Raw genomic sequence first — 55,707 nt, forward strand, 5'->3', positions numbered from 1 at the left:
CGTTCTCGGCCTGCATCCGAATGAGCTCGGATTCGAGGTCCTGGACACGCTGCTGAAGCCGTCGCATCTCGGAGAGGACTCGGGGGTCGGAGCCGCCGACGTAACCGAGAAGCGCCTTTGCCATGATGGATGGTCCTCCACACTGAGTGACCGACCGAAGCGGTGTGGGTCGTGAGGGATTCGCACCCGCGGTGTCTGCCATCACTACTGCGCGGTGTTTCAATGCCAAACAGCTAAGGTGCGCGGGGCTTCCAGCGTCTCACCAAATGGTTTGACGGTCAACACGATCACACCCCGTATCGGCGGGCGTCCCGGGGGTGTGCGCGGTGGATATCCGCGCCGCATTCCGCACCCGGAGCCCGAGGGGCGTAGAGATCATCCGTTGAGAGGCAGCCTTGCACGCTGCGGCCGAGTTGGCAACCATCAGGCAATTTCCGTGGTCTGCATATGCCAACGTCATATGAATCCGACGATCACCCTCCTCATGCTCCTGCGAAACCGAGCCGCGATCGGATTTCCCCGTCATCCGCTCAGCGGATCTCGAAGCCGTCGTAACCGCCCCTGGGTGTGTCCCAGATCTCGGTGACACCGTCCACACGGCCGGGCGTGTCGCCGTTGCGCAGCCATTCGAGCAATTGTTCGCAGCCCGGGCGGGGTCCCTCGGCGACGACCTGCACCCTGCCGTCGGAGAGGTTGGAGGCGAAGCCGATCAGGTCGCCGATCCGCAATGCGTTGGCCCGGGTGAACCAACGAAAACCGACGCCCTGCACATGTCCACGGACCCACGCCGTGAGACGGACATTCTCGTTCATGTCTGCACGTTAACCGGCCAATTACATAAGCAGCACTTCGACCCGGTTCTCGGTGCCGTACAGTCGCCGCCGAATAAGGACTCCCCCGGACGAGTGACGCACTTTGACGCCGAACACGTGAGGAAGGCAGCGGATGGGCCGCCATCGACGCTCTGCCCGCGCGACCGCCGATGAGGAGGTGGCGAACGCCCGGAAAGCCGGGGCTCCCCTGCCGGACGAGTCGGCCGACGCGTACGGGCCCGAGGATCCGGCCGAGGCGGTCACCCAGCCCATCCCCATCGTCCGCACCGGCCCCGCCGGTCCCGGGCGTCACCGCGGCCCGCGCCGCGGCAAACGGCGCGGCGGCGCGGACAGAACCGGCCGTACGGCAAGGGGCGGCGCGTCCGGCAAGGTGATCAAGTCCGTCCCGCCCGCGCGGCGGGTGGGGCTGCTCGGCGCCTCGGCCGCCGTGGCGATGGGCGCGGTCGCCATGGTCTCCGGGCTGCTGCCCGGCGGAGGCCTCACGGGCGGCGACGCCTCCTCCCCCGGCACCAGCGGAGCGATCCGGGCCGACGGCCCGGTCGAGGCCCCCGCGCAGAACTCCCGGCCGCCGGCCGCGGCCCAGGCCGACCGTCCGGGCGGCGACGCGCGGCGCCAGGAGCAGGCCGGGGCCGCCCGGGCGGAACAGGCGGTGAGCCGGACGGAGGCGGATGAGCGACGGGACGGGCAGGACGCCCCGCGGGGGACGGACCTGCGCGCGTCCCGGGGCGCCGAGCGCCCGCCGGCCTCGGCGCTGTCCGCACCTCCCTCCGCCGCGCCGCCCTCCGCCGCGCCCTCCGAGCGGCGGTCCGCTCCGGCGGCCGCCGTCACCACGGCCCGCGAGAAGGCCGGCGCGGCCCGTACGACCGCCGAGCGGCACCGTTCGGCGGTCGTGGAGGGCGAGCGCGCGGCGTCCGTGCCCGGCACGCTCGCCGACACCCGCTCCTCCACCGCGCATCTGGTGCTGGCCCTGGTCAACGCGGAACGGGCGAAGGCGGGCTGCCGCCCGCTGCGGGCGAGCTCCCAGCTCAACCGGCTCGCCCAGTCGTTCAGCGACGACATGGCCCGGCGGGGCTTCTTCGACCACACCGACCCGGACGGCCGGACCCCCTGGGAGCGGGCGGCCCGACGCGGCATCAAGAACCTGGGCGGCGAGAACATCGCGCGCGGCCACCCGGACGCGCGCACGGTGATGGACGCGTGGATGCGCAGCAGCGGCCACCGCGCCAACATCCTCAACTGCGACTACCGCAGCATGGGCGTCGGCGTGCACCACGGCGGCAACGGCCCCTGGTGGACGCAGGACTTCGGCTACTGACGCGCCGCCGGCCGGGCCCCGCCCTCGCGGGCGGGACCCGGCCGGTCCGGGGTGCGGCGTCCGTCAGACGGCGGCGCGGCCGGCGGCGTAGATCCGCGCCTGCTCGGTGATGCGGCGGCCGAGCAGCTCGGCGGTCGCGATGTCCGCCTTGTGCACGCCCTCGGGGCCCTGGTCGTTGTTGGTCTGGGCGCCGGCGCCGAGGAAGAAGCCGAGGCGGTTGATGTCGTTCTCGGAGGCCACGGAGCTGTTCCAGCCCGGCAGCGCGCCGAGGCCGACCCAGTGCATGCCGTGCTGGGCGGCGAGGACGGTGAAGAACTGCAGGGTGTGCAGCTTGTCGCCGCTCTTGGAGGCGGAGTTGGTGAAGCCGGCCGCCAGCTTGTCCTGCCAGGCGCGGGTGTACCAGCGGCCCGAGGTCGACTCGGCGAAGACGTGGAAGGCGCCGGAGGCGGTGCCCATGTAGGTGGGCGAGCCGAAGACGATGGCGTCGGAGGCGTCGAGCTGCTCCCACTGGGCGTCGGTGATCTCGGCGACGTTGATCAGGTGGACGGTGGCGCCGGCGTCGGTGGCACCGTCGCGGACGGCCTCGGCGAGGACGGCGGTGTGGCCGAAGCCGGAGTGGTAGGCGATGGAGACGACGGGGGTGGTCACGGCGGGTAACTCCTCGGAGAGCCGATGGGCAGTGCGATGACCAAAGGAAAGCACTAACTTTTGGAAAGCGCAATCCCGAAGAGAGCGCTGTGCCGGAGTATGGTGTTCACATGACGACCCACGGCACGGCAGGGGAAGCCTGCGACGGCGGCGCGGACGAGCAGTTGCCCTTCGACGTCTTCGCGCGCAGCTGTCCCTCGCGCGAAACCCTCGGGCATGTCACGGGGCGCTGGGGCGCGCTGACGCTCGGCGCGCTGCGCGAGGACACACTGCGTTTCAACGAGCTGCGCCGCCGCGTCGACGGCGTCAGCGAGAAGATGCTCTCCCAGACCCTGCACGCGCTGGAGCGCGACGGGCTGGTGCACCGCGAGGCCCAGCCCACCAACCCGCCCCGGGTGGACTACCGCCTGACCCCTATGGGTCAGGAGATCACCGAGCGGCTGATGGGACTGATCGAGCTCGTCGAGGAGCGGATGCCGGAGGTCCTGACGGCACGTCGGGCCTACGACGCCGAGCAGCCCTGACCGGCCCGGCGGCGGGCAAGGGCGTACGCCGTGACCGGCCGGCGGCGACCTACGCCGTGGCGCGCGGCGGGCGCTGGCAGCGCGGGCAGAAGTAGCTGGAGCGGTTCATCCAGGGGCGGCGGCGCATGGCCGTACCGCAGCGCCGGCAGGGCTCGTCCTCACGCCCGTAGGCGTCCAGCGAGCGGTCGAAATAGCCCGACTCGCCGTTCACGTTGACGTAGAGGCTGTCGAAGCTGGTGCCGCCCGCGGCGAGCGCCTCGTTCATGACCTCGCGGATGTGCAGCAGCAGCTCGGCAGTGCGCGGGCGGGTCAGCGAGGCGGTGGGGCGGTCGTAGTGCAGCCGGGTGCGCCACAGCGCCTCGTCGGCGTAGATGTTGCCGACGCCGCTGATCAGCGACTGGTCGAGCAGCGCGCGCTTGATCGTCGTGCGGCGCCGGCGCAGCGCGGTGTGGAAGGCCTCGTCGTCGAAGGCCGGGTCGAGCGGGTCGCGGGCGATGTGGGCGATGACGTCCGGGAGGCCGTCGGGGTCGCCGGGCACCGTCTCGTGCAGCGAGAGGCCGCCGAAGGTGCGCTGGTCCACGAAGCGCAGCTCGGTGGCCTGGGCGTCGGCGAAGCGCACGCGGACGCGCAGGTGCTTCTCGTCGGGGGAACCCTGGGGCTGGACGAGCAGTTGGCCGCTCATGCCCAGGTGGGCGAGGATCGCGCGGTCGGGGGCGGCCGAGGCGCCGAGGGGCTCGACGGGCAGCCACAGGTACTTGCCGCGGCGCCGGGCCGGGCCCACCCGGTGGCCGACGAGCTGGGCGGCGAAGTCGCCGGGGCCGGCGAGGTGCCGGCGGACGGCCCTGGGGTGGAGCACCTCGACGTCTGCGACCGTACGGCCGCAGACCCAGCGTTCCAGACCGCTGCGGACGACCTCGACCTCGGGCAGCTCGGGCACCGCACTCCTTTGGGTTGTCCACGACGTCCGGGCGGGCCCGCTGTGCGGGACCGCCCGGAAGACGTTGCTGAAAAAGGGTGCGTCAGTGGGACGCGCCCTGCGCGTTGCCGGCGCCCTCGGCGTCCGCCTTGGCGGCCGCCGCGCGCGCCTCCGCGGCGCTGTTGATGGCGCGCCAGGCGGACTCCGCCGCCTGCTGCTCCGCTTCCTTCTTGCTGCGGCCGGTGCCGGTGCCGTACGCGACACCACCGACGCGGGCAGCAGCCGTGAAGGTCTTCTCGTGGTCCGGACCGGTCTCGGAGACCAGGTACTCCGGCACCCCGAGGCCCTCCGTGGCGGTCAGCTCCTGGAGGCTGGTCTTCCAGTCCAGGCCGGCGCCGAGGTTGGAGGACTTCTCGATCAGCGGGTCGAAGAGCCGGTGCACCAGCTCCGCGGCCGCATCGAGGCCCTGGTCGAGGTAGACCGCACCGATGACCGCTTCCAGGGTGTCCGCGAGGATGGACGCCTTGTCGCGGCCGCCCGTGCCCTCTTCGCCCCGGCCGAGCCGGATGAAGGCACCCAGGTCCAGGCCCCGGCCGACCTCGGCCAGTGCACGGGAGTTGACCACCGCGGCCCGCAGCTTGGCCAGCTGGCCCTCGGGCAGGTCGGGGTGGATGCGGTAGAGCGTGTCGGTGACCACCAGGCCGAGCACGGAGTCCCCGAGGAACTCCAGCCGCTCGTTGGTGGGCAGCCCGCCGTTCTCGTACGCATAGGACCGGTGCGTCAGCGCACGCACCAGAAGGGCGGTCTCGAGTTTGTACCCGAGCCGCCCTTCCAGAAGCGTGTGAGACGAGGCCGTGTCCGTCGGCGCCGGTTCTTGCCCGCGGCTGCGGGACGGCGTACTGGCGTCTGACATGAAGCCTGTCACCCGCCGATCAGACCGCGAGGACCTGGCGCTTGTTGTAGGTGCCGCAGCTGGGGCACGCGATGTGCTGCTGCTTCGGCTCGTGGCAGCGCTCGCACGCCACCAGGGGGGTGACCGCAGCCTTCCACTGCGACCGGCGGTGGCGCGTGTTGCTGCGCGACATCTTCCGCTTCGGAACAGCCACGGCTACTTCTCCTGTGAGTCATCCCCGTCGGAACGGGGTGCGTTGTCCTTCTCGCCGTCCTGGTCGGAACCGGCGAGTCCCTGCAGTGCCGCCCAACGGATGTCGACGGCGTCGTGGTGGTGGTCCGGGTCGTCCGCCAGCCGCGCTCCGCACTCGGAGCACAGGCCGGGGCAGTCTTCCTGGCACACCGGCTGCAGCGGCAGTGAGAGCACCACCGCGTCCCGCAGCACGGGTTCGAGGTCGAACATGTCGTCCTCGAGGAAGAGCATGTCCTCCTCGTCGTCCTCGGCGTCGTCGTCCGCGGCCGCGATGCGGCCCCGGGCGTCGGCGTCGGGGTAGGAGTACATCTCCTGGAAGTCCGCTTCGAGCTCGTGCTCCAGCGGCTCCAGACACCTTACGCACTCCCCGGTGAGCGGCGCACGGGCGGTGCCTGTGACAAGCACCCCTTCCATGACCGACTCGAGGCGGAGGTCGAGCTCCACCGCGGCGTTCTCGGGCACTCCGATGACCTCGATGCCGAGGTCCGTGGGGGCCGGGACGGAGCGGGAGATCCGCTTCAGCGCGCCGGGTCGCCGGCCCAGCTCGCGTGTATCGAACACGAGAGGGTTGCGGGGATCAAGGCGGGCGTTCAGGGCTTCCTGCTTTCTACGCTGCGGTGACGGCGCCCCCGTGCTCGTGGAGCGCGGCGGGCAGCCTGGATCGCGGACGTACACGCGACCGAAGAGCCAGGATACTGGACGGGCCGCCGTGGTCCCAATCCGCACCCCCCTGCACGGGGGAAAGGGGGCGGTCAGCGCCCCTGCTCGTACTGCCGGAGCCGGTCGAGGTCGATCATTCCGGTGTCGAAGAGGCTCGTCTCGTCGAGCGCGGCCGTCTGCGGTTGCGCCTGGTACTGCTGGTGCGCGGGGTCCTGGGCCGGCCAGGCGTACGGGTCGGGCTGCTGGGGGTAGCCGCCGGGCACCGCGTAGGGGTCCAGCTGCGGCGGGTACGGCTGGGGGGCGCCGTACGCGTCCTGCCCCGCGCCGTACTCCGCGGCCGGGGCGGCGTAGTCGCCCCAGTCGCCGGTCCGGTCCTCCTGAGGGGACGCGGCGGGCTCCTGGGGGGCGGCGAGGCCCGCGAGGAAGTCGGCGTCACTGGCGGGGGGCCCGCCGGGCAGGCGCTCCTGGGCGGCCATGTGCGCCGCCAGCTCGTCCACGGGGCGACCGGCGAGCAGCTTCTCCCGCCCGCGGCCGACCGCCTCCAGCGTGCCGGCCAGCACGGCCGAGACGGTCCCCAGCTTGGCGTCCACGTAGGCGTCGGCGTCGCGGCGCCGCCTTGCGGGGTCGGCGGCGCGCCCGGGGGCGTCGTCCGCGCGGTGGTCGCCCGCCGGGTCGCCGGGCGCGAGGCCGAGCAGCTTCTCGCGGCCGCGGTCGACCGAGCCGATGGTCTTGGTGAGGACGACCTCGAAGTTGGCGAGCTTGCTGTCGACGTAGTCGTCGGCCCCCGCGCGGATGGCGGCGGCCTCGCGGCGGGCGTCCTCGAGGATGCGCGTGGCCTCCTGACGGGCCTCGCGGGCGACCTCCGTGTCGGAGATCAGCGAGCCGCGCTGGGCGCGGGCGGCCCGCAGGATCCGCTCGGCCTCGGCCCGGGCGTCGGCGACCATCCGCTCCCGGCCGCCGATGACCTCCTCCGCCTGGGCCAGGGCGCCGGGCAGGGCGGCCCGCATCTCCTCCAGCCGGGCGAGCAGCTCGGCGCGGTTGAGGACGCAGGAGGCCGACATGGGCAGGGCGCGGGCAGCGGCGACGGTCGTGACGATCTCGTCGAGCTTCTTCTGCACGTCCACGGTGACGCTCGCCACTCTCTCGGGGCCGACGGCACGAACGGGACGACTGTAGGGCCGGCGGGCCGCGCCCGGCAGCAACTGACGAAGCGTCAGTTGACTACCGCTTCTCGAGCCGCTCGTTCAGCGCCTCGAGCACCAGCGGCGGCACCAGGTGGGAGACGTCCCCGCCCCAGGCCGCGACCTCCTTGACCAGGCTCGAGGACAGGAAGCTGTAGGTGGGGTTGGTCGGCACGAACAGCGTCTCGACGCCGGAGAGGCCGTTGTTCATCTGGGCCATCTGCAGCTCGTAGTCGAAGTCGCTGACCGCCCGCAGGCCCTTGACGATCGCGGGGATGTCGCGCTGCTTGCAGAAGTCGACGAGCAGGCCGTGGAAGGACTCGACCTTCACGTTGCCGTACTCGGCGGTGACCTGCCGCAGCAGCTCTATCCGCTCGTCGACGGTGAACAGGCCCTGCTTCGACTTGTTGATCATCACCGCGACGTGCACGACGTCGTACAGCCTGGACGCGCGGGCGATGATGTCGAGGTGTCCATTGGTGACGGGGTCGAACGACCCCGGACAGACGGCGCGGCGCAACGGTGGTTCCTCGCTCTCCGGTCCATTCATGACGTGCCCGATCCCGATCCGGCGGTGCACGCCGAGGCGGCGCGACCGTACCAAAGCGTCCCCTCGCCGTAACGACGGGCCCTCAGGGCGTCGAAGCCCTCCGGCCAGCCGAATTCCCCGCCGCGGGTGCTGCGCTCCACGGTGACCAGTGCCTCGTCGGCGAGCCAGCCCCGGGTGCGGAGTGTGAGCAGGATCTCGCGCAGGGCGTCGTCGCCGACGACGTAGGGCGGGTCCAGGAAGACCACGTCGTACGGGCCGGCCGGCGGCGCCCCGGCGATGACCTGCTCCGCCTTGCCCGTGCGCACCTCCGCGCCCGGCAGGCCCACCGCGCGCACGTTGTCGCGGATGACCCGGACCGCGCGGGCGTCGGCCTCCACCAGCAGCACGTGCCCGGCGCCGCGCGAGAGCGCCTCCAGGCCGACCGCGCCCGAGCCGCCGTAGAGGTCCAGGACGCGGGCGCCGTCCAGCGTGCCCAGGAAGGACTCCCAGGTGGAGAACAGGCCCTCGCGCGCCCGGTCGGAGGTGGGGCGGGTGCCGGTGCCGGGCGGCACGGCCAGGCGGCGTCCGCCGGCGGCGCCGGCGATCACGCGGGTCATGGGTCTCGGAGTCCTTCGCGGTGTCGTGGGACGGGGCGGCGGGGCCGCCCCCGGAAAGCGTATGCCGTTGGCCGCGCGCCGTCCCCGCGGGCCGGGCCTTCAGCCCTTGTCCAGGAACTCCTCCCGCTCCTTGTCCAGCAACGCGTCCAGCGCGGTGCGCAGCTCGGGCAGCCGCTCCAGCTCGGGATCGGCGGCGACGACCGCCGCGGCCTCCTCGCGGGCCGCCACGATGACGTCCTCGTCGTCGATGACGGCGAGCATGCGCAGGCTGGAGCGCACGCCGGACTGCGCCTGGCCCAGCACGTCGCCCTCGCGGCGCTGCTCGAGGTCGATGCGGGAGAGCTCGAAGCCGTCGAGGGTCGCGGCGACCGCGCCGAGCCGGGCCCGCGCGGGAGACGCCTCGAACGCCTCGCTGACCAGCAGGCACAGCCCCGGGGCCGAGCCTCGGCCCACCCGGCCGCGCAGCTGGTGCAGCTGGGAGACGCCGAACCGGTCGGCGTCCATGATCACCATCACGGTGGAGTTGGGCACGTTCACGCCCACCTCGATGACGGTCGTGGCGACCAGGACGTCCACCTCGCCGGCCGCGAAGCGGCGCATGACGTCGTCCTTGGCCTCGGGCTGCATCCGCCCGTGCAGCACCTCCACCCGCAGCCCGGCCAGCGGGCCGGCGGCGAGCTGCCCGGCGACGTCCAGGACCGCCAGCGGCGGCCGCCGCTCGCCCTCGGCCTCCTGGGCGGCGGTCTTCTTCCGGGCCTTGGGAGTGTCCTCCTCGTCGCCGATGCGCGGGCAGACCACGTACGCCTGGTGGCCGCCCTCGACCTCCTCGCGGACCCGCTCCCAGGTCCGGGCGAGGAAGTGCGGCTTGTCCCGGGCGGGCACCACGTGGGTGGCGATGGGCGAGCGGCCGGCGGGCAGCTGGTCCAGCACCGACGTCTCGAGGTCGCCGAAGACGGTCATCGCGACCGTGCGCGGGATCGGCGTCGCGGTCATCACCAGCAGGTGGGGCGGCTGCTTGCCCTTCGAGCGCAGGGCGTCGCGCTGCTCGACGCCGAAGCGGTGCTGTTCGTCGACCACGACCAGGCCCAGGTCGTGGAACTGGACCTTGTCCTCGATGAGGGCGTGGGTGCCGACGACGATGCCCGCCTCGCCCGTGACCAGATCCAGCAGCGCGTGCCGGCGGGCCGCCGCGCCCATGGAGCCGGTGAGCAGCACCACCTTGGTGCCCTGGTCGGCGCCGCCGAGCATGCCGCCCTCGGCGAGGTCGCCCATCATCTCGGTGATCGACCGGTGGTGCTGCTGGGCGAGCACCTCGGTGGGGGCGAGCATCGCGGCCTGGCCGCCCGCGTCCACGACGCCGAGCATGGCGCGCAGGGCGACCATGGTCTTGCCCGAGCCCACTTCGCCCTGCAGCAGGCGGTGCATGGGGTGTTCGGTGGCGAGATCGTCGAAGATCTCGGCGGAGACCTTCTCCTGGCCCTCGGTGAGGGTGAAGGGCAGCCGGGCGTCGAAGGCGTCGAGCAGCCCGCCGGCGGCCGGCTTGCGCGGCACGGCCGGCAGCTGGGAGTCGGCGTGCCGGCGGCGGGCGAGGGCGACCTGCAGGACGAACGCCTCGTCCCACTTCAGCCGCTGCCGGGCGTCCTCGATGTCCGCCTTGGTGCGCGGCCGGTGGACCTTGCGGAACGCCTCGGGCAGCGGCAGCAGGCCCCGTCCCTCGCGCAGCGCGTCCGGCAGCGGGTCCACCACCTCGCCCCAGCCGGCGGCCTCCATGGAGGCCAGCACCACGTCGAGGCAGTTGGAGATCTTCCAGGACTCCATCTGCGAGCAGGCGGGGTAGAGCGGGATCAGCTGGTTGGCCCACGCCTCGACGGCGTCCGCGCCGCTGTCCTTGCCGAGCATCTCGTACGCGGGGTGGGACAGCTGCCGGACGTTGCGGAACGTGCCGACCTTGCCCGCGAACATGCCGCGGCGGCCGGGGACGAGCTCTTTCTGGTGGTGGTAGATCGACCGGCCGAAGAAGACCAGCTGCAGCCGGCCGCTGCCGTCGGACAGCGTCACCTCCAGGCGCTGGCCCCTGCCGTTGTTGAACTTGTGCACACGGGCGTCGGAGACCTGGGCGACGACGGTGACGTGCTCGTCCAGCGGCAGGTCCGCGAGACGGGTCAGCTCGCCGCGCTCGGCGTAGCGGCGCGGGTAGTGGTGCAGCAGGTCGCCGACCGTGTGCAGGTCGAGGTGCTCGGCCAGCACCTTCGCGGTGTTGCCGCCGAGCGTCTTCTTCAGAGGTTCCTGGAGCGCGGGCACGGGTCCATTGCACACCACGCCGCTGACAACGCGGCCTATTCGATGCCGATGAGCAGCGGCGCGGACCGCTGTCCGCCGTGGTAGACCACCGTGTCCACGGCCAGGTGGGCGCGGCGCACGTGCCGGCGCAGGCGGTCGGCGACGGCGTCGGGGACCCCCTCGCCGAGGACGAGGGTGACCATCTCGCCGCCCGCGGCCAGCATGCGGTCCAGCACGGTTCCGGCGGTCTCGGCGAGGTCGGTCCCGATGACGGCCACGTCGCCGTCGATCAGGCCGAGGACGTCCCCGGCCTGGCAGACGCCCGCCATGGTCCAGGACTGCCGTTCGGCGACGGTCAGCTCGGCGTAGCGGGTGGCGCCGGCGGCGGAGGTCATGGCGACGACGTCCTCGTCGAAGCGCCGGGCGTTCTCGTGGACGGCGAGGGCGGCGATGCCCTGGACCGGGGAGCGGGTGGGGATCAGGGCGACGCGTACGCCCTCGGCGCGGGCCTGCTCGGCCGCCGCGGCGGCGGTGTGCCGCAGGTCGGCGTCGTTGGGCAGCAGGACGACCTCGCGGGCGTGCGCGCGCCGGATCGCCTCGACGAGCTCCCCGCTGGCGGGCGGCTCGCCCGGCCGTACGGCCACGACCGTCGCCCCGGCCTCCGCGCACAGGCCGGCCAGTCCCTCGCCGGGGACGAGCGCGACGACGGCGCGCTGCGCGGGCTCGCGCACGCGGGTGCGCTCCTCGTCGGCCGCGCCGAAGTGGGTGATGCGGATGCGGTGCGGGCGCCCGGCGTCGATGCCCGCCTCGACGGCGGCCCCGGCGTCGTCGACGTGCACGTGGACGTTCCACAGGCCGTCGCCGCCGACCACCACGAGCGACTCGCCCAGCGCGTCGAGCCGGGTGCGCAGGCGGGCGACGGCGGCGTCGTCGGCGTCCAGCAGGTAGATCACCTCGAAGGCCGGGCCCCCGCCCGATGGCGTGGCGTCGCCGAGGTCGGCGGGGCAGCCTTCGGCCTGCCACGCGCGCGTGGCGGGCGGCGCGGCGGCCGCCGCCTCGGGGCTCGCGGTCGCGCCGGACAGGGCGGCGGCGAGCGCCCCCAGGACCTCGACCAGGCCCTTGCCTCCCGCGTCGACCACGCCGGCCCGGCCCAGGACCTCCAGCTGGCCGGGGGTGGCCGCGAGGGCGGTACGGGCCCTCTCGTGGGCGGCGCGGGCGACGGCGGCGGCATCCCCGCCGGCGGCCGAGGCGGCGTCGGCGGCAGCGGCGGCGACGGTCAGGACGGTGCCCTCGACGGGCCGGGCCACGCCTTCGTACGCGGACTCCACGGCGCGGCGCAGGGCCCGCCGCAGGAGCACGGCGCCGCTCTCGCGGTGGTCTTCGTCACCCGTCGCCGCGAGGACCTCGGCCATGCCGCGCAGCAGCTGGGCGAGGATGGTGCCGGAGTTGCCGCGGGCGCCTATGAGCGCGCCGTGGGCCATGGCACGGACGGCCTCGGCGAGGCCGGGGCGGGAATCCGGGCCGGTGGTGGCGTGGCCGTCGAAGACCGCGTCGACGGCGCGGGCGGCGGATTCGACGGTCAGGTAGAGGTTGGTGCCGGTGTCGCCGTCCGCCACGGGATAGACGTTGATCGCGTCGATCTCCTCGCGGGCCCGGCCGAGCGCGTCGAGCGCGAGCGCGCACCAGGTCCGTACCGCATCGGCGTCCAGCGGGTGCGGCACGTGGGTCCTCCTCAAGGCTGCGGGCGGTGCTGGAGCAGAGTAGTCCGGCACGGCGTTCCGGAGGGCGGGCCGGGCGGGGTCCGGGCCGGTCATGGTAGTTTCGTTGTCCAGGAGCGGTCGTTGTATGCTGCTCCGGTTGCCTGATGAGAATCAGGCCATCCCCCTGGCAAGCCAGTCACCTACGACCCGGCACGCCGGGATTTCCCGTAAGTGCATCTGAAGTCTTTGGAGTGACCCGTGGCTGCCAACTGCGACGTCTGCGGCAAGGGGCCGGGCTTCGGCAACAACATTTCGCACTCGCACCGCCGTACGTCCCGTCGCTGGAACCCGAACATCCAGCGCGTGCGTGCCGTGGTCGGTCGGACGCCGAAGCGCCTCAATGTCTGCACCTCGTGCATCAAGGCCGGCAAGGTCTCGCGCTAACTAGCTAGTAGCGCGGCAGCCTCGCCGCACCTTGAAAGCCGGTCCCCTACGGGTGGCCGGCTTTTTGCATGCCCGAAAAGACCTGGACGGGCCCGGAAGGGACCGAAAAGCCCCGGGAGCCCGGGGCCCGGCGGGTCAGCGCCGCAGCGCCCACCCGTGGTCCACCGGCCCGATCCCGCCGCCGAGCGCGAAGCCCGCAGCGATCGCTCCGGTCACGTACTCCTTGGCGGCCGCGACGGCGTCCGGCACCGGCGCCCCCTTGGCCAGGCCGGCGGCGATGGCGGAGGCCAGGGTGCAGCCGGTGCCGTGGGTGTGGCGGTTGTCGTGGCGCGGCGCGCGCAGCCAGTGCTCCTCGGTGCCGTCGGTGAGCAGGTCGACCGCGTCCCCCTCGAGGTGGCCGCCCTTGATGAGCGCCCAGCGGGGGCCGTAGGAGAGCACCGCCTCCGCCGCCGTCCGCAGATCGGCCTCGCGGGCCACCTGGACGCCCGTCAGCCAGGCGACCTCGTCCAGGTTGGGTGTGGCGACCGTCGCGGCGGGCAGCAGGCGCGTACGGACCGCCTCGAGCGCGGAGGCGGCCAGCAGGGCGTCGCCGTGCTTGGAGACGCCGACCGGGTCGACGACCACGGGGACGTGCACGCCGGCGAGCAGGCCTGCCACGGTCTCCACCAGCTCGGCCGAGGCCAGCATGCCGGTCTTGACGGCCTGGACGCCGATGTCGTCGACGACGCTGCGGAACTGGGCCCGTACCGCTTCCGCCGGCAGTTCCCAGGCGCCCTGGACGCCCAGGGAGTTCTGGGCGGTGACGGCGGTGAGCACGCTCATGCCGTGCGTGCCGAGGGCGAGCATGGTCTTGAGGTCGGCCTGGACGCCCGCACCGCCGCCGGAGTCGGAGCCGGCGACGGTCAGCACGCGTGGGGGTATCGGCATGGCGCCGAATCTACCCGCCGTGCGCACGCCCCGGGCGAGGGGCGTGGGCCCTACTCCTCGGGCTCGAGATCCCCGAAGTGGTCCCAGCCGCCCGCCTTGTCCCAGGGCGCGCCGTCGACGGTCACCTGGGGCAGGGCGGAGGGGTTGACCACCTCGCCGATGATCTTCCAGCGGGCGGGCAGCTTCACGTCCGGCGGGAAGGTGGCGACGATGGCGTGGTCCTCTCCCCCGGTGAGCACCCACTGCAGGGGGTCGACGCCGACGGCCTGGCCGATGTCGTACATCTGCGTGGGCACGTCGATGGCGGCCGTGCGCAGGTCGATGCGGACCTTGCTGGCCTCGGCGATGTGCCCGAGGTCGGCGATGAGGCCGTCGCTGACGTCGGTCATGGCCGTGGCGCCGAGCGCGGCGGCGGCCGGGCCCGCGTGGTACGGCGGTTCCGGGCGGCGGTGCGCCTCGACGAAGGCGCGCGGCGAGCGGAAGCCGCGCGAGAGCACGGCGAGGCCGGCCGCGGACCAGCCCAGCCAGCCGGTGACGGCGACGACGTCGCCGGCCCGGGCGCCGGAGCGGGTGACCGGCTCGTGGTTGCGCAGGTCGCCGAGGGCCGTGATGGCCACGGTGATCGTCTCGCCGCGGACCACGTCCCCGCCGACCACGGCCGCGCCGGCGACCTGGCACTCGTCGCGGATGCCGTCCATCAGCTCGGTCGGCCAGGTGGCGGGGAGCTCGGCGGGTACGACGAGGGCGAGCAGGACGGCCGTGGGGACGGCGCCCATGGCGGCGATGTCGGCGAGGTTCTGGGCCGCGGCCTTGCGGCCCACGTCGTAGGCCGTGGACCAGTCGCGGCGGAAGTGCCGGCCCTCCAGGAGCACGTCCGTACTGGCCACGACCCTCCGGTCGGGCGCGGCGACCACCGCGGCGTCGTCACCCGGCCCGAGACGGACCGCCGGGGTGGTGGTGAGCCGGGAGGTCAGCTCTCTGATGAGCCCGAACTCCCCCAACTCGCCCACGGTGCCTTTCACTGAGCTCCTCCTCGGAGTGTCGGTTGCCCTGATCGTGACGTGTTCCGCGCCGCGCAGGCCGCGCGGGTCTCCCCGCACCGTGCGACGACGCGGTACCGTGGCGTCTCTTCTCCCCACATGATCCTCGTAGCCGCCCTGGAGGTTCCGTGGTACAGGCGTACATCCTGATCCAGACCGAGGTCGGCAAGGCGTCGACCGTGGCCGAAGTCATCGGAAAGATCGAGGGAGTGATTCAGGCCGAGGACGTCACCGGGCCGTACGACGTGATCGTGCGCGCCCAGGCGGACACCGTGGACGAGCTCGGCCGGATGGTGGTCGCCAAGGTCCAGAAGGTGGAGGGCATCACCCGCACCCTGACCTGCCCGGTCGTCCATATCTAGCTCCCCCGTATGCTCGGCCGGTGAAGACTTCGCTTCGCCGGCCCCTCGGCCTGCCCGCTCTCGCCCTGCTGTGCGCGTCCGTGGCCTGTTCGGCCCCGGACGGCAAGGCGAGCCCGGCGGTGCCCACGCCGTCGGCGCGGCAGGCCGGACTCTGCCGGGCGCTGCACGAGGAGTTGCCCGAAACCGTGGACGGCCGGAAGCGGCGTGCCACCGATCCGGTCTCCGACTTCACCGCCGTGTGGGGTGACCCGGCGATCTCGCTGCGCTGCGGGGTGGGGCGTCCCAAGATCCTTACGCCCGGCACCGAACACTACAACCCCACGGCCGATTCGGTGGAGGTCGACGGAGTCGGCTGGCTGCCCGAGAGGCAGCCGGACGGCAGCGTCCGGTGCACCACGACGCTGCGGCAGGCGTGGGTCGAGGTGACGCTGCCCAAGCAGGTGGTGGGCGACGCCGGCGACATCAGTGCGCTGACCGATCTCGCCGGCGCCGTCCGGAAGACGGTCCCTGTGGGCGTCCTGCCCTAGCGCAGGCCCGTGGGGCGGCGCAGGGCGGCCTGCAGGAGGCGGTCGACCAGCTCGGGGTACTCCACGCCGGTCTCCTGCCACATGCGCGGGTACATGGAGATGGGGGTGAAGCCGGGCATGGTGTTGATCTCGTTGATCACGAACTCGCCGTCCTCGGTGAGGAAGAAGTCCGCGCGGACCAGTCCCTCGCAGGAGGCCGCCTCGAAGGCCGCCACGGCCAGCTCCTGGATCCGCCGGGTCGCGTCCTCGCCGATCGGGGCGGGCACGATGCCGGAGGCGGAGTCGATGTACTTGGCCTCGAAGTCGTAGAAGTCGTGCGCGGAGACCGGGGGGATCTCGGCGGGCACGCTGGCGCGCGGGCCGTCCTCGAACTCGAGCACGCCGCACTCGATCTCGCGGCCGCGCAGCAACGATTCGACCAGGATCTTCGGGTCGTGGCGCTGCGCCTCGGCGATGGCCTCGTCCAGGCCGGAGAGGTCGTCGACCTTGGTGATGCCCATGGAGGAGCCGGCCCGGGCGGGCTTCACGAAGAGCGGCCAGCCGTGCTCGCCGGCGAAGTCCACGATCTTCTTGCGGGCGGCGGCCGGGTCGGCCTGCCACTCACGCGGGCGGATCACCTCGTACGGGCCGACGGGCAGCCCGAAGGAGATGAAGACCCGCTTCATGTACTCCTTGTCCTGGCCGACGGCGGAGGCCAGGACGCCCGCGCCGACGTAGGGGATGCCGGCCAGCTCCAGCATGCCCTGGAGGGTGCCGTCCTCGCCGTAGGGGCCGTGCAGCACGGGGAAGACGACGTCGACCTCGCCCAGCGCCTTGGGCACGGCGCCCGGCTCGGTGTAGACGACCTCGCGGCTGGCGGGGGTGACGGGCAGCAGGACGCCGCCGTCGGCCGACTCCACGAGGTCCTCGACGCTGGGCAGCTCGCGCCCGGCGATGGCCATCCGCTCGGGATCGTCCGCGGTCAGCGCCCAACGGCCGTCGGTGGTAATGCCGATCGGCAGCACCTCGTACTTGGTGCGGTCGATGGCGCGCAGGACGGCGCCCGCGGTGACCACGGAGATGGCGTGTTCGGAACTGCGGCCGCCGAAGACGACCGCGACACGCGGCTTCCGGTCAGGGCTCTGGGTGGAGGTCTCGCTGCTCATATCGCGTCGAGAGTACCTGCTGGCAGCGGGTGCGTCAGTGCCGCTCGGCCTTGGCGCTGCGCGACATGAGTTCCTTGAGGGCCACCAGGGGCGGCTTGCCCTCGTGCACGATGTCCACGACGGTCTCCGTGATCGGCATGTCGACATGATGGCGTCGGGCCAGATCGAGCACGGACTCACAGGACTTGACGCCCTCGGCGGTCTGCTTGGTGACCGCGATGGTCTCGTCGAGGGTCATGCCGCGGCCCAGGCAGGCACCGAAGGTGCGGTTGCGGGAGAGCGGCGAGGCGCAGGTGGCGACGAGGTCGCCCATGCCCGCGAGGCCGGCGAAGGTGTGCGCGTCGGCCCCCATGGCCAGGCCCAGCCGGGTCGTCTCGGCCAGGCCGCGGGTGATGAGGGAGGCCTTGGCGTTGTCGCCGAGCCCCATGCCGTCGGCGATGCCCACGGCCAGGGCGATGACGTTCTTGACGGCGCCGCCCAGTTCGCAGCCGACGACGTCGGTGTTGGTGTAGGGGCGGAAGTAGGGGGTGTGGCAGGCGGCCTGCAGGCGCTTGGCCACGGACTCGTCGCGGCAGGCCACGACGGCGGCGGCGGGCTGCCGGGCCGCGATCTCCTTGGCCAGGTTGGGGCCGGTGAGGACGGCTACGCGGTCCGGGGAGACCTTGGCGACCTCCTCGATCACCTCGCTCATCCGCTTGGCCGTGCCCAGTTCGATGCCCTTCATCAGGGACACGAGGACGGTGTCGGCCGGCAGCAGGGGCGCCCACTCGGTGAGGTTGCCGCGCAGGGTCTGGGAGGGGACGGCGAGGACGGCGAACGCCGCGCCGTCGGCGGCCTCGGCGGGGTCGGTGGTGGCCCGCACGGCCGCGGGGAGCTCGACGCCCGGGAGGTAGTCGGGGTTGGTGCGCCCGGTGTTGACGGCGTCCACGAGGGCGGCGCGGCGGCCCCACATGGTCACCTCGCACCCGGCGTCGGCGAGGACCATCGCGAAGGCGGTGCCCCAGGATCCGGTGCCGTAGACGGCGACGCGCGTCACTTGCTGTCCTCCTCGGCCGACGCCGCGCTTCCGGCCGCCGTCTGCTGCCGGCGGGCCGCGGTGCGGGCCTTCTTGTGGTTGTACGGCTCGGCGGGAGCGGGCTCGCCGCGGAGTTCGGCGAGGAGGTCGGTGATCGCCCGCATGATGACGTCGGTGACCTCGCGCAGCACCTCGGCGGTGGGTTCCTTGCCGTAGTAGGCGGAGAGGTCGACGGGCGGGCCCGCGAGCACCTTGAGGGTCTTGCGGGGGAACAGCCGGAGCTTGTTCTCCTTGGCGTAGGGCGGCATGGCCTCGTTGGCGCCCCACTGGGCGACCGGGATGACGGGGGCCTTGGTGAGCAGGGCGACGCGGGCGGCGCCCGTCTTGCCCTCCATGGGCCACATGTCCGGATCGCGGGTGAGGGTGCCCTCGGGGTAGAAGGCAACGCACTCGCCCTTGTTGATGGCGTCCACGGCGGCCCGGAAGGCGGCGGCTGCGTCGGCCGATTCGCGGTAGACGGGAATCTGCCCGGTGCCGCGCAGGATGGCGCCGACGAAGCTGCCCTTGAAGAGGCCGGCCTTGGCCAGGAAGCGGGGGACGCGCCCGGTGTTGTACTGGAAGTGGGCGTACGACAACGGGTCCAGATAGGAGTTGTGGTTGACCGCGGTGATGAATCCGCCGTCGGCCGGAATGTGCTCCATTCCCCGCCAGTCCCGCTTGAACAGAACCACGAGTGGCGGTTTTGCCAACACCGCCGTAAAGCGGTACCAGAAGCCGATTCTGCGGCGGGACACTCGGACACCCTTCTGTTGGGACCTGGAAGCTGCTGCGGGTCTGCTGCTCACCCGGGGGCCGGACAAGTGTCGCCCCAGGTACCCGGTCTGTCGAGAACACCGTAACCCCGCGTTCCGGTCGTGGCGGCGGCAGCGGGTGACAATGGGGCCGAAGCGAAGAGAGGGGGCGGATGTGGTCTGGACGCTGGTGGTGCCGCTGAAGCCGCTGGCCATGGCCAAGAGCCGGCTGCGGGCGGACGCCGGGCGGCTGCCGGGCCCCGCGCTCGCGCTGGCCTTCGCCCTGGACACGGTGGCGGCGGCGCTGGCGTGCCCGTCGGTGCGGGATGTGGCGGTCGTCACCCGCGACCCGCTGGCCGGGGCGGAGCTGGCCGCGCTGGGCGCCCGGATACTGCCCGAGCCGCCGGGGGACGGGGGGCTCAACGCGGCGCTGGCGCACGGGGCGCGGACGGTGCGCGAGGGCCGTGCGGATTCGGCGGTGGCGACGCTGAACGCGGATCTGCCGGCGCTGCGCCCGCCGGAACTCGGGCGGGTGCTCGATTTCGCCGCGGAATTCCCGCGCGCATTTCTCGCGGATGCCGCGGGAATCGGTACGACGCTGCTCGCGGCGGCGCCGGGAATGGAATTGGCTCCGGCGTTCGAGGGGCGTTCGCGCGCCCGTCACCGCGCCTCGGGGGCCCATGAGATCGCCCTGACGGACGTGGATTCCGTGCGCCGGGACGTGGACACGGCACAGGATTTGCGGGCGGCCCTGGCGCTGGGCGTGGGGCCCCGCACGGCGGCCGTCACCGGCGGCGTGCCGCTCGCCGGCCGGGCGGCGGACTAGGCTGCTGACCATGCAGGCCACCGCGTACACCTTCGACCCTTCGACCCGCTCCGGGAGCGTCCTCCTGGACGACGGCACGCCCGTGCCCTTCGACACGGCGGCGTTCGACGCCGGGGGCCTGCGGCTGCTGCGGCCGGGGCAGCGGGTGCGCATCGAGCTCGCGGAGGGCGAGGCCGGGGGCGAGGGGGCCCCGGCCGGCCGCCGCGTGACCCTGGTGACGCTGCAGACGTTCTGAGCATCCGGCCCGCACGGGCCGTGACGCACCGCGGGCCGGGCTCCCCGGAGGGAGCCCGGCCCGGCGCGTGACGCCGTGGTCGCCGCCTTACTTCTTCCTGGCGGTGGTCTTCTTGGCGGTGGTCTTGCGCGCGGTGGTGGTGCGCGTCGTGGCCTTCTTGGCGGGCGCGGTCTTCTTCGCGGCGGCCGCCTTCTTGGCCGGGGCCGCCTTCTTCGCGGCGGTCGTCTTCTTGGCGGCCGTCGTCTTCTTGGCCGCGGCCGCCTTGGTGGCGGTCGTCGCCTTCTTGGCGGGCGCGGCCTTCTTGGCCGTGGTCGCCTTCTTGGCGGCGGTGGCCTTCTTCGCCGGCGCGGCCTTGACCGCGGTCGCCTTCTTGGCGGCCGTGGTCTTCTTCGCGGCGGTGGCCTTCTTGGCGGTGGCCTTCTTGGCCGCGGCCTTGGCGGTCACCTTGCCGCCCGAAAGGCTGCCCTTGGGCGCCTTCTTGACGGAGACCTCGCCGCCCTTCGGCAGCTTCTTCGTACCGGCCACCAGGTCCTTGAAGCCCTGGCCCGCGCGGAAGCGCGGCACCGAGGTCTTCTTGACCCGCACCCGCTCACCCGTCTGCGGGTTGCGGGCGTAACGGGCGGGACGGTCGACCTTCTCGAACGAGCCGAAACCGGTCACCGAGACCCGGTCACCGGCGACAACCGCACGGACCATCGCGTCGAGAACAGCGTCGACGGCGTCCGCGGCCTGCTGACGGCCGCCGAGCTTGTCGGCAATCGCTTCAACGAGCTGCGCCTTGTTCACGTCTTCCCCTTCGGAGACATTGGCTGGAATGTGCTCCAGCTTTTTCGCACGTTAGGCAGATATATACCGCAAATCAAACACGAAACGGTCTAATCACCCTTGTGCCGCAACGAACTCGACCCATCACGGAGTTCCGTCGGTGTCGGGCTCTTGGGGGAAACGGCCCTCGTCGAGGTCGTTCATCAGCCGGTCCAGGCGCCTTGCCGCACCTGAGAGATCGTGCTTCGCCGAGGCCGTGATGGCCAGCAGCTGCCGGGACAGCGCCATCCGTACGCCCTCCGGGACTTGCAGTGTGCGCACTTTCGTGTGCGCTTCCTTCAGTTGGTCGGCGACAAGCCGGTAAAGCTCGAGTTGGCTGTCGCGTTCCATGCACCGATTGTGCCATCTGAGGCGAGTTGTCGCTTCACGGGCCCTCAACAAAGCAACGCGCCCCCTGTCCGAAGACAGGGGGCGCATCATGCCAAACCCTGGGTGAGCAGCGAAAATCCGGGGCCTCGGTAAGCGGCTCCGACCCGTGTGACACTGGGCCAAACGAGCCGGAATCGACCTCAGATCAGGGCCGTGGAGGGCTTGAAAGCGGGCCTGCGGGCCTCGTAGGAGGCGATGTCCGCCTCGTGCCGGAGGGTCAGTCCGATGTCGTCCAGCCCCTCCAGCAGACGCCAGCGGGCATTCTCGTCAAGGTCGAATCCGGCCGTTAGCCCCTCGGCCCGCACCTCCCGGGCCACGAGATCGACCGTCACCTCGACGGAGGGGTCGTTCTCGGTCAGCTCCCACAGCGCCTCCACGGTCTCCTGCGGCAGGACGACCGTCAGCAGCCCGTTCTTGAGCGAGTTGCCGCGGAAGATGTCGGCGAACCGGGACGAGACCACGGCCTTGAAGCCGTAGTTCTGCAGCGCCCAGACCGCGTGCTCCCGGGAGGAGCCGGTGCCGAAGTCGGGCCCGGCCACCAGCACCGAGGCGCCGGCGCGCTCGGGACGGTTCAGCACGAACTCCGGGTCCTTGCGCCAGGCCTCGAAGAGCCCGTCCTCGAAGCCGTCGCGGGTCACCTTCTTCAGCCAGTGCGCCGGGATGATCTGGTCGGTGTCGACGTTGCTCCGGCGCAGCGGGACGGCCCGGCCGGTGTGCGTGGTGAAGGCTTCCATGACTCAGACCTCCAGGGGGGTGCGTGCTGCGGTGGCGCCGGACAGGTCGGCCGGGGAGGCCAGGTGTCCCAGGACGGCGGTGGCGGCGGCGACCTGCGGGGAGACCAGGTGGGTGCGGCCGCCCTTGCCCTGCCTGCCCTCGAAGTTGCGGTTGGATGTCGACGCGGACCGCTCGCCGGGCGCGAGTTGGTCGGGGTTCATGCCCAGGCACATCGAACAGCCGGCGTGCCGCCACTCGGCGCCGGCCGCGGTGAACACCTTGTCGAGCCCCTCCTCGACGGCCTGCAGCGCCACCCGCACGGAGCCGGGGACGACCAGCATCCGGACGCCGTCGGCGACGTCGCGGCCCTCGAGGACGGACGCGGCGGCCCGCAGGTCCTCGATCCGGCCGTTGGTGCACGAGCCCACGAAGACGGTGTCCACGCGGATGTCCCGCAGCGCCTGACCTGCCGTCAATCCCATGTATTCCAGGGCCTTTTCGGCCGCCAGGCGCTCGGAGGCGTCCTCGTAGGAGGCCGGGTCGGGCACCGCCGACGACAGGGGCGCGCCCTGGCCCGGGTTGGTGCCCCAGGTGACGAACGGGGACAGTTCGGTCGCGTCGATGACCACCTCGCGGTCGAAGACGGCGTCGTCGTCGGTGCGCAGCGTGCGCCAGTACGCGACGGCCGCGTCCCAGTCGTCGCCGGCGGGCGCGTGGGGGCGGTCCTTGAGGTAGGCGAAGGTGGTCTCGTCGGGGGCGATCATGCCGGCCCGGGCGCCCGCCTCGATGGACATGTTGCACACGGTCATCCGGGCCTCCATCGAGAGGTTCTCGATGGCGGAGCCCCGGTACTCGATGACGTAGCCCTGGCCGCCGCCGGTGCCGATCCTGGCGATGATCGCGAGGATCAGGTCCTTGGCGGTGACGCCCTCGGGCAGCTCGCCCTCGACCGTGATCGCCATGGTCCTGAACGGCGACAGCGGCAGCGTCTGGGTGGCCAGGACGTGCTCGACCTGGCTGGTGCCGATGCCGAACGCCAGCGCGCCGAACGCGCCGTGGGTGGAGGTGTGACTGTCGCCGCAGACGACCGTCGTGCCGGGCTGGGTGAGGCCCAGCTGCGGTCCCACCACGTGGACGACGCCCTGCTCGACGTCGCCCAGCGGGTGCAGCCGGACGCCGAACTCGGCGCAGTTGCGGCGCAGGGTCTCCAGCTGGGTGCGGGAGACCGGGTCCGCGATGGGCTTGTCGATGTCGAGGGTGGGGGTGTTGTGGTCCTCGGTGGCGATGGTCAGGTCCGTGCGGCGGACCGTACGGCCGGCCTTGCGCAGGCCGTCGAAGGCCTGCGGGCTGGTGACCTCGTGGAGCAGGTGCAGGTCGATGAAGAGGAGGTCGGGCTCGCCTTCGGCGCGCGTGACGACGTGGTCGTCCCAGACCTTCTCCGCGAGTGTCCGTCCCATCGCTGTCCCTTTCGCCGGCGGCGTTGCCGGCCAACTCGTTGCCGGATGGTGCTGTGCGTTCCAGGTTGGCGCGTCTCGGGAAAATTTGAACTTGCGTTTCATACTTTGAGACGGGAGTATCGTTGCATGGACAACTCTGGTGGCGCCTCAAGCGGTGTGGGCGTTCTCGACAAGGCGGCTCTGGTTCTGAGCGCTCTGGAGTCCGGCCCGGCGACCCTCGCCGGGCTGGTCACGGCGACGGGCCTGGCGCGCCCCACGGCGCACCGGCTCGCGGTGGCGCTGGAACACCACCGGATGGTGGCGCGCGACATGCAGGGCCGGTTCATACTCGGGCCCCGGCTGAGCGAGCTCGCGGCCGCGGCCGGCGAGGACCGGCTGCTGGCCACGGCGGGCCCCGTGCTCACGCACCTGCGGGACGTGACGGGCGAGAGCGCGCAGCTCTACCGCCGGCAGGGCGACATGCGGATCTGCGTGGCGGCCGCGGAGCGGCTGTCGGGCCTGCGGGACACCGTGCCGGTGGGCTCCACGCTGCCGATGAAGGCCGGATCCGCGGCCCAGGTGCTCATGGCCTGGGAGGAGCCGGAGCGGCTGCACCGCGGCCTGCAGGGGGCGCGCTTCACGGCGACGGCGCTCTCGGGCGTGCGGCGGCGGGGCTGGGCCCAGTCGATCGGCGAGCGGGAGCCGGGCGTGGCCTCGGTCTCCGCGCCCGTGCGCGGCCCCTCCAACCGCGTGGTGGCCGCCGTCTCGGTCTCCGGCCCCATCGAGCGCCTCACGCGTCACCCCGGGCGCATGCACGCCCAGGCGGTGCTGGACGCCGCCGTCCGCCTGACGGAAGCGCTGCGGCGCAACGGCTGAGCGGCCCTCTCACCACCCTTCCACGTCCGCGGGGCCCGCGACGCGCAGTGTCAGGCGCGTCAGCGGGCCCTGCGTGCGCACGTCCAGGCACTCGCTGAGCGTGCGGGCCAGCCACAGACCGTCCTCGACGGCCGCCAGGGCCCCCGGCGGGCGGAAGCCCGCGAAGGCGGGAACGGGCTCGGCCGCGCCCGCCCGCCGGGTGCGCAGCAGCTCGTACGCCACCGCCCCCGGCTCCGGCCAGGCCCGCAGGGCGAGCCGGGCGCCCTCCCCCGCCAGCAGATAGCCCGCCGCCTCGTGCACGGCCAGGACCGCCAGGGCCAGCCGCTCGCCGCTCAGGCCGGCCGCCGCGGCCCGCTCCCGGGCGAAGCGGCGCACCGCGCGGAGCCGGTCGGTGGGGCCCGTGCGGGCCGCCCCGGCGGGCGCGGGAGAGCGCGGCAGCGGCACGGCCGCCACGTACGCCCCGGGGTCGGCGTAGGTCGCGCAGGGGATCAGCCGCTGCCCGTCCAGCCGGGCGGGGTGCGTGGCGCAGGCCGCCCGGGCCACGTCCCGGGGCACGGTCCTGGTGTCGTACGGGCAGATCATCCACAGCGGCAGCCCGGCCAGCAGGACGTTGAGCCCGGACTCCATCCGCTTCCACTCCGCGATCTGGCGGGCGCTCTTCCCGCACCACACCGGCTCGGCGATCATCCGCATGCGCAGCCCGGGGCGGGCGCGGCGGTCGTGGTAGCGCAGGAACGCGGAGACGCGCTCGACGGGACGGCGGCCGAAGTAGGCGGTCTCGGCGGTGTCCAGCGCGTGGGCCCGCTCCCCCAGCGCCCGCCGGAGCAGCTCGATGTTGGCGGGCGTCGTCGCGGCCAGTACGGGCTCGCCGGCCGCCAGCCCGTCGCGCACGAAGGGCACCGCCATCGCCAGGAACTCCGCGTCGCTCCCGTACAGGCAGGCGTGGTGGACGAAGCCGCCCTCCGCCACGTCCTCAGCAGGCATGCACGGCCCCCAGCCGGAGCCCGGGTGTCCGGTCCCAGCCGACGACGGTGATGACCTGCAGCAGATGCCGTGGCAGCCCGCTCAGCTCCACGGTGCGGTGGCGGGCGGCGCGGGCGCGGGCGAAGGTCATCAGCAGCCGCAGCCCGCCGAGGTCGAGGAACTCCACCCCGGACATCTCCAGGCACACCTCGCCGCGCACGGCCGCGACCGACCGCAGGGCGTCCCGCAGGCGGCGGTGGGAGCCGGCGTCGACCACGCCCTCGATGCGCAGCCCCTGGGGGCGGTACGTGCGCGCGACGACCAGCTCCGCCGTCCGCACCAGGGGATCGGCCTCCACGCTGCGGGCGTGCGCCGACTCGAACGCGTCCAGCGCGGCCGGGTCGCAGCGGCGGATGTCGTACTGGCAGACGGTGAGCGTCTCGCCGGAGCTGAACTCCTCGGCGAGGAGTGCCTCGTAGCGCAGCAGCCCGGGAACGTCGAGGAGGCTGGGCCCGCCGCACAGGGCGGCGCCCGGCTCGCCCGCGACGCGCAGCGCGCGGTAGCCCTCCTCGCGCGAGCGGCGGGCGGCGCCGCGCAGCCGGCGCAGCAGGGCGGCGGCTTCCAACTGTCCACGACCGGAGCGGAATTCGGCCAGGCGTACCACCTCGACCCGGCCGGCCAGCGCGGCGGGGGTGCCGCCGAGCCGGTAGGCGTCCAGCAGGGCGCCGGGGCCGGGCGGGTCGTCCTCGCCGCTGAGGTAGAGGATCTTGTCCTGCGCGTCCAGTCCCCCGAGCACGAAGTCCCGCAGGATCGAGGCCCGCTCCTCGTCCGACTCGAAGAACAGGCACGCGTGGTCGCCGGGCTGCAGCTCTCCGACGTGGACCCGGCGGCGCACGCCGTGCGGATGGACCATGCGGGGATTATCCCGCCGCCTCGGAGGCGGGGGAAGGACGCATGAAAAAATGCCCCCCGCCGAAGCGAAAGGCATTCTTTCTTTCTGTACCCCCGACCGGATTCGAACCGGCGCTACCGCCTTGAGAGGGCGGCGTGCTAGGCCGCTACACAACGGGGGCTTGCTTTTGTTTTGCTCAGCAGACTCAAAAAGCAATCTGCGCTGGGGTACCAGGACTCGAACCTAGACTAAGGGAACCAGAAACCCTCGTGCTGCCAATTACACCATACCCCATGGTGGTTATTAACCAGTACCCCCGACCGGATTCGAACCGGCGCTACCGCCTTGAGAGGGCGGCGTGCTAGGCCGCTACACAACGGGGGCCCTAGCGATCCCCTTCGAGGTCACCCTCTGAGGAATCAGTACCCCCGACCGGATTCGAACCGGCGCTACCGCCTTGAGAGGGCGGCGTGCTAGGCCGCTACACAACGGGGGCTTGCACTTCGCTTTGCGCTTTCGCGCGGTTTCTACTTTATCAGTAGTTTTGCGAGAGAATTTCCGCGAAGAATTTCTCTTGCTGGGGTACCAGGACTCGAACCTAGACTAAGGGAACCAGAAACCCTCGTGCTGCCAATTACACCATACCCCACCGTAACTTGACCCCCCGTAAGGGGTCTTGCTCGGCTTGCGCCTTCCGTTCCGGCCTCTCGGCCCTCTCGGGCGGCGCAGGAAGAACATTACCCGAAGGTGGACTGGGGTCCAAAATCGATAACCCGCCTGGTGCCCGGGCGGCCGTACGCACCGGGGCCCGGCGGCCCGTGGAGGGCTGCCGGGCCCCGGTGCGCGGGACGTTGCGCGGGCGTCAGGCGCCGAGCTTCGCCAGGGCGGCGTCGACGCGCGCGAGGGTGCGCTCGCGGCCGAGGATCTCGAGGGACTCGAAGAGCGGCAGGCCGACCGTACGGCCGGTGACGGCCACGCGGACGGGCGCCTGGGCCTTGCCCAGCTTCAGGCCGTGCTCCTCGCCCGCGGCGACGACGGCGGCCTTGAGCGCGTCGGCGTTCCACTCCGCCGCGGCCAGCTTCTCGCGGGCCGTGCGCAGCAGCGCGTCCGAGCCCTCCTTCATGGCCTTGGCCCAGGACGCCTCGTCCTCGACGGGCTCGTCCAGGAAGAGGAAGTCGACGTTCGCGGTGATGTCGGACAGCACCGTGAGCCGGGTCTGGGCGTGCGGGGCGATGGTCTCCCAGGCGGTCTGGTCGAAGTTCTCCTCCGGCCAGTTGGCGTGCGGCGCGCGCAGCCAGGGGGTGCAGGCCTCGGTGAACGTCTTCGGGTCGAGCCGGCGGATGTGGTCGGCGTTGATCGCCTCGCACTTCTTCAGGTCGAAGCGGGCCGGGTTGGCGTTGACGTCCTTGATGTCGAACGCGGCGACCATCTCGTCGATCGTGAAGAGGTCCTGGTCGGCCGAGAGGGACCAGCCGAGCAGCGAGAGGTAGTTGAGCAGGCCCTCGCGCAGGAAGCCGCGCTCCCGGTAGAGGTTCAGGGAGGACTGCGGGTCGCGCTTGGAGAGCTTCTTGTTGCCCTCGCCCATCACGTACGGCAGGTGGCCGAAGTCCGGGGTGGTGCCGTTGCCCACGCCGATCTCCGCGAGCGCCCGGTAGAGGGCGATCTGGCGCGGGGTGGAGGAGAGCAGGTCCTCGCCGCGCAGCACGTGCGTGATCTCCATCAGCGCGTCGTCGACGGGGTTGACGAGCGTGTAGAGGGGGGCGCCGTTGGCCCGCACGATGCCGTAGTCCGGAACGTTCTCCGGGGTGAAGGTCAGCTCGCCGCGCACCAGGTCGGTGAAGGTGATCGGCTCGTCGGGCATCCGGAAGCGGACGATGGGCTCGCGGCCCTGGCGCTCGTACTCCGCCTTCTGCTCGTCGCTGACCTCGCGGCACGTGCCGTCGTAGCCGGAGGGCCGGCCGGCCGCGCGGGCGGCCTCGCGGCGCTCGTCGAGCTCCTCGGTGGTGCAGTAGCAGTAGTAGGCGTGCCCGGCGTCGAGCAGCTTCTTCGCGACGTCCTTGTAGAGGTCCATGCGCTGCGACTGGCGGTACGGCGCGTGGGGGCCGCCCACCTCGGGGCCCTCGTCCCAGTCCAGGCCCAGCCAGCGCATGGCGTCCAGCAGCTGCTGGTACGACTCCTCCGAGTCGCGCGCCGCGTCGGTGTCCTCGATGCGGAAGACCAGGGTCCCGCCGTGGTGGCGGGCGAACGCCCAGTTGAAGAGGGCGGTGCGGACCAGGCCCACGTGGGGGTTGCCGGTCGGCGAGGGACAGAAACGTACGCGGACGTTCGCGTTAGCCACGCTTGATCACCTTGTTGGTGAGAGTGCCGATGCCTTCGATGGTGACGGCGACCTCGTCGCCGACGTTGAGCGGTCCGACGCCGGCCGGGGTGCCGGTGAGGACGACGTCGCCGGGGAGCAGCGTCATCGCCTCGGTGATGTTGACGATCAGGTCCTCGATGGAGTGCACCATCTCCGCCGTGCGGCCCAGCTGGCGCTGCTCGCCGTTGACGGTGCACATGATGCCGAGGTCGGAGGGGTCGAGCTCGGTCTCGACCCAGGGGCCGAGGGGGCAGGAGGTGTCGAAGCCCTTGGCGCGGGCCCACTGCTTCTCGCGGCGCTGGATGTCGCGCGCGGTGACGTCGTTGGCGCAGGTGTAGCCGAGGATGACGTCCTTGACGCGCTCGCGCGGGACCTCGCGGCACATGCGGCCGATGACGACGGCGAGCTCCGCCTCGTGGTGGAGCTCGCTGGAGAAGGAGGGGTAGGCGATCGGGTCGCCGGGGCCGATGACGGCGGTGGAGGGCTTGAAGAAGGTGACGGGCCCCTCGGGGAGCTCGTTGCCCAGTTCCGCGGCGTGCTCGGCGTAGTTGCGGGCGACGGCGACGACCTTGTTGGGCAGCACGGGCGGCAGCAGCCGCACCTTGCTCAGCGGGATCTTCTGCCCCGAGCGCTCGAATTCCGCGAAGGGGTGCCCCTTGATGATGTCGAGGACGGGACCGCCCTCGGTCGAGGCGTCCCCCTCTACGACGCCGAAGGCGACGTTTCCGTCGATGGAGAACCTTGCGATGCGCACGGGAAGCTCGCGCCCCTTGTCTGATTGGCCGGAGTCTGACCACCTCAGGCTATCGCGGGGGGCGTGCGCGGCCCGTGCGCTCTCGCATTCAGTCCTGGGGCAGCTGGGTCTGGGGCGCGACCATCAGGACCGTGCGGCGCGGGTTGGCGGTGACCGCCGGCAGCTCGACCGCGTGCTCCGGGCGCTCGGCCGCGGCGGCGAGGGCGGCGGCGTCCTTCAGGTGCGCGAGCGTGGTGCGGCGCGGGTTGGCGGTCTTGCGGGACGGCATGGTCGTCTTCACTGGTGGGTGCCTCGCGTAGTCGGTCGTGGCGCTGTTCTCGGGCGCCTTTCGGGGCCTTCGCGCGGGCCCTTTCCGGAACCCGCGCAAAGGACCAGGCTAAGGCGCCCCTATCCCCAGACGCGCGCCGCACGAGTCATGGGCCTCCTGTGAGTTTCCTCACGACTGAACCGAAAAATGCGGCATAACGGGCGGCGACCCCGGCTCCACGAAACGGACATTGCAGGGCTGAATCACACGTTCCGCTCCTGATCATGAAGACTGGGACACCCCGGGTGCCCCCCGGCAGGCGATGCGACTCATGGCATTAAATCCGGCATACAGGGCGCATTCTTCTACGGTCCGTCACGAGTCGCCTCACCCAGCGTCACCCTTTTTCTCACCGGGGGCACCGGCCTTGTTGGGAGATCCGGCACTGTGCTGGAATTCCGGGGACCGCCTGGGGGGCATCGCGGTCCCCCCACGACTCGACACCGTCCCTCCGCTCATCCGGCGGGACGCCTGGTCCAGAGGTTGCGACGCTAGTGCAGGGACGTTTCAAGAGGGATGGCAGCGCTGCGGCGGAGCCGGAGCCGCGCGGTGCGACCGACCGCGGCACGCCCGTCGACGCACCGAACGGTGGCGAGCCCACCGAACGATCGAAGGGAAAGAGTGCCAACAGCACGGGCTCACGAATAGCCCTGCGCAACTGGCGCATTAGTACCCGACTGGTCTCCCTGCTGGCCCTGCCCGTCGTCGCGGCGACGACGCTGGGTGCCCTGCGGATCGACACCTCGCTCGACAACGTCGACCAGCTCGACCACATGAAGCTGCTCACGGAGATGACGGGCAAGGCCACCGCCCTGGCCAACGCGCTCCAGGAGGAGCGCGACAAGTCCGCCGGTCCGCTGAACCGCGACCCGAACTCCAAGGACGACGCGGTCGTCTCCTCGCGCCAGCGCACCGACCGCAACATCGAGGCCTTCCGCGAGACCACCCGGAAGGCCCGCCCGAACGACCCGACGATGGTCGGTGTGCAGTCCACCCTTGTCGACATCACCCGTGAGCTCGACAAGATCAAGAAGGTTCGCGAGAGCGCCTACAAGGACCGCGAGTACATCGCGAAGACCGTGGGCAACTACAACACCCTGATCAACTCGCTGCTGTCCCTCTCCCAGGACATGGCCCAGGCCACCAGCAACAGCGAAATGATCACGGCGACGCGCGCCCTGGCGACGTTCTCGTCCGCCAAGGAGTACGCCTCCATCCAGCGAGCCGTCCTCAGCGCCGCGCTCGCCAACCCCAAGGGCGCCCACCTCGGCGAGAACGACCACCAGTACGGCCAGTCCGCGCTGTCCAACGAGGAACAGGCCCTCATCCGCTTCACGGCGATCCGCTCCGGCGACTCCGCCGAGCTCCTGAAGTCGCTCAACGGCGCCACCACGGACATCACCGCGGCCAACACCTTCGCCACGCGCGCCTTCGGCAACACCAACTCGCTGAAGGACGAGAAGACCAGCTACCGGGACTGGTACGACCAGGACACCGTCAAGATCACCGAGATGGTGAAGATCGAGACGACCCTGCTCAACCAGATGGAGCAGAAGGCCGCCGAGCTCCGCGACGAGGCCAGCCAGGAAGCCATCCTCAACGGTGTCCTGATCGTCCTCGTCCTCGGCATCTCGCTCGTCGGCGCCTTCGTCGTCGCCCGGTCCATGGTGCGGTCGCTGCGGCGACTGCAGGACACCGCCCAGAAGGTCGCCCAGGAACGCCTGCCCGAGCTCGTCAAGCAGCTGTCCGAGACCGACCCGCAGGACGTCGACACGTCCGTGGAGTCCGTCGGTGTGCACAGCCGGGACGAAATCGGAAAGGTGGCCGCGGCCTTCGACGAGGTGCACCGCGAGGCCGTGCGTCTCGCCGCCGAGCAGGCCCTCCTCCGGGGCAACGTCAACGCGATGTTCACCAACCTCTCGCGCCGCAGCCAGGGCCTCATCCAGCGTCAGCTCTCGCTCATCTCCGAGCTCGAGAGCCGCGAGGCCGACCCGGACCAGCTGTCCTCGCTCTTCCGTCTCGACCACCTCGCGACCCGCATGCGCCGTAACGGCGAAAACCTCCTCGTCCTCGCGGGTGAGGAGCCCGGCCGACGGTGGACCCGTCCCGTGCCGCTCGTCGACGTCCTGCGTGCCGCCGCGTCCGAGGTGGAGCAGTACGAGCGCATCGAGCTCAGCGGCGTGCCGCCGACCGAGGTCGCCGGCCGCGTGGTCAACGACCTCGTGCACCTCCTCGCCGAGCTGCTCGAGAACGCGACCTCCTTCTCCTCGCCGCAGACCAAGGTCAAGGTCACCGGTCACGCGCTGCCCGACGGCCGGGTGCTGGTCGAGATCCACGACACGGGCATCGGCCTCTCGCCCGAGGACCTCGCGGCGATCAACGAGCGGCTCGCCGCCCCGCCCACCGTGGACGTGTCGGTCTCCCGCCGCATGGGTCTGTTCGTGGTCGGCCGCCTGTCCCTGCGACACGGCATCCGCATCCAGCTCCGCCCGTCCGACTCGGGCGGTACGACCGCGCTCGTCATGCTTCCCGTCGACGTCGCCCAGGGCCACAAGAAGCCGGCCCCGGGTGCGGGTGCCGGTGCCCCCGGCGCTCCCGGAGCGCCCGCGGCCGGCGCCGGTCAGCAGCGCCACCAGGTGCCCGGAAGCGGCCCGCGCCCGGCGCTCGTGCCGCGCGGCACCGCACCCGGAGGCGGCCGGCCCGCCCAGGGCTCCGGCCCCAGCGGTGGTGCCGCGGCGGGCAGCCTCTTCGACACCACCCCGCGCGACAAGGGCGGCCCGGCCGCGGGCGGCCCCGGCCTGCCCGTGCGCGGCAACTCCGGCCCCGCCGCGGTGCCGCCGCCGGCCGGTGCCGGCGGACGGCCGCAGCTGCCGGCCCGCAACGCGGGCGGCTCCGCCCCCGCCGCCGGTGACGCCGGCCGCCAGGCCCCGGCCTGGGGCAACGCGCAGGCACCGGCCGGCGGTACGGGCCGCAAGGGCCCGGGCGCCCCGGTCGACGACTGGCCGATGGCCGACAACGGCTCCGCCCGTTCCGGTCAGGACGCCCCGCGCGGTCACGACGACACGAACAACTCCGGTGGCCGCCCCGCGGCCCAGGGGAACAAGCACAAGCGGAAGAAGGGCGGCGGCCAGGCCGCCGGCGGCGCACAGCTCAGCGGTGGCCCCGGCGACACGGCGCAGTTCCCGCCGGTGCCCGCGGCCGATCAGCCGCCGGCCACGCAGGGCCGCTTCGCGCAGCCCGGCAACGAGCGGCCGCAGCCCCGCCCCGGTGACACCGCCCAGTTCCCGCCGGTCCCCGCCGCGGGCGAGGCGCCGAACACGACGACGGGCTCCTTCGAGCTGCCCGGCGGCCCCTCGGCCACCGGCCAGTTCGCCCGTCCCGCGCAGAACGAGCAGCGCAACAGCACCACCGGCCAGCACGAGCTGCCCGGCTCGCACGGCGAGTCGCCGAACGGTGCCACGGGCCGGTTCGCCCGGCCGGATGCCGGCGGCGCGCGGGACAACGGTGCGAACGGCCGGTTCGAGCTGCCCGGCGGCCCCGCCGCCGGCGGCCGTACGGACCGCCCCGCCCCCGGTGGCGAGGGTGCCGGCACGCCGCTGTTCCAGGAGCTGGAGTCGCACTGGTTCCGCGACGAGGCTCAGCCCGGCGTGCCGCAGCAGCCCGCCGACTCCGCGCGGCCGGTGCCGCGCCGCGCCGCGGGCCGTACGCCCGCGCCGGCGCCGGCGCCGCAGAACGGTCCGCAGGGCGGCGGTCCGCTCAGCGGCGGCCCGCAGGCCGCCGCCACCGAGGGCGACCGGAACCGTCCGCAGGACGCGTGGCCGGGCTCCCCCAACGACGAGCGCTGGAAGCGGGCCGAGCAGGTCCGCGAGCCGGCCGCGGGTGGAACCACCTCGTCCGGGCTGCCGCGGCGCGTGCCGCGTGCCAACCTCGTCGAGGGAACCGCCGAGACGCAGACGCAGTCCCTTCCGACCGGTCCGCAGGTCTCGCGTGCGCCCGATGACGTACGCGGCCGGCTGACCAATCTCCGCCGGGGCATCCAGCAGGGACGTCAGGCCGGCAACGGCTCGACCACCGGCAGTCACAATGTTGGCCCCACTTACCAGCAGGAGCGTTAGTTGAGTCCGATGAGCCAGGCGGCGCAGAATCTGAACTGGTTGATCACCAACTTCGTGGACAACACCCCGGGGGTGTCGCACACGGTGGTGGTGTCCGCCGACGGACTCCTTCTGGCGATGTCCGAAGGGTTTCCGCGGGACCGTGCCGACCAGCTGGCGGCGGTGGCCTCCGGCCTCACGTCGCTGACGGCCGGCGCGTCCCGGATCTTCGAGGGCGGCACGGTCAACCAGACCGTGGTGGAGATGGAGCGGGGGTTCCTCTTCATCATGTCCATCTCGGACGGCTCGTCCCTGGCCGTGCTGGCGCACCCGGAGTGCGACATCGGCCTCGTGGGCTACGAGATGGCCCTGCTCGTGGACCGCGCGGGCAACGTCCTGACGCCCGACCTGCGCGCCGAGCTCCAGGGCAGCCTGCTGAACTGACCTGCACACACCGCATATCCCGTCCGACCGTACGGCCGAAACTCCCCCACCGGCCCCCGCTCGACGGCATTATTGCCATCCTGCTGTCCCGTCCGGAGGATTCATGACCCCGCCCGCCTCGCCCGGCCCGTACGGCGCTTCTCATCACGCGTCGTACGGGGATGAAGGCGACCAGCCGCTGGTCCGCCCCTATGCCATGACGGGGGGTCGCACCCGGCCGCGCTACCAGCTCGCCATCGAGGCGCTGGTCAGCTCCACGGCCGACCCGGCCCACCTCGGGGGCCTGCTTCCGGAGCACCAGCGGATCTGCCACCTCTGCCAGGAGGTCAAGTCGGTCGCGGAGGTCTCCGCGCTGCTGAACATGCCGCTGGGTGTGGCGCGGATCCTGGTGGCGGACCTGGCGGAGGCCGGCATGGTGGCGATCCACCAGCCGGGCGGCGGCACCGAGGCCGGTGGCACGCCGGATGTGACACTGCTCGAAAGGGTGCTCAGTGGACTTCGGAAGCTCTAGCGGGAGCGCGGCCGGCACCGGCCGCTCGACCACATCCGCGAAGATCGTCGTCGCGGGTGGCTTCGGCGTGGGCAAGACCACGTTCGTCGGTGCGGTCTCGGAGATCAGTCCGCTGCGCACCGAGGCCGTGATGACGTCCGCTTCGGCGGGCATCGACGACCTGAGCCACGTTCAGGACAAGAAGACGACGACCGTGGCGATGGATTTCGGCCGCATCACCCTCGATGACGACCTGATCCTCTACCTGTTCGGTACGCCCGGTCAGGACCGCTTCTGGTTCATGTGGGACGACCTGGTCCGCGGCGCCATCGGCGCCGTCGTCCTCGTCGACACCCGCCGCCTCGCCGACTGCTTCCCCGCCGTCGACTACTTCGAGAACAGCGGCCTGCCCTTCGTCATCGCCCTCAACGGCTTCGACGGACACCAGCCCTACACTCCCGAGGAAGTCCGCGAGGCCCTCCAGATCGGGCCCGACGCGCCGATCATCACGACCGACGCGCGCCACCGCAACGAGACGAAGAGCGCCCTCATCACGCTCGTCGAACACGCCCTCATGGCGCGGCTGAAATAGTGTTGTTCGACCGAATGTCGTGACGGTGTGTAAGTTGTGGCATTGACCACGACGTCCTTGGAAGTTCATAACGTTTCGACAGAGAATTGGCCGGACGCGACCACTGGGCGCGTCCGGCCGACTTCGTTCTGCGATCAACCACCTCGCCATTTGGCGTGGCTCGGCCTTAATGCCCGTTTTATGTCAGGCAAATCGCGCCCTTCAGGGGCTCTGTCCGTTGTTTGGAATGCACCTGCCCGGCGTGCTGGAATTCCCGGACTGAGTCGTCATGGCTCACACAGATAAACGGCACAGCACAGGTGCAGACGCCGAGAGGTTGTTGGTCGAGTGAGGCGAAGAAAGACGGGCGCCGCGCAGCAGGCGCGAGACGCGCGGGGCAACTTCACCCCGCCGTCGCGCACAGCGGTGCCGCCTTCCGACATGCCCGAGCCCCCCGCCGCCCCCGAAACGGGCCGCGGCGGCAGATTCTCGCCCCGTAACTGGCGTGTGCGCCTCCGCCTGAACGCGATCCTGATGATCCCCGTGATCATCGCCCTCGTGTTCGGCGGCCTGAACGTCAAGCAGTCCGTCGACACCTGGCTCGAGGCACAGGACGCGGCCAACACCGCACGCCTGGTGCAGGCCGCGACCGGCTACGCGCACGCCGTCATCGACGAGCGCGACCTGTCGGCCAAGCCGCTGCTCGAGGGCAACCGCGACGACGCGAACGTGAAGAAGGCCCGGGAGGTCACCGACGCCGCCCGTGCCGAGTTCGACAAGCGCGTCAAGGAGATGCCCGACACCGCGGGCCTCAAGCGCCGCCTGAAGCTGGTGCGCGACGCCGAGCCGGCGCTGACCAAGCTGCGCCAGGCCGCGTACACGGCCGCCCTGGACGGGGCCAAGACGGAGGACGGCTACGGCGCCATCCAGCGTCCGCTCATGGCCTTCACCAACGAGCTGGGCCTGGGCACCGGCAACGTCACCGCCTACGGCCGCATGGTCTACGCGGTCTCCCTGGCGAAGGCCGCCGAGTCGCTGCAGCGCTCCATCGGCACCCACGTGCTCATCGACCCGGGCACGGCCAAGAACCGCGAGACGCTGCTGACGGCCTTCTCCTCGTACAACTTCCTCGAGTACGTCGCCCGCGGCGAGTACGAGGCCGGTGGTACCGAGGACGACATCAAGCGCCTCAACAACGCCTTCGCCGCCGACGCGCAGATCGAGGAGACGGACAAGATGGCCCTCGCCATCATGTCCGGCGCCACCGTCCCGCAGCTCAAGGCCAAGGGCATCACCGCCGACTCGTGGCTGGCCGCCTCCACGGCGAAGTTCGGTGCCTACCGGACCATCGAGGAGCACCTGGCCGACCACGCGGTGGAGGAGGCCGAGTCCATCGCCTCGAACGCCCAGCGCGAGGCGATCGTCAACTCCTCGATCATGGTCCTGGCGCTCCTGATCGCCTTCCTCGTGGCGGGCAAGATGGCCGCCTCGATGAGCCGCAACATGAGCCGCCTGCGCACCGCCGCCTTCGAGGTGGCCGAGCAGCGCCTGCCGGCGCTCGTCGGCCAGCTCTCGCGGACCGACCCGGGCCGCGTGGACACCCGCGTCCAGCCGATCCCGATCGACACCAAGGACGAGATCGGCGAGGTCGCCCGCGCCTTCGACCAGGTGCACCGCGAGGCCGTGCGACTCGCCTCCGAGCAGGCACTGCTCCGGGGCAACGTCAACGCGATCTTCACCAACCTCTCCCGGCGCAACCAGGCGCTGATCGAGGGCCAGCTGAACCTGATCACGGACCTCGAGAACAACGAGGCCGACCCGGACCAGCTGGAGAACCTCTTCCGCCTGGACCACCTGGCCACCCGCATGCGCCGCAACGGCGAGAACCTCCTCATCCTCGCGGGCGAGGAGCCGGGCCGCCACTGGGACCAGCCGATCCCGCTGGTGGACGTGCTGCGTGCCGCCACCTCCGAGGTGGAGGCGTACGAGCGCATCGAGCTGAGCGGACTCCCGGAGGCCGAGATCCACGGCCTGGCCGTGACCGACCTCGTGCACCTGCTCGCCGAGCTGCTGGAGAACGCCACCTCGTTCTCCTCCCCGCACACCAAGGTGCGCGTCACCGCGACGCGACTGCCCGACGGCCGCGTCATGGTCGAGATCCACGACAAGGGCATCGGCCTGACCGCCGAGGACTTCGCGGACATCAACCACAAGCTGGCCAACCCGCCGACCGTGGACGCCGCGATCTCCCAGCGCATGGGTCTGTTCGTGGTCGGCCGCCTGGCGACCCGCCACGGCATCCGCGTCCAGCTGCGCCCCTCGGGCGAGCAGGCGGGCACCACCTCGCTGGTGATGCTCCCGGACGCGATCACGCACGGCGGTGGCGGCGAGGACCTCGTCCAGGACGACTTCTCGGTCTCCCGGATGGTCCCCGGCCAGCAGCAGGCGCCGGTGGCCCAGGCCCGTACCGCCGCCGAGCTCGGCTTCGACGACTCCCGCTACGAGGCGCGCCCCGACGCCCCCGGCTCCGGCGCCACGCTGGACCCGGTCGGCCGGTCGCGGATGCGCGAGGAGCGGCGAGCGGCGCTGGAGGCGCAGTCCTCCGACAACCGCCCGCTGTTCCGCGACGAGGTCGCCCCGCAGCAGTTCGAGCAGCAGCACGCACAGCCGCAGGAGCAGATACCCCCGCAGGCGCAGACCGGCGCGGCTCCGGCCGACGGCGGCTACGACTACGGTGACCGGCAGTACGCGGAGAACGGCTACGCGGAATCCGCCTACGCCGACCCGGCCGTTGACGGTTCGCAGACCTACGGCGACTACAACGCGCCCGCCCACCAAGGCGAGTGGCCCGAGCCAGGTCCGTACCAGCAGGCGTACGGGCAGGGTTACGGAGCGGAATCGGAATCCCAGCCGTCCGCTGACACAGCCCAGCCGGAGCGCGTAGAGTTCGACCGTCCGGGCCCCGCCTCGAGCGGCTCCCCCTCGCTGACCGGGTCCGGTCTGCCGCGCCGCGACAAGCGGTGGCAGCAACCCGAGACGGGCGAGGAGGCCACGAGGGACGGCGGAGAACGGGAGCAGTCCCAGCAGGAGGTCCCACAGCAGCCTCAGGAGGTTGACAACTCCGGATGGCGGTCGGCGAACGACGAGCGCTGGCAGCGTGCCGGACAGCTCCGGGAGCCGAAAGCCGGCGGCGTGACCTCCTCCGGTCTCCCCCGCCGGGTCCCCAAGGCCAATCTGGTCGAGGGCAAGGCGGAGCAGACCCCCCAGGGGGGCCCGCAGATCTCCCGCGCACCGGAGGACGTCCGTGGCAGGCTCGCCAACCTGCGCCGCGGCATCCAGCAAGGGCGCAACGCGGGGGGCGACTTCCCGGAGTCTTCCGCGAACGACCAGCATGAGCAACACGACCAGGGCTTCGGCCCCGGCGGCACCTACGATCAGGAGCGTTAGTTGAGCCCGATGAGCCAGGCGGCGCAAAACCTGAACTGGTTGATCACCAGTTTCGTGGACAACACCCCAGGGGTGTCCCACACCGTCGTGGTCTCCGCCGACGGACTCCTTCTGGCGATGTCCGAAGGGTTTCCGCGGGACCGCGCCGACCAGCTGGCGGCGGTCGCCTCCGGCCTGACCTCACTGACCGCCGGTGCCTCCCGCATCTTCGAGGGCGGCACGGTCAACCAGACCGTGGTGGAGATGGAGCGCGGCTTCCTCTTCATCATGTCCATCTCCGACGGTTCCTCGCTGGCCGTGCTGGCGCACCCGGAGTGCGACATCGGCCTCGTGGGCTACGAGATGGCCCTTCTCGTGGACCGCGCGGGCAACGTCCTGACGCCCGACCTCCGGGCGGAACTGCAGGGGAGCCTTCTCAACTAGCAAAGAGACAGTGCGTTTCGCGCCACCGCGCCATAGGGTGCGGTGGCGCGGCCAGCAGTAGACAGGCAAGTTGGAGGAGGAGACGTGGCAACGCCCCCAGGCGGTTACCCGTATGGCAATGATCAGCAGGCTCAACAGCCGTTGAACCGCTACAACTTCCCCTCCTCACCATCCTCACCGGGCTACGGGGCCATGCCGGAGCAGCGCCCTCCGCATGTGCCGGCCCAGCCTCAGCAGCACCGGCGTGCTGCCGCCCCGTCCGGGGGCGGCGCAAGGAACAACCCGCTGGTCCGCCCCTACGCGATGACCGGCGGCCGGACCAGGCCGCGGTACCAGCTCGCCATCGAGGCACTGGTGCACACCACGGCCCAGCCGTCCCAGCTTCAAGGGCAGTTGCCGGAACACCAGCGCATCTGCCACCTGTGCACCGAGATCAAATCGGTCGCCGAGATCTCGGCACTTCTCTCCATTCCGCTCGGCGTCGCCCGGATCCTCGTAGCCGACCTGGCGGAGGCCGGACTCGTCGCCATTCATCAGCCCGGCGGCGATGCGTCCGCCGGCGGTCAGCCTGACGTGACACTGCTCGAAAGGGTGCTCAGTGGACTTCGGAACCTCTAGCGGCGAGGCAGCCCGCTCCACCACCTCCGCGAAGATCGTCGTCGCGGGTGGCTTCGGCGTGGGCAAGACCACGTTCGTCGGCGCGGTCTCGGAGATCAACCCGCTGCGCACCGAAGCCGTCATGACCTCCGCCTCGGCGGGCATCGACGACCTCACCCACGCGCCGGACAAGACCACGACGACCGTGGCCATGGACTTCGGCCGCATCACCCTGGACCAGGACCTGATCCTGTACCTCTTCGGTACGCCCGGTCAGGACCGCTTCTGGTTCATGTGGGACGACCTGGTCCGCGGCGCCATCGGCGCCGTCGTCCTCGTCGACACCCGCCGCCTCGCCGACTGCTTCCCCGCCGTCGACTACTTCGAGAACAGCGGCCTGCCCTTCGTCATCGCCCTCAACGGCTTCGACGGACACCAGCCCTACGCTCCCGAAGAGGTCCGCGAGGCGCTTCAGATCGGCCCCGACGCGCCGATCATCACGACCGACGCGCGCCACCGCCACGAGGCGAAGAGCGCCCTCATCACGCTCGTCGAGCACGCCCTGATGGCGCGCCTGCGCTAGAGCTCGGATGCGAAGAGGTCCCCGCACTCCTCGGGAGTGCGGGGACCTCTTCGCGTTCCCGCGCGGGGACGGGAACGCGGACGCGGATGCGGACGAGGGGCCCCGGGCGAATGCCCGGGGCCCCTCGTCATGCCTGCGGCCGGGCGCTTGGCCCCGCCGTCTCAGCCCTGCCAGCTGTGCGGTGCGCGGAAGCCGGGGGTGCGCTCCAGGCGGCGCCAGCCGGCCGTGGTGCGGCGCGGGCGGGGGACCTGGGCGGTGTTGTCGCGGCCGGCGGCGCGGGCGAGGAGGACGGCGGTGACGGCTGCCAGTTCCTCGGCGTCCGCCAGGCCCTTCTCGACGCGTACGAGCGTGTCGTTCATGCGTATCTCCGATGGGTGAAGTACTGGGCGTGCGTTACTGAGGCGGGTTGCCGTGCTTGCGGGACGGCAGGTCCGCGTGCTTGGTCGCGAGCATCGCCAGCGACCGGATCAGCACCGACCGGGTCTCGACGGGGTCGATCACGTCGTCGACCAGGCCGCGCTCGGCCGCGTAGTACGGGTGCATGAGCTCGGACTTGTACTCCTTGACCATGCGGGCGCGCATGGCCTCGGGGTCGTCCGCCTCGGCGATCTGCTTGCGGAAGATCACGTTGGCGGCGCCCTCGGCGCCCATGACCGCGATCTCGTTGGTGGGCCAGGCGTAGGTGAGGTCGGCGCCGATGGACTGGGAGTCCATCACGATGTAGGCGCCGCCGTAGGCCTTGCGCAGGATCACCGAGATCCGCGGCACGGTCGCGTTGCAGTAGGCGTAGAGCAGTTTCGCGCCGTGGCGGATGATGCCGCCGTGCTCCTGGTCGACGCCCGGCAGGAAGCCGGGGACGTCCAGGAGGGTGATGATCGGGATGTTGAAGGCATCGCACATCTGGATGAAGCGCGCGGCCTTCTCCGAGGCCTCGATGTCCAGGACGCCGGCGAGGGACTGCGGCTGGTTCGCCACGATGCCGACGACCTGCCCGTCGAGGCGGGACAGGGCACAGATGATGTTGGTGGCCCAGCGCTCGTGGACCTCCAGGTACTCGCCGTCGTCGACGAGCTCCTCGATGACCTTGCGCATGTCGTACGGGCGGTTGCCGTCGGCCGGGACCAGGTCGAGCAGGGCCTCGCCGGCCCGGTCGGCGGGGTCCTCCGACGCCACGCGCGGGGGGTTCTCGCGGTTGTTCTGCGGCAGCAGCGACAGGAGGTAGCGGACCTCCTCGAGGCACGTCTCCTCGTCGTCGTAGGCGAAGTGGGCCACGCCGGAGGTCTCGGCGTGCACGTCGGCGCCGCCGAGGCCGTTCTGGGTGATCTCCTCGCCGGTGACCGCGCGCACCACGTCCGGGCCGGTGATGAACATCTGCGACGTCTCACGGACCATGAACACGAAGTCCGTCAGGGCCGGGCTGTACGCGGCACCGCCGGCGCAGGGGCCGAGCATCACGCTGATCTGCGGGATGACGCCCGAGGCCTTGGTGTTGCGCTGGAAGATCCCGCCGTACCCGGCGAGCGCCGAGACGCCCTCCTGGATGCGGGCGCCGGCGCCGTCGTTCAGCGACACCAGCGGCGCGCCGGCGGCGATGGCCATGTCCATGATCTTGTGGATCTTCGTGGCGTGGGCCTCGCCCAGCGCGCCGCCGAAGATGCGGAAGTCATGGGCGTAGACGAACACCGTCCGTCCGTGCACCGTGCCCCAGCCGGTGATCACACCGTCGGTGTACGGGCGCTTGGCCTCCAGACCGAACCCGGTCGCCCGGTGCCGGCGCAGTGGCTCCACCTCGTTGAAGGAGCCCTCGTCCAGCAGCAGATCTATGCGCTCGCGGGCAGTCAGCTTCCCCTTGGCCTTCTGGGCCTCGGTAGCCCGCTCACTCGGACCACGCCGAACCTGCTCGCGAATGGCATGCAGCTCGGCGACGCGCCCACGGACGTCACTCGCCTCTACGGGCGCACCTTCGAGATTGCTCATGGAAAGACGGTACGCGGCGGGAGTCCCGGAACATCATGTCGGTTCCACACAACGTACTGCGCGATTTCGTGGGCAGGCGGGACAGAAGTGCACTGCGCCCTTATCAGTTCCCCGCGTTCGACCGGCCGTCCCACGCTGTGGGCACTCCACAAATCCGGACCGTCCAGGAGGGCCTGTATATGGCTTGACCAGGTACCGCCGTCCGGGTGACCGGGTGCCGTCGCGGCCTACTCCCCCAGCTCAACGGCGCAGCCGTGCGTCGCGCAGGCGGTGCCCGGCGCGATGCCCAGCCGCAGCCGGGGGCCGGTGGCGAGCACCCTCACCGAGGCGTCGTGGGCGGTGACGCGCCGCACGGGGCGGTGCCAGGTGAGCTCGAGGGGGGCGCCGGTGCGCGGGGGCTCGGCGAGGTGGAGGGTGGCCGTGCGGCCGTGGCGGCGTACGAGCACGGAGGCGGGGGCGGTGACGGTGAGGGGGCCGGCGGTGCCGGGCTGCCAGAAGTTGGCGGCGGTCAGGCCGAGCGAGGGGATGTGGACGGCCTGGTGGTCGCGGGTGTTGGCCAGGACGGAGAGCCAGTCGTCCTCGGCGGCGCGGGCGGCACTGGCCCGCCGCGTGGCGCCGGGCATCAGGACGTAGGCGTAGGAGGCGCCGTCGGGGTCGGTGCCGTGCGGGTGCCAGAGGGTGAGGTAGCGCCGGGTGAGGGGGGTGGGCGAGCCGCCGGCGTTGATGTCCCGCCAGGATCCGGTGCGGGCCTCGCGCAGGGCCTCCAGCGCGGCGCCGCCGGGGAAGACGTAGCCGCCGTGCCCGGCCAGGTGGGCCCAGCTGGCGCTCTCCCAGGACAGCCGCCGGCCGTCGTCGGCCGGCTGCGGCTCCCCGTCGACCGTGAGCAGGGCCGCGCCGTCCGCGCCGAGCGCGCGGTTGTCGACGACGGTCTCCACCTCCGTCCCGTCCCGGGCCGTGATGCCGGCACCGAGGCAGACGATCGCGTCGGCCGCGCAGAACCACGACTTGCGCGCCTCGAGCGTGGAGCCGAGCCCCTTCAGGTGCTGCCCGACGGCCGCGTACTCGCCGTCCGTCGCTCCGCCCACCCAGCGCACCGCCGGTCTGGGGGCACCCCAGCCGCCGCCCTCGTTGTCGGCGAGCGGGAGCGCCGAGACGGTGGTGCCGGGCAGCCGGTAGGGGTCGACGGTGGGCCAGAAGCCGTCGCTGTACTGGCCGTCCCCGTTAGCGGGCCACCAGGAGAGCATTCCGGCGCCGGTGTGCCAGCCGCGCGGGTTCTCGCCGTTGCCGTTCTCGTAGTAGGTGATGCGGTCGGAGGCCATGGCGATGTTCGCGGCCCACCCGGGACGCCGGTGGACGGCCCGGTCCATGGCCGGGAACAGGCGGTGGCCCACGGGCTCGGGTGCCGGGGGGACGGGGGCGGCGTCGATCGCGGCGAGGCGGGCCAGGTCGGCGACCGGCAACCGGCGATCGGTGCGCGGCGGGCCGGTGGTGTCCCGGGCGGCCCAGCCCTTGATCATGGCGTGCCAGCGGTCCCGCTGGGCCGGGGCCGCGCCGGCCGCGAGCAGGGCGATGGCGGCGATGAGGGCGTGTCCGCGCTGGTGGTCGCTCTGCGGCAGCGCCGGCGGGTCGGCGGTCTGGACGCCCCGGCTGATGGCACGGCCGGAGACGCTGTCCATGACCAGGCCGTTGTGGATCAGCGGCGCGAAGGCCCGCTCGACGCTGTCGTGGATGATCTGCCGGGCCGGATCGGTGACCTCCCAGCTCGACCCCCGCAGCAGCGCGAAGAGCCGGCCGAGGCCGTCGAGCAGGACACAGCCGTACGTACCGGTGTAGGCGACCGTCGTGTGCTGGACGAAGGAGCCGTCGGCGTAGAGGCCGTCTCCCCGGGTGACGTGGGGGAAGACGGGCGAGAGGGCGTCCCGGGCGAGCGCGATCTTGGCGGGGGCCGCACCGAGCACGCCGCGCAGCGCGACGACGCGGCACAGGTCGACGCGGTTGGCGCCGGTGCTCGTCCCCGTGTAGGCGCCGAGCATCGCGTCGGGGACGAAGTGGTCGACGGCGGCCAGGCAGCGGGCGCGCCGTGGTGCGCCGGCGGCGTCGTGGAGGAGGGCGAGGGTGTCCAGGAGCAGGCGGGGGCTGCCGATCTGCCACTCCCACCAGTTGCCGTAGCGGGTGGTGCCGGGGTGGTAGACGCGGTCGTGGAGGTGGTCGAGGCCGGCGAGGACGTCGGCGGCCAGGCCCGGGTCGCCGGTGAGGCCGGTGCCGGGCTGGGCGTGGGCCTGGGCCATGGTGAACAGGCGGGCGTAGCTCTGGGTGATGCCGGCCGGCGGGTCGAAGGGGGCGTCGGGCCAGAGCGAGGTGGGGGCGGGCCGCATGGCCGCGCGGTGGGCGCGGGCGGCTTCGCCGGTGCGGCGCAGGGCGGTGGCACAGGGCTCGGCGGCGGGGTCGAAGCCGGTGCCGAGCACGAGGTCGCGCCAGCGGCGGCGGAGCACCGCGAACTCGTCGTCCCCGTCGTCCGCCCGGGCGGGGGACGCGGCGAGGCCGAGCGCGCTCACGACGGAGGCGGCGAGGAAGCCGCGGCGGGTGGTCCCGAGCAGGAAGGGCAACGGCACGGCGCACACGCTGGCACGTGGCCGGGGGGCTGGCAATGACCTCCGCCGGGGCGATCCGGCCGAAAATCCCGGCCCCGGAAAGTCCCTCCACCGAATATGTTGAAAGTTGAACCAGATTCCTCTACTCTCAATCTCGTTGAAAGTTGAACTACAACCCGACCAGGAGCATGTCATGGGCTTCTTCTCCCGCAAGCAGAACACCGTCGAGACCACCGCCCCCGTCGCCGTCCTCGACGTGGACCCCGCACTGGCCACCCTGACCGGCGACTACACCATCGACCCGGCGCACAGCAGCATCGGCTTCACCGTGCGCCACGCGATGGTCACCAACGTCAAGGGCTCCTTCACCGACTACAAGGGCTCGCTCCGCCTCGACGGCTCCGCCCCCTCCCGCTCCACCGCCACCATCGACGTCACGATCGACAGCGTCGACACCGGCATCAAGGACCGCGACGCCCACCTGCGGGGCGACGACTTCTTCGACGCCGCGGCCTTCCCCCTGATGTCGTTCCGCTCCACCTCCGCCGAGCAGCTGGGCGGCGACCGCTACCGCCTGACGGGCGACCTCACCATCAAGGACGTCACCCGGCCGCTGGCCATCGACCTCGAGTTCAACGGCTCGGCCACCGACGTCTACGGCAACGAGCGCGTCGGCTTCGAGGGCGGCGCCGAGATCCTGCGCTCCGACTGGGGCCTCACCTGGAACGCGGCCCTGGAGGCCGGTGGCGTGATGGTCAGCGACAAGGTGAAGCTCACCTTCGACATCTCCGCCGTCAAGACCGCCCCCCAGGCCTGATCCATGCGGTGTCAGCGGCCGAGGCGCAGCAGACGGTCAAGGACCTCGGCGCCTCGGTCCACACCCGCGCTCAGCGCGACGTGGTTGTCGGGCCGTACGAGCACGAGCCCGTCACCGTCCAACCCGTACCCGCGCCGCACATGGCCCTCGTGGTCGTCGACCAGGCGCGTCGTCAGCAGGCCCGCGCACTTCTCCCCCGCCTCCGCCAGGGCCTTCGCGCTTCCCGGGCCGACGCCGAGCAGAGTGAACTCCGGCCCGGCGAAGACGTCGAAGAGCCGTATGTCCTCGCCGGTCGAGGCGTCCCGGCAGGGCGCGTCGGGCGCCCGCTCGCCCGCCTTCGGGCCGCCCCACGCCAGGGCGCCCCAGCCGTAGCCGACGCCCAGCGTGGTGACGTCGTCCGTGACCACGGCCTCCGTGCCCACGCCGGCCTCCCGCACCCCCTCGAGCACCGCGCGCAGCCGCTCGTTCGTGAGGTCGAGCGTCCACGCCGCGACCGGCAGCCGCTCCTCCTCGTAGGTGTCCAGCAGCCCGGGCCCGGCGAGACCGCGCACCACGAGCGCCAGCTTCCAGCCCAGGTTGAAGGCGTCCTGGATGCCGGTGTTCATGCCCAGCCCGCCGGCTATCGAGTGGACGTGCGCGGCGTCCCCGGCGAGGAAGACCCGCCCGGCGCGGAAGCGGTCGGCCATGCGGACGTTGATCCGGTAGGTGGAGAACCACGTCGGGTCGGACAGCCGCACTCCCGGTATCCGCGCGCACCGGTCGAAGAGCCGCTGGAAGCTCTCCAGCGACGGCGGCACGGCCCGCCCCTCGGCGTCGCGCTCGGGCGCGCCCTGCAACTGCCAGTGCGAGGAGCCCCGGAACGGGCAGAGCATGATCGCCGCGTCCTCGTCGAACCACTGGTGCCAGTAGGCGGGGTCGAGCCCGTCGGCCCGGACGTCGCCGATCACCATGCACTCCTCGGCGTCCGTCTTCCCCTCGAAGCTCACGCCCAGCGCCTTGCGCACCGGGCTGTGGCCGCCGTCGCAGCCCACGAGGTACGCGGCCGCGATGCGCCGCCCGTCGGCGAGCGTCGCGACGACGCCATCCCCGTCCTGGGTGAATCCCGTGAGCTCACAGCCCCGTTCGACCTCGGTGCCGTACTCGGCGAGCCGCTCGCGCAGGACCTGCTCGGTGCGCCACTGGGGAATGAGCAGCCCGCTGGCGTAGGGGGCGTCGGGCGTGGGGACCCGGTCCCCGAAGGCGACGTGGTCGGCGATCGCGACGCCGTCGCGGTATTTGCGCAGGGCGATGTGCTCGGTGCCGAAGGCCGCCGCCCGCTGCTCCACCCCGAGGTCGTGGAAGAGCTCGCGGCTGCGCTGGTTGAGCCCCTTGCCCCGCGAAGTGCGGTGGAACGCCGGGGACTTGTCGATGATCCGCACGGCCGCTCCGGCCCGGGCGAGCGTGCAGGCGAGGGTGAGTCCGGTGGGCCCCGCGCCCACGATCAGCACATCGGCCCGCCCGTCGGCCCGCGCCTCGGCAGGTACGCCGGCGGAAGCCATGCCGGTGGAAGTCATGCCAGTGGAAGTCATGTCGGCGGAAGTCATGTCGCTGGAGGTCATGCACCCATGAAAGACCCGCTCAGCCGAAAACGCAACCGAGTAACAAAAGATTCCGAGTAACGTCACCTGCTAGAGTGATGCCATGGGTGATGAGCCAGGACTGCGGGAACGCAAGAAGCAGCGCACGCGCCAGGCGCTGTCCGACACCGCCATCGAGCTGTTCCTCAAGCGCGGCTTCGACCAGGTCTCCGTGGCGGACGTCGCGGCGGCCGTCGAGGTGTCCAAGCCGACGCTGTTCCGCTACTTCCCGACCAAGGAGGACCTGGCCCTGGACCGCATCGCGGACCACCAGGGCGAGGCCGCGCGCGTCGTGAGCGGCAGGACGGCGGGCCAGTCCCCGCTGGGCGCGCTCCGCGCGCACTTCCACGAGCGTCTCGAGGCCCACGACCCGGTCACGGGCCTCAACGACAACGCGATCGTGCGCGCCTTCAACGACATGCTCTACACGACGCCCAGCCTGCTGGCGCGCCTGGTCCGCTACTCCCACCGGGACGAGGAACTGCTGGCCGGGGCGCTGGAGGAGACCGGCGGGAGCGGCGGGCTGACGGCGCGGCTGGCGGCCGCCCAGATCATCACGGTCCACCAGCGCCTCGCCGAGGAGAACTGGCGGAAGCTGGCCTCGGGCAGGACCGTCGCCGACGCCCTGCCCGAGGCCCACGCCGACGCCGACCGGGCCTACGACCTGCTCGGCGCCGGCCTCATGGAGCAGTACGCCTGACCGCTCCCCGCGTCGGCGTCCCGTCCCGGCGGGCCCGGCCTACTCCTGCGGCTCGACGCCCGCGCGCCGCAGCCCGTAGGCGTAGGCGTCGTCGAGCGCCTGCCAGGAGGCCGCGATGACGTTCTCGGCCACGCCCACCGTCGACCACTCGCCGTTCTCGTCGCTGGTGGAGACCAGGACCCGGGTGGTCGAGCCGGTGCCGAGACCGCCCTCGAGGATGCGGACCTTGTAGTCCGTCAGCTTCAGCGAGGCGAGCTGGGGATAGATGCGCTCCAGCGCGACGCGCAGCGCGCGGTCGAGCGCGTTGACGGGTCCGTTGCCCTCGGCAGTGGCGACGATGCGCTCGCCCTTGGCCCACAGCTTCACCGTCGCCTCGTTGGCGTGCGTGCCGTCGGGGCGGTCCTCGACGATGGCGCGCCAGGACTCCACGCGGTAGTAGCGGCGCGCCCTGCCCTCGACCTCCGCGCGGAGCAGCAGCTCGAAGGAGGCGTCGGCGGCCTCGTAGGTGTAGCCCGCCAGCTCGCGTTCCTTGACCCGCTCGACGACGCGGCCGATCAGCTCGCGGTCGCCGCCGAGGTCGATGCCGAGCTCCTTGCCCTTGAGCTCGACGGAGGCCCGGCCGGCCATGTCGGAGACGAGCATCCGCATGGTGTTGCCGACCCGCTCCGGGTCGATGTGCTGGTAGAGGTCCGGGTCCACCTTGATCGCCGAGGCGTGCAGCCCGGCCTTGTGGGCGAAGGCGGAAACTCCCACGTACGGCTGATGGGTGGCGGGCGTGAGGTTGACGACCTCGGCGATGGCGTGCGAGATCCGGGTCATCTCGGCGAGCTTGCCCGCGGGCAGCACCCGGCGCCCGTACTTGATCTCCAGGGCCGCCACGACCGGGAAGAGGTTGGAGTTGCCGACGCGCTCGCCGTAGCCGTTGGCGGTGCACTGCACGTGCGTGGCGCCCGCGTCCACGGCGGCGAGGGTGTTGGCCACGGCGCAGCCGGTGTCGTCCTGGGCGTGGATGCCCAGGCGCGCGCCGGTGTCGGCGAGCACCGTGCGTACGACCGCCTCGACCTGGGCGGGCAGCATGCCGCCGTTGGTGTCGCACAGCACGACGACGTCGGCGCCGGCCTCGTGGGCGGCGCGGACGACCTCGGTGGCGTAGCCGGGGTTGGCGCGGTAGCCGTCGAAGAAGTGCTCGCAGTCGATGAAGACGCGACGGCCCTGACCGCGCAGGTAGGCGACCGTGTCGCGCACCATGGCGAGGTTCTCCTCGAGCGTGGTGCGCAGGGCGAGTTCGACGTGCCGGTCGTGGGACTTGGCCACCAGGGTGATCACGGGGGCCTGCGAGTCCAGCAGCGCGGCCACCTGCGCGTCGTCCTCGGCGCGTACGCCCGCCTTGCGGGTGGCGCCGAACGCCACGAGCTGCGCGTGCCGGAAGTCGATCTCCTCGCGGGCGCGCCGGAAGAACTCGGTGTCCCGGGGGTTGGCGCCGGGCCAGCCGCCCTCGATGAAGCCGACGCCGAACTCGTCCAGGTGGCGGGCGATGGTCAGCTTGTCCGCGACGGTGAGATTGATGCCCTCGCGCTGGGCACCGTCGCGCAGCGTGGTGTCGAAGACGTGGAAGCCGTCGTCGAGGCCGTCGTCGGGGGCGTTGTCGAGGCCGTCGCCGGGGCCGTCGGTTGCGTCCGTCATGCTGCTCTGACTCCTGTGAGGATCTCGGTCTACCGGAATGACCGGTTCCACCGTCCCCCTATGATCCCTCGCCCTGCGTCTCCGATGGGGTGGTCCGGAAACGCAAAAACCTCTCGCGGGTGCGAGAGGTCTGCGCGCGGGTCTGGGACGACGGTGTCCGCTTCGTACGGGTGGTGCGAAGCGGTCACTGCGGACCGGCGCGCCTGCTGCCAATAATCGTGGCGAACGGGAGCATGAGGGCATGCTGGCACAGGTCCGGCCCCCGATGTGGGCGAGTCTCAGGATGCGGGCACCTTGTCCGCGTCCGGGCGGCCCTCGGGCGTTCCTCCGACCCGCTTCAGGTCGATGTCGCGCGTCTCGCGCATGGTGAGGTAGACGATCAGCGAGACCGCCGCACAGCCGGCCACGTACCAGTAGAAGCCCGACTCGATGCCGCCCTTCTTGAACCACAGGGCCACGTACTCCGCCGTCCCGCCGAACAGCGCGTTGGCGATCGCGTACGGCAGGGCCACGCCGAGGGACCGTACGCCCGTCGGGAACAGCTCCGCCTTCACACAGGCGTTGATCGACGTGTAGCCGGTGACCACCACCAGCGCCAGCAGCGACAGCCCGAGCGCCGGCCAGAACGACCCCGCCTGCCGGAGCATCGTCATGATCGGCACGGTGAGGAAGGTCGAGCCGACGGCGAAGGTGATCAGCAGCGGGCGGCGACCGATCCGGTCCGACAGCGCGCCGGCCAGCGGCTGCAGGCAGGCGAAGACGATCAGCGCGCAGAAGCTGACGAGCGTCGCCGTCTGCTTCGGCAGGCCCGCGGAGTTCGAGAGGTACTTGGTGAGGTAGGTGGTGTACGTGTAGTAGGCCACCGTGCCACCCATGGTCAGCGCGATCACCAGGAACGCCTCGCGCTTGTGCCGCAGCAGCGCCCGGATCGTGCCGCGCTCCGAGGCGTCGGCGTCGCTCTCCTCGTACGTCTCCGTCTCGAGCATGTTGCGGCGCAGGTAGAAGATCACGGCCGCGCCCAGGGCCCCCACGACGAATGGGATGCGCCAGCCCCAGCTGTGCAGTTCGCCGCTGGTGAGGGTGCGCTGCAGGATGATCTGGATGCCCAGGCCCAGGATCTGGCCCGCGGTCATCGACACGTACTGGAAGCTGGAGGCGAACCCGCGGCGGCCCGGCGCGGAGGCCTCGGTGAGGTACGTGGCGCTGGCCGCGTACTCGCCGCCCACCGACAGCCCCTGCAGCAGCCGGGCGACGAGCAGGACGGCGACGCCGCCGTAGCCCGCGACCGCGTACGTGGGGGCGACGGCGATCAGCACCGCGGACGCCGACATCAGGGTGACGGTCAGCGTCAGCGCCGCCTTGCGGCCGCGCCGGTCGCCGACGCGGCCCAGCAGCCAGCCGCCGACGGGCCGCATGAAGAAGCCGACGGCGAAGATGCCGGCGGTGTTCATCAGCTTCGCGGTGTCATTGCCCTCGGGGAAGAAGGATCCCGCGAAGTACGTGGCGAAGCTGGCGTAGACGAACCAGTCGAACCACTCGACCATGTTGCCGGCCGAGCCGACCCAGATCTTCTTCCAATGCTGTGACTGTCCCTGTCCCATGGTCGATCACGGTGGCGGAACAGCCGGGTTTCGGACAAGGGTGCGGACGGCAACGATCACGCGTACTTGCGTGCGTTGTGTTCACGACAAGAGGTCATGGCGACGACTCACGCCGGCCATGCATGACCGCTGCTCATGAACAGCGGTCATGCCGACGGTCGCCGGCGGTCCGGCTACGGCGGGCCTCAGCCCAGCGGGTGCATCCAGCCGTGGGTGTCCTCGGCCGCACCGGTCTGGACGTCCAGCAGCGCCTTGCGGAGCTTCATGGTCACCTCGCCGGGCTGCCCGTCCGCCTGGGTCCACTCGCCGCCCGCGGACTTCACCGAGCCGACCGGGGTGATCACCGCGGCCGTGCCGCAGGCGAAGACCTCGGTGAGGGTGCCGTTCTCGGTGTCGCGCTTCCACTGGTCGGTGGAGATCCGGCCCTCCTCGGAGGTGTAGCCGAGGTCCTTGGCGATCTTGAGCAGCGAGTCACGGGTGACGCCGGCCAGCAGCGAGCCGGTCAGCTCGGGCGTGACGATCTTGTCCCCGTACACGAAGTACAGGTTCATCCCGCCCATTTCCTCGACCCACTTGTGCTCCAGCGCGTCGAGCCACACGACCTGGTCGCAGCCCTTCTCGGCCGCCTCGGCCTGGGCGAGCAGCGAGGCCGCGTAGTTGCCGCCGGTCTTGGCGAAGCCCATGCCGCCGGGGACGGCGCGGACGTAGTTCTCGGAGAGCCAGACGGAGACGGGCTTGACGCCACCGGGGAAGTAGGCGCCCGCCGGGGAGGCAATCACGATGAAGAGGTACTCGTTGGCGGGCTTCACGCCCAGGCCGACCTCGGTCGCGATCATGAACGGGCGCAGGTAGAGGGACTCCTCGCCGCCGTGCGCGGGAACCCAGGCCTGGTCCTGGCGGACGAGGACGTCACAGGCCTCGATGAACAGCTCGACCGGCAGCTCCGGCATGGCGAGCCGGCGGGCCGACGACTGGAAGCGCAGGGCGTTGGCCTCGGGCCGGAAGGTGGCGACGGAGCCGTCGGGGCGGCGGTAGGCCTTGAGCCCCTCGAAGATCTCCTGGGCGTAGTGGAGCGTCATGTTCGCCGGGTCGATCGACAGCGGCGCGTACGGAACGAGCTGGGCGTCGTGCCAGCCGCGGCCCTCGGTCCACTTGATGGTCACCATGTGATCGGTGAAGTGGCGGCCGAAGCCGGGGCTGGCCAGGATCTTCTCCCGCTCCGCGGCGGACAGCGGGTGTGCGGAGGGCTTGAGCTCGATCGTGGGCGTCGTCATGAATGCGTGTCCTTCACCTTGGTGTGTGGCGGACCGCGCTCACTCCGTCCCGGTGTGTACGAGGACGTCCGAGCTTCGCCTCATATCGCGGCCCCACGTTCGATTATCGCTCGTGAGGGGCCCGACGGAAAATGTGTGTGCGCGGCCGGGAATCGATGGTGGCATCCGGCCGCGCGACGGCACACCCGGGGAAGGCGGCGGAAGCCGCGCTTCCCCGAGGGGTGGCGCCGGAAGACGTGCGGGCGGACGGATCAGCCGGTTACGGAGGCGGCGAGTACGCGCGATACGAGCGCGTCGCCGATCTGGTCCGTCGTGCGGAACGATCCGTCCCGCGCGGTGACGTCCTCGGCGACGGCCGTCTCGACGCGGGCCGCCTCGGCCTCGTAGCCGAGGTGGCGCAGCAGCAGCGCCACGGACAGCACGGTGGCCGTCGGGTCGGCCTTCCCGGTGCCGGCGATGTCGGGCGCGGAACCGTGGACCGGCTCGAACATCGAGGGGAAGGTGCCGTCGGGGTTGATGTTGCCCGAGGCCGCGAGGCCGATGCCGCCGGTGACGGCGGCGGCGAGGTCGGTGAGGATGTCGCCGAAGAGGTTGTCGGTGACGATCACGTCGAAGCGGCCGGGGTCGGTGACGAAGAAGATCGTCGCGGCGTCGACGTGCAGGTAGTCGGTGGTGACCTCGGGGTACTCCTGGCCCACCCGGTCGAAGATGTTCTTCCACAGGTGGCCGGCGTGGACGAGGACGTTGTTCTTGTGAACCAGCGTCAGCTTCCGGCGGGGGCGGGCCTGGGCGCGCTCGTAGGCGTCGCGGACCACGCGCTCCACGCCGTAGGCGGTGTTGACGCTGACCTCGGTGGCGACCTCGGCGGGGGTGCCGGTGCGCATCGTGCCGCCGTTGCCCACGTAGGGGCCCTCGGTGCCCTCGCGGATGACCACGAAGTCGATGTCGGGGCGGCCGGCGAGCGGGGTAGCCGTATTGGGGAACAGCTTCGCGGGGCGCAGGTTGACGTAGTGGTCGAACGCGAAGCGCAGCTTGAGCAGCAGCCCGCGCTCGAGCACGCCGGACGGCACGGAGGGGTCGCCGACCGCGCCGAGCAGGATCGCGTCGTGCTGCTTGAGGGAGTCGAGCTCGACGCCCGTCAGGGTCTCGCCGGTGGCGTGCCAGCGGCGGGCTCCGAGGTCGTACTCCCTGGTCTCGAGCTTGACGTCCGAAGGGAGTACGGAACCGAGGACCTTGAGGCCCTGGGCCACGACTTCGGGGCCGATGCCGTCACCGGGGATCACTGCGAGGCGAATGCTGCGAGACATACGGGGACCGTACTCCCTCGTCCCGATGGATGACACGTACCGTCCATATCGCGGACACGATGCCATCCGGACAGGCCACGTTCGGCCGAAGCATGTGTCCCCGCCGGGGTTTCCTGGGACCTTCCCGGCATGGACACACCACGGGTAGGAATCCCCGACCGGCTGGCGAGCCGGATGACGATGGCCGAACAGCACGAGTATCTGCGCACCAGGCTCACCCGGCGCGGAATGCTGCGCGCCGGCGCCGTCACGGCGGGCGCCGTCACGGGCACCGGCCTGCTGGGCGCCGGTACGGCAGCGTACGCCCGGACGCCGTCCCCCACCCTGGTCACCGCCCCCGCCACGGCGAGGGTCGACGGCTCGCTCGTCGCGCCCTTCGGCCGCCACCTGGCCTTCGGCGCCGACCCGCGGACGCAGATGCGGATCTCCTGGCAGGTGCCGTTCGCGGTCCGGCGCCCGCACGTGCGGGTGGGTTTGCGGCCCTGGGAGCTCGGCGAGCGGATCCCCGCCGAGGTGCGCGACCTGCACACCCCCGCCCTGACGAAGAAGCTGCCGCCCGTCGACCAGGTCTATCTGCACGTGGCCCTGGACAACCTCCGGCCCGGGCAGACCTACTACTACGGCGTCGGCCACGACGGCCACGACCCCGCCGACCCCCGCCACATCACCACCGTCGGCACCTTCACCACCGCCCCGGCGCACCCCGAGCCGTTCGTGTTCACCGCCTTCGGCGACCAGGGCGTGAGCTACCACGCCCTGGCCAACGATCAGCTGATCCTGGGTCAGAACCCGGCCTTCCACCTCCACGCCGGCGACATCTGCTACGCCGACGACAGCGGCGCGGGCAAGCCCACGGACGTCTACGACGCGCGGGTGTGGGACCAGTTCCTGGCCCAGACCGAGTCGGTGGCGGCCCGGGTGCCCTGGATGGTGACCACCGGCAACCACGACATGGAGGCGTGGTACTCCCCCAACGGCTACGGCGGGCAGAGCGCCCGCTGGGCGCTGCCGGACAACGGCTTCGACCCGCGGCACGCGCCGGGCGTCTACTCCTTCGCCTACGGCAACGTCGCCGTCGTCGCGCTGGACGCCAACGACGTCTCGTACGAGATCGCCGCCAACGCCGGCTACAGCCGCGGCCGGCAGACCGCCTGGCTCGACCGCCGGCTGCGGGAGCTGCGCGAGCTGCCGGACATCGACTTCGTGGTGGTCTTCTTCCACCACTGCGCCTTCTCCACCACGCGCGGCCACGCCTCGGACGGCGGGGTGCGCGCCGCCTGGCTGCCGCTGTTCGAGAAGCACCGGGTGGACCTCGTCATCAACGGCCACAACCACGTCTACGAGCGCACCGACGCGATGAGGGGCACGCGCGTGGGCAAGGAGGTTCCCGTCGGCGAGAGCGTGGACTCCGCCCGCGACGGCATCGTGTACGTCACCGCGGGCGGCGCGGGGAAGTCGCTGTACGACTTCCCCGCGGCCGACAGCTACGAGGGGCACGTCAGGAGTGCCGAGAGCGTCTCGAGCTACTTCTGGGCCAAGGGGCGCGTCAAGAGCCCGGAGCGGGTGGAGTGGTCGCGGGTGCGCTACACCGGCTATTCGTTCCTGGCCGTCGAGGCCGAGCCGGGGCGCCGCCCCCGGCTGAAGGTGACGGCGCTGGCGGAGAGCGGGGCGCGCATCGACCACTTCACGATCTTCGGGCCGGGACGCCGCACGGACGACCGGAATACGGACGACCGACGCACCGACGACCGGCGCATGGATGCCGCACCGGCGCGCGGACCCGTGGGAGGCGCTGCTCAGTGACCGGTCACGCCGCCGTTGTCGCGACGGTCGAGGGCGCGCTGGAGCGCAGCGGCGGCGTTCACCCGGTCGGCCTTGCGTTCGGCGCCGGCGGACGTACGGGCGGCGCGGCGGATCCTGCGGACGGCGGTGTCGGCCATGGCGGTCACGTCTCCTCGTGGTGAAGTGCGCACGGCGCACGGGGGTGCGGTGAAGTCCTGTGACGTCCCGGGAGGGTGGGGCGAACAGCCGGAGGAAGGGGCGGGGGCCGGTGTGCCGCAGGGGTCACCTGCGCTCGTCGCACGGGCCGCGACCGCGTCGCTCGATGGAGCGGGATGTTCGGCTGACGTCCACGCTAGGACAGGGGAGCCGTGAATGTCTGCAGGATTACTCGGACTTCCTACTATCTGAGACGACCGGGTGAATCCGGCCGTGACAGGGACGTGACAAACCTGCCATCGGTCCGTCTCCGGGCTCCGCCTAGGGTGATCAAGGAAGCACCGCGGTGATCACGCCGCGAACCGAAGAAATCCACACCCGGAGGCACATCCGTGCGCCG

55 protein-coding genes and 5 tRNA genes (2 of these 60 cut by a window edge) are annotated in these 55,707 nt (G+C 71.8%); 20 read left to right on the forward strand and 40 right to left on the reverse strand.

Going from position 1 to position 55,707, the window contains the following annotated elements; translation table 11 throughout:
* Together IE295_RS09255 and IE295_RS09260 are read right to left on the reverse strand one after the other, a co-directional pair.
* Positions 1–124: the 5' portion of a hypothetical protein gene (locus IE295_RS09255; RefSeq protein WP_086574568.1), read on the reverse strand. The gene continues 80 nt to the left of window position 1, outside the view; only the first 124 of its 204 coding nucleotides appear in the window; it begins with the start codon at positions 122–124; its stop codon lies beyond the left edge, outside the window.
* Positions 125–530: 406 nt separating this feature from the next.
* Positions 531–812 carry an acylphosphatase gene (locus IE295_RS09260; RefSeq protein ID WP_190063078.1) on the reverse strand — a complete coding sequence of 94 codons (282 nt, stop codon included), beginning with the start codon at positions 810–812 and terminating at the stop codon, positions 531–533.
* A gap of 133 nt (positions 813–945) precedes the next feature.
* Here IE295_RS09260 and IE295_RS09265 point away from each other — a divergent pair, with 133 nt between their 5' ends.
* On the forward strand, positions 946–2,148 hold the full coding sequence (locus tag IE295_RS09265; protein WP_190063079.1) for a CAP domain-containing protein: 1,203 nt from the start codon (positions 946–948) through the stop codon (positions 2,146–2,148).
* Positions 2,149–2,211: 63 nt separating this feature from the next.
* On the opposite strand, the gene IE295_RS09270 is transcribed toward IE295_RS09265, so the two are convergent.
* The gene (locus tag IE295_RS09270) at positions 2,212–2,796 is read right to left on the reverse strand and encodes a flavodoxin family protein (RefSeq protein WP_190063080.1); all 585 of its coding nucleotides are present in this window, start codon (positions 2,794–2,796) and stop codon (positions 2,212–2,214) included.
* A gap of 110 nt (positions 2,797–2,906) precedes the next feature.
* Between IE295_RS09270 and IE295_RS09275 the strand changes: the two genes are divergently transcribed.
* Positions 2,907–3,320 (forward strand): winged helix-turn-helix transcriptional regulator, encoded by a 414-nt coding sequence (locus IE295_RS09275; protein WP_190063081.1) that lies wholly within the window; start codon positions 2,907–2,909, stop codon positions 3,318–3,320.
* 49 nt (positions 3,321–3,369) lie between these two features.
* Here IE295_RS09275 and mutM read toward each other — a convergent pair whose 3' ends face one another.
* The 9 genes from mutM to fakA form a co-directional block, all read right to left on the reverse strand.
* Positions 3,370–4,257 (reverse strand): bifunctional DNA-formamidopyrimidine glycosylase/DNA-(apurinic or apyrimidinic site) lyase, encoded by an 888-nt coding sequence (mutM, locus tag IE295_RS09280; RefSeq protein WP_190063082.1) that lies wholly within the window; start codon positions 4,255–4,257, stop codon positions 3,370–3,372.
* 82 nt (positions 4,258–4,339) lie between these two features.
* Entirely contained in the window at positions 4,340–5,149 is an 810-nt protein-coding gene (gene rnc, locus IE295_RS09285; protein WP_190063083.1) for a ribonuclease III, read from the reverse strand.
* A gap of 19 nt (positions 5,150–5,168) precedes the next feature.
* The gene (gene rpmF, locus IE295_RS09290; RefSeq protein ID WP_086575354.1) at positions 5,169–5,342 is read right to left on the reverse strand and encodes a 50S ribosomal protein L32; all 174 of its coding nucleotides are present in this window, start codon (positions 5,340–5,342) and stop codon (positions 5,169–5,171) included.
* A gap of 2 nt (positions 5,343–5,344) precedes the next feature.
* Positions 5,345–5,941 carry a YceD family protein gene (locus tag IE295_RS09295; RefSeq protein WP_190063084.1) on the reverse strand — a complete coding sequence of 199 codons (597 nt, stop codon included), beginning with the start codon at positions 5,939–5,941 and terminating at the stop codon, positions 5,345–5,347.
* Between the two features lie 191 nt (positions 5,942–6,132).
* Positions 6,133–7,164 (reverse strand): cell division initiation protein, encoded by a 1,032-nt coding sequence (locus tag IE295_RS09300; RefSeq protein ID WP_190063448.1) that lies wholly within the window; start codon positions 7,162–7,164, stop codon positions 6,133–6,135.
* 97 nt (positions 7,165–7,261) lie between these two features.
* Positions 7,262–7,741 (reverse strand): pantetheine-phosphate adenylyltransferase, encoded by a 480-nt coding sequence (gene coaD, locus IE295_RS09305; protein ID WP_190063449.1) that lies wholly within the window; start codon positions 7,739–7,741, stop codon positions 7,262–7,264.
* Between the two features lie 26 nt (positions 7,742–7,767).
* Positions 7,768–8,367, reverse strand: coding sequence for a 16S rRNA (guanine(966)-N(2))-methyltransferase RsmD (gene rsmD, locus IE295_RS09310; protein WP_190063085.1), 600 nt, complete (start codon positions 8,365–8,367; stop codon positions 7,768–7,770).
* A gap of 99 nt (positions 8,368–8,466) precedes the next feature.
* Positions 8,467–10,668: an ATP-dependent DNA helicase RecG gene (gene recG, locus IE295_RS09315; RefSeq protein WP_190063086.1), complete on the reverse strand. Its 2,202-nt coding sequence runs from the start codon at positions 10,666–10,668 to the stop codon at positions 8,467–8,469.
* Positions 10,669–10,703: 35 nt separating this feature from the next.
* On the reverse strand, positions 10,704–12,368 hold the full coding sequence (gene fakA / locus IE295_RS09320; protein WP_224323536.1) for a DAK2 domain-containing protein: 1,665 nt from the start codon (positions 12,366–12,368) through the stop codon (positions 10,704–10,706).
* Between the two features lie 237 nt (positions 12,369–12,605).
* Here fakA and rpmB point away from each other — a divergent pair, with 237 nt between their 5' ends.
* A complete protein-coding gene (rpmB, locus tag IE295_RS09325; RefSeq protein WP_003957616.1) occupies positions 12,606–12,791 on the forward strand; it encodes a 50S ribosomal protein L28 in 186 nt (61 codons plus the stop codon).
* A 135-nt stretch (positions 12,792–12,926) separates the two neighbouring features.
* On the opposite strand, the gene thiD is transcribed toward rpmB, so the two are convergent.
* Entirely contained in the window at positions 12,927–13,718 is a 792-nt protein-coding gene (gene thiD, locus IE295_RS09330) for a bifunctional hydroxymethylpyrimidine kinase/phosphomethylpyrimidine kinase (protein ID WP_190063088.1), read from the reverse strand.
* Between the two features lie 50 nt (positions 13,719–13,768).
* On the reverse strand, positions 13,769–14,740 hold the full coding sequence (locus tag IE295_RS09335; protein ID WP_190063089.1) for a thiamine-phosphate kinase: 972 nt from the start codon (positions 14,738–14,740) through the stop codon (positions 13,769–13,771).
* A gap of 146 nt (positions 14,741–14,886) precedes the next feature.
* On the opposite strand from IE295_RS09335, the gene IE295_RS09340 reads away from it, so the two are divergent.
* Complete coding sequence (locus IE295_RS09340; RefSeq protein WP_190063090.1) at positions 14,887–15,120, forward strand: Lrp/AsnC ligand binding domain-containing protein; 234 nt, start codon at positions 14,887–14,889, stop codon at positions 15,118–15,120.
* A gap of 20 nt (positions 15,121–15,140) precedes the next feature.
* The gene (locus IE295_RS09345) at positions 15,141–15,647 is read left to right on the forward strand and encodes a DUF3515 domain-containing protein (protein WP_190063091.1); all 507 of its coding nucleotides are present in this window, start codon (positions 15,141–15,143) and stop codon (positions 15,645–15,647) included.
* Here the strand turns inward: IE295_RS09345 and IE295_RS09350 are convergent.
* From IE295_RS09350 to IE295_RS09360, 3 genes are read right to left on the reverse strand one after another with little or no spacing between them, the layout of a single operon-like run.
* Positions 15,644–16,792, reverse strand: coding sequence for a D-alanine--D-alanine ligase family protein (locus IE295_RS09350; protein ID WP_190063092.1), 1,149 nt, complete (start codon positions 16,790–16,792; stop codon positions 15,644–15,646). The genes IE295_RS09345 and IE295_RS09350 overlap by 4 nt on opposite strands.
* Before the next feature lie 34 nt (positions 16,793–16,826).
* Positions 16,827–17,828, reverse strand: coding sequence for an NAD(P)H-dependent glycerol-3-phosphate dehydrogenase (locus IE295_RS09355; protein WP_190063093.1), 1,002 nt, complete (start codon positions 17,826–17,828; stop codon positions 16,827–16,829).
* A complete protein-coding gene (locus tag IE295_RS09360; RefSeq protein WP_190063094.1) occupies positions 17,825–18,601 on the reverse strand; it encodes a lysophospholipid acyltransferase family protein in 777 nt (258 codons plus the stop codon). Before IE295_RS09360 ends, IE295_RS09355 begins: the two co-directional genes overlap by 4 nt.
* A gap of 172 nt (positions 18,602–18,773) precedes the next feature.
* Between IE295_RS09360 and cofC the strand changes: the two genes are divergently transcribed.
* Positions 18,774–19,424 carry a 2-phospho-L-lactate guanylyltransferase gene (cofC, locus tag IE295_RS09365; RefSeq protein WP_190063095.1) on the forward strand — a complete coding sequence of 217 codons (651 nt, stop codon included), beginning with the start codon at positions 18,774–18,776 and terminating at the stop codon, positions 19,422–19,424.
* Positions 19,425–19,434: 10 nt separating this feature from the next.
* Positions 19,435–19,659, forward strand: coding sequence for a hypothetical protein (locus IE295_RS09370; protein ID WP_190063096.1), 225 nt, complete (start codon positions 19,435–19,437; stop codon positions 19,657–19,659).
* Between the two features lie 87 nt (positions 19,660–19,746).
* On the opposite strand, the gene IE295_RS09375 is transcribed toward IE295_RS09370, so the two are convergent.
* From IE295_RS09375 to leuC, 4 genes are all read right to left on the reverse strand, one after another.
* Positions 19,747–20,445: an HU family DNA-binding protein gene (locus IE295_RS09375; protein WP_190063097.1), complete on the reverse strand. Its 699-nt coding sequence runs from the start codon at positions 20,443–20,445 to the stop codon at positions 19,747–19,749.
* A 123-nt stretch (positions 20,446–20,568) separates the two neighbouring features.
* Positions 20,569–20,814 (reverse strand): SCO5555 family protein, encoded by a 246-nt coding sequence (locus IE295_RS09380; RefSeq protein WP_086571969.1) that lies wholly within the window; start codon positions 20,812–20,814, stop codon positions 20,569–20,571.
* A 179-nt stretch (positions 20,815–20,993) separates the two neighbouring features.
* Positions 20,994–21,587: a 3-isopropylmalate dehydratase small subunit gene (leuD, locus tag IE295_RS09385; RefSeq protein ID WP_190063098.1), complete on the reverse strand. Its 594-nt coding sequence runs from the start codon at positions 21,585–21,587 to the stop codon at positions 20,994–20,996.
* Between the two features lie 3 nt (positions 21,588–21,590).
* On the reverse strand, positions 21,591–23,024 hold the full coding sequence (gene leuC, locus IE295_RS09390; protein ID WP_190063099.1) for a 3-isopropylmalate dehydratase large subunit: 1,434 nt from the start codon (positions 23,022–23,024) through the stop codon (positions 21,591–21,593).
* A gap of 126 nt (positions 23,025–23,150) precedes the next feature.
* On the opposite strand from leuC, the gene ndgR reads away from it, so the two are divergent.
* Positions 23,151–23,879 (forward strand): IclR family transcriptional regulator NdgR, encoded by a 729-nt coding sequence (gene ndgR, locus IE295_RS09395; protein WP_040889156.1) that lies wholly within the window; start codon positions 23,151–23,153, stop codon positions 23,877–23,879.
* 9 nt (positions 23,880–23,888) lie between these two features.
* Here ndgR and IE295_RS09400 read toward each other — a convergent pair whose 3' ends face one another.
* From IE295_RS09400 to IE295_RS09445, 10 genes are all read right to left on the reverse strand, one after another.
* A complete protein-coding gene (locus IE295_RS09400; protein ID WP_190063100.1) occupies positions 23,889–24,863 on the reverse strand; it encodes an anti-sigma factor RsbA family regulatory protein in 975 nt (324 codons plus the stop codon).
* Complete coding sequence (locus tag IE295_RS09405; protein ID WP_190063101.1) at positions 24,853–25,755, reverse strand: MEDS domain-containing protein; 903 nt, start codon at positions 25,753–25,755, stop codon at positions 24,853–24,855. Before IE295_RS09405 ends, IE295_RS09400 begins: the two co-directional genes overlap by 11 nt.
* Before the next feature lie 87 nt (positions 25,756–25,842).
* Positions 25,843–25,915: transfer RNA gene (locus IE295_RS09410), tRNA-Glu, on the reverse strand.
* 41 nt (positions 25,916–25,956) lie between these two features.
* Positions 25,957–26,028: transfer RNA gene (locus tag IE295_RS09415), tRNA-Gln, on the reverse strand.
* A gap of 17 nt (positions 26,029–26,045) precedes the next feature.
* Positions 26,046–26,118, reverse strand: a tRNA-Glu gene (locus tag IE295_RS09420).
* 39 nt (positions 26,119–26,157) lie between these two features.
* Positions 26,158–26,230: transfer RNA gene (locus IE295_RS09425), tRNA-Glu, on the reverse strand.
* An 81-nt stretch (positions 26,231–26,311) separates the two neighbouring features.
* Positions 26,312–26,383 (reverse strand) — tRNA-Gln (locus IE295_RS09430).
* A gap of 213 nt (positions 26,384–26,596) precedes the next feature.
* Entirely contained in the window at positions 26,597–28,072 is a 1,476-nt protein-coding gene (gltX, locus tag IE295_RS09435) for a glutamate--tRNA ligase (protein WP_190063102.1), read from the reverse strand.
* Positions 28,065–28,847: a fumarylacetoacetate hydrolase family protein gene (locus tag IE295_RS09440; RefSeq protein ID WP_190063103.1), complete on the reverse strand. Its 783-nt coding sequence runs from the start codon at positions 28,845–28,847 to the stop codon at positions 28,065–28,067. Before IE295_RS09440 ends, gltX begins: the two co-directional genes overlap by 8 nt.
* A gap of 88 nt (positions 28,848–28,935) precedes the next feature.
* On the reverse strand, positions 28,936–29,127 hold the full coding sequence (locus tag IE295_RS09445) for a hypothetical protein (protein ID WP_190063104.1): 192 nt from the start codon (positions 29,125–29,127) through the stop codon (positions 28,936–28,938).
* Between the two features lie 521 nt (positions 29,128–29,648).
* On the opposite strand from IE295_RS09445, the gene IE295_RS09450 reads away from it, so the two are divergent.
* The 8 genes from IE295_RS09450 to IE295_RS09485 all read left to right on the forward strand — a co-directional run bounded on the left by IE295_RS09450 (position 29,649) and on the right by IE295_RS09485 (position 39,803).
* Positions 29,649–33,269 (forward strand): sensor histidine kinase, encoded by a 3,621-nt coding sequence (locus IE295_RS09450; RefSeq protein WP_190063105.1) that lies wholly within the window; start codon positions 29,649–29,651, stop codon positions 33,267–33,269.
* Positions 33,270–33,278: 9 nt separating this feature from the next.
* Positions 33,279–33,692 (forward strand): roadblock/LC7 domain-containing protein, encoded by a 414-nt coding sequence (locus IE295_RS09455; protein WP_190063450.1) that lies wholly within the window; start codon positions 33,279–33,281, stop codon positions 33,690–33,692.
* 103 nt (positions 33,693–33,795) lie between these two features.
* Positions 33,796–34,203 (forward strand): DUF742 domain-containing protein, encoded by a 408-nt coding sequence (locus tag IE295_RS09460; RefSeq protein WP_190063106.1) that lies wholly within the window; start codon positions 33,796–33,798, stop codon positions 34,201–34,203.
* Positions 34,184–34,774 (forward strand): GTP-binding protein, encoded by a 591-nt coding sequence (locus IE295_RS09465; RefSeq protein WP_190063107.1) that lies wholly within the window; start codon positions 34,184–34,186, stop codon positions 34,772–34,774. Before IE295_RS09460 ends, IE295_RS09465 begins: the two co-directional genes overlap by 20 nt.
* Positions 34,775–35,101: 327 nt before the next feature.
* Positions 35,102–38,200, forward strand: a complete 3,099-nt coding sequence (locus IE295_RS09470) for a sensor histidine kinase (RefSeq protein ID WP_372478816.1) — start codon at positions 35,102–35,104, stop codon at positions 38,198–38,200.
* 9 nt (positions 38,201–38,209) lie between these two features.
* The gene (locus tag IE295_RS09475; protein WP_181143878.1) at positions 38,210–38,623 is read left to right on the forward strand and encodes a roadblock/LC7 domain-containing protein; all 414 of its coding nucleotides are present in this window, start codon (positions 38,210–38,212) and stop codon (positions 38,621–38,623) included.
* Positions 38,624–38,707: 84 nt separating this feature from the next.
* On the forward strand, positions 38,708–39,241 hold the full coding sequence (locus IE295_RS09480) for a DUF742 domain-containing protein (protein ID WP_190063109.1): 534 nt from the start codon (positions 38,708–38,710) through the stop codon (positions 39,239–39,241).
* A complete protein-coding gene (locus tag IE295_RS09485) occupies positions 39,222–39,803 on the forward strand; it encodes a GTP-binding protein (RefSeq protein ID WP_190063110.1) in 582 nt (193 codons plus the stop codon). The genes IE295_RS09480 and IE295_RS09485 overlap by 20 nt, the downstream gene beginning before the upstream one ends.
* A gap of 161 nt (positions 39,804–39,964) precedes the next feature.
* Here IE295_RS09485 and IE295_RS09490 read toward each other — a convergent pair whose 3' ends face one another.
* The 3 genes from IE295_RS09490 to IE295_RS09500 all read right to left on the reverse strand — a co-directional run bounded on the left by IE295_RS09490 (position 39,965) and on the right by IE295_RS09500 (position 44,392).
* Positions 39,965–40,162, reverse strand: a complete 198-nt coding sequence (locus tag IE295_RS09490) for an acyl-CoA carboxylase subunit epsilon (protein ID WP_190063111.1) — start codon at positions 40,160–40,162, stop codon at positions 39,965–39,967.
* Positions 40,163–40,196: 34 nt separating this feature from the next.
* Positions 40,197–41,780, reverse strand: coding sequence for an acyl-CoA carboxylase subunit beta (locus tag IE295_RS09495; protein WP_190063112.1), 1,584 nt, complete (start codon positions 41,778–41,780; stop codon positions 40,197–40,199).
* A 227-nt stretch (positions 41,781–42,007) separates the two neighbouring features.
* Positions 42,008–44,392, reverse strand: a complete 2,385-nt coding sequence (locus IE295_RS09500) for a polysaccharide lyase family 8 super-sandwich domain-containing protein (RefSeq protein ID WP_224323065.1) — start codon at positions 44,390–44,392, stop codon at positions 42,008–42,010.
* Positions 44,393–44,564: 172 nt separating this feature from the next.
* Between IE295_RS09500 and IE295_RS09505 the strand changes: the two genes are divergently transcribed.
* Positions 44,565–45,188, forward strand: coding sequence for a YceI family protein (locus IE295_RS09505; protein ID WP_190063113.1), 624 nt, complete (start codon positions 44,565–44,567; stop codon positions 45,186–45,188).
* An 11-nt stretch (positions 45,189–45,199) separates the two neighbouring features.
* Here the strand turns inward: IE295_RS09505 and IE295_RS09510 are convergent, their stop codons facing one another.
* Positions 45,200–46,741 (reverse strand): FAD-dependent monooxygenase, encoded by a 1,542-nt coding sequence (locus IE295_RS09510; RefSeq protein WP_224323064.1) that lies wholly within the window; start codon positions 46,739–46,741, stop codon positions 45,200–45,202.
* A gap of 127 nt (positions 46,742–46,868) precedes the next feature.
* On the opposite strand from IE295_RS09510, the gene IE295_RS09515 reads away from it, so the two are divergent.
* A complete protein-coding gene (locus IE295_RS09515) occupies positions 46,869–47,504 on the forward strand; it encodes a TetR/AcrR family transcriptional regulator (protein WP_190063114.1) in 636 nt (211 codons plus the stop codon).
* A 39-nt stretch (positions 47,505–47,543) separates the two neighbouring features.
* Here the strand turns inward: IE295_RS09515 and cimA are convergent, their stop codons facing one another.
* The 4 genes from cimA to IE295_RS09535 form a co-directional block, all read right to left on the reverse strand.
* Positions 47,544–49,187: a citramalate synthase gene (gene cimA / locus IE295_RS09520; RefSeq protein ID WP_190063115.1), complete on the reverse strand. Its 1,644-nt coding sequence runs from the start codon at positions 49,185–49,187 to the stop codon at positions 47,544–47,546.
* 278 nt (positions 49,188–49,465) lie between these two features.
* A complete protein-coding gene (locus IE295_RS09525; protein ID WP_190063116.1) occupies positions 49,466–50,788 on the reverse strand; it encodes an MFS transporter in 1,323 nt (440 codons plus the stop codon).
* 185 nt (positions 50,789–50,973) lie between these two features.
* Positions 50,974–52,062, reverse strand: coding sequence for a branched-chain amino acid aminotransferase (locus IE295_RS09530; RefSeq protein ID WP_190063117.1), 1,089 nt, complete (start codon positions 52,060–52,062; stop codon positions 50,974–50,976).
* 251 nt (positions 52,063–52,313) lie between these two features.
* Positions 52,314–53,369 carry a 3-isopropylmalate dehydrogenase gene (locus IE295_RS09535; protein ID WP_190063118.1) on the reverse strand — a complete coding sequence of 352 codons (1,056 nt, stop codon included), beginning with the start codon at positions 53,367–53,369 and terminating at the stop codon, positions 52,314–52,316.
* Positions 53,370–53,498: 129 nt separating this feature from the next.
* Here IE295_RS09535 and IE295_RS09540 point away from each other — a divergent pair, with 129 nt between their 5' ends.
* Complete coding sequence (locus IE295_RS09540; RefSeq protein WP_190063119.1) at positions 53,499–55,172, forward strand: purple acid phosphatase family protein; 1,674 nt, start codon at positions 53,499–53,501, stop codon at positions 55,170–55,172.
* Here the strand turns inward: IE295_RS09540 and IE295_RS09545 are convergent.
* Positions 55,166–55,309 carry a hypothetical protein gene (locus IE295_RS09545; protein ID WP_190063120.1) on the reverse strand — a complete coding sequence of 48 codons (144 nt, stop codon included), beginning with the start codon at positions 55,307–55,309 and terminating at the stop codon, positions 55,166–55,168. The genes IE295_RS09540 and IE295_RS09545 overlap by 7 nt on opposite strands.
* A gap of 390 nt (positions 55,310–55,699) precedes the next feature.
* Here IE295_RS09545 and IE295_RS09550 point away from each other — a divergent pair, with 390 nt between their 5' ends.
* On the forward strand, positions 55,700–55,707 hold the start of the coding sequence (locus IE295_RS09550) for an SH3 domain-containing protein (RefSeq protein ID WP_190063121.1). Its footprint extends 355 nt past the window's final position; only the first 8 of its 363 coding nucleotides appear in the window; its start codon is at positions 55,700–55,702; its stop codon lies off the right edge, out of view.

This window comes from Streptomyces griseocarneus, assembly GCF_014655595.1.
Classification (GTDB): domain Bacteria; phylum Actinomycetota; class Actinomycetes; order Streptomycetales; family Streptomycetaceae; genus Streptomyces; species Streptomyces griseocarneus.

Excerpts from the sequence above, each read along its gene's own strand:
- IE295_RS09260 (WP_190063078.1), bottom strand. The coding sequence starts at position 812 with ATGAACGAGAATGTCCGTCTCACGGCGTGGGTCCGTGGACATGTGCAG.
- IE295_RS09265 (WP_190063079.1), top strand. The coding sequence starts at position 946 with ATGGGCCGCCATCGACGCTCTGCCCGCGCGACCGCCGATGAGGAGGTG.
- IE295_RS09275 (WP_190063081.1), top strand. The coding sequence starts at position 2,907 with ATGACGACCCACGGCACGGCAGGGGAAGCCTGCGACGGCGGCGCGGAC.
- rnc (WP_190063083.1), bottom strand. The coding sequence starts at position 5,149 with ATGTCAGACGCCAGTACGCCGTCCCGCAGCCGCGGGCAAGAACCGGCG.
- rsmD (WP_190063085.1), bottom strand. The coding sequence starts at position 8,367 with ATGACCCGCGTGATCGCCGGCGCCGCCGGCGGACGCCGCCTGGCCGTG.
- thiD (WP_190063088.1), bottom strand. The coding sequence starts at position 13,718 with ATGCCGATACCCCCACGCGTGCTGACCGTCGCCGGCTCCGACTCCGGC.
- IE295_RS09350 (WP_190063092.1), bottom strand. The coding sequence starts at position 16,792 with ATGAGCAGCGAGACCTCCACCCAGAGCCCTGACCGGAAGCCGCGTGTC.
- IE295_RS09370 (WP_190063096.1), top strand. The coding sequence starts at position 19,435 with ATGCAGGCCACCGCGTACACCTTCGACCCTTCGACCCGCTCCGGGAGC.
- IE295_RS09380 (WP_086571969.1), bottom strand. The coding sequence starts at position 20,814 with ATGGAACGCGACAGCCAACTCGAGCTTTACCGGCTTGTCGCCGACCAA.
- leuD (WP_190063098.1), bottom strand. The coding sequence starts at position 21,587 with ATGGAAGCCTTCACCACGCACACCGGCCGGGCCGTCCCGCTGCGCCGG.
- leuC (WP_190063099.1), bottom strand. The coding sequence starts at position 23,024 with ATGGGACGGACACTCGCGGAGAAGGTCTGGGACGACCACGTCGTCACG.
- ndgR (WP_040889156.1), top strand. The coding sequence starts at position 23,151 with ATGGACAACTCTGGTGGCGCCTCAAGCGGTGTGGGCGTTCTCGACAAG.
- IE295_RS09400 (WP_190063100.1), bottom strand. The coding sequence starts at position 24,863 with ATGCCTGCTGAGGACGTGGCGGAGGGCGGCTTCGTCCACCACGCCTGC.
- IE295_RS09405 (WP_190063101.1), bottom strand. The coding sequence starts at position 25,755 with ATGGTCCATCCGCACGGCGTGCGCCGCCGGGTCCACGTCGGAGAGCTG.
- IE295_RS09455 (WP_190063450.1), top strand. The coding sequence starts at position 33,279 with ATGAGCCAGGCGGCGCAGAATCTGAACTGGTTGATCACCAACTTCGTG.
- IE295_RS09460 (WP_190063106.1), top strand. The coding sequence starts at position 33,796 with ATGACCCCGCCCGCCTCGCCCGGCCCGTACGGCGCTTCTCATCACGCG.
- IE295_RS09475 (WP_181143878.1), top strand. The coding sequence starts at position 38,210 with ATGAGCCAGGCGGCGCAAAACCTGAACTGGTTGATCACCAGTTTCGTG.
- IE295_RS09490 (WP_190063111.1), bottom strand. The coding sequence starts at position 40,162 with ATGAACGACACGCTCGTACGCGTCGAGAAGGGCCTGGCGGACGCCGAG.
- IE295_RS09495 (WP_190063112.1), bottom strand. The coding sequence starts at position 41,780 with ATGAGCAATCTCGAAGGTGCGCCCGTAGAGGCGAGTGACGTCCGTGGG.
- IE295_RS09505 (WP_190063113.1), top strand. The coding sequence starts at position 44,565 with ATGGGCTTCTTCTCCCGCAAGCAGAACACCGTCGAGACCACCGCCCCC.
- IE295_RS09510 (WP_224323064.1), bottom strand. The coding sequence starts at position 46,741 with ATGACTTCCACCGGCATGGCTTCCGCCGGCGTACCTGCCGAGGCGCGG.
- IE295_RS09515 (WP_190063114.1), top strand. The coding sequence starts at position 46,869 with ATGGGTGATGAGCCAGGACTGCGGGAACGCAAGAAGCAGCGCACGCGC.
- cimA (WP_190063115.1), bottom strand. The coding sequence starts at position 49,187 with ATGACGGACGCAACCGACGGCCCCGGCGACGGCCTCGACAACGCCCCC.
- IE295_RS09525 (WP_190063116.1), bottom strand. The coding sequence starts at position 50,788 with ATGGGACAGGGACAGTCACAGCATTGGAAGAAGATCTGGGTCGGCTCG.
- IE295_RS09530 (WP_190063117.1), bottom strand. The coding sequence starts at position 52,062 with ATGACGACGCCCACGATCGAGCTCAAGCCCTCCGCACACCCGCTGTCC.
- IE295_RS09535 (WP_190063118.1), bottom strand. The coding sequence starts at position 53,369 with ATGTCTCGCAGCATTCGCCTCGCAGTGATCCCCGGTGACGGCATCGGC.
- IE295_RS09540 (WP_190063119.1), top strand. The coding sequence starts at position 53,499 with ATGGACACACCACGGGTAGGAATCCCCGACCGGCTGGCGAGCCGGATG.
- IE295_RS09545 (WP_190063120.1), bottom strand. The coding sequence starts at position 55,309 with ATGGCCGACACCGCCGTCCGCAGGATCCGCCGCGCCGCCCGTACGTCC.